The sequence below is a fragment of the Enterococcus aquimarinus genome, from assembly GCF_001885765.1.
Classification (GTDB): Bacteria; Bacillota; Bacilli; order Lactobacillales; family Enterococcaceae; genus Enterococcus_I; species Enterococcus_I aquimarinus.
Genome location: NZ_JXKD01000014.1, coordinates 1 through 57,671 on the forward strand (window position 1 = coordinate 1; position 57,671 = coordinate 57,671).

General features: G+C 36.4%; 51 protein-coding genes and 2 pseudogenes (1 of these 53 running past the window's edge). 44 read left to right on the forward strand and 9 right to left on the reverse strand.

The genetic code is table 11. The features are described from left to right. Window positions 1-794: pseudogene (locus RU93_RS09075) on the forward strand (IS256 family transposase); the annotation flags it as partial. 434 nt (window positions 795-1,228) lie between these two features. After that, window positions 1,229-1,708, forward strand: a pseudogene (locus RU93_RS09080) (beta-xylosidase family glycoside hydrolase); the annotation flags it as partial. 134 nt (window positions 1,709-1,842) lie between these two features. Here RU93_RS09080 and RU93_RS09085 read toward each other — a convergent pair. From RU93_RS09085 to RU93_RS09100, 4 genes are read right to left on the reverse strand one after another with little or no spacing between them, the layout of a single operon-like run. Beyond that, window positions 1,843-2,490, reverse strand: a complete 648-nt coding sequence (locus RU93_RS09085) for an ECF transporter S component (protein ID WP_071875309.1) — start codon at window positions 2,488-2,490, stop codon at window positions 1,843-1,845. Window positions 2,491-2,499: 9 nt separating this feature from the next. Further along, on the reverse strand, window positions 2,500-3,048 hold the full coding sequence (coaC, locus tag RU93_RS09090) for a phosphopantothenoylcysteine decarboxylase (protein WP_071875310.1): 549 nt from the start codon (window positions 3,046-3,048) through the stop codon (window positions 2,500-2,502). 1 nt (window position 3,049) lies between these two features. Further along, on the reverse strand, window positions 3,050-3,808 hold the full coding sequence (locus RU93_RS09095; protein ID WP_071875311.1) for a phosphopantothenate--cysteine ligase: 759 nt from the start codon (window positions 3,806-3,808) through the stop codon (window positions 3,050-3,052). A gap of 2 nt (window positions 3,809-3,810) precedes the next feature. Continuing rightward, a complete protein-coding gene (locus RU93_RS09100) occupies window positions 3,811-4,794 on the reverse strand; it encodes an acrylyl-CoA reductase family protein (protein WP_071875312.1) in 984 nt (327 codons plus the stop codon). A 242-nt stretch (window positions 4,795-5,036) separates the two neighbouring features. Here RU93_RS09100 and RU93_RS09105 point away from each other — a divergent pair, with 242 nt between their 5' ends. The 5 genes from RU93_RS09105 to RU93_RS09125 all read left to right on the forward strand — a co-directional run bounded on the left by RU93_RS09105 (window position 5,037) and on the right by RU93_RS09125 (window position 10,073). After that, entirely contained in the window at window positions 5,037-6,122 is a 1,086-nt protein-coding gene (locus tag RU93_RS09105) for an ABC transporter ATP-binding protein (RefSeq protein WP_071875313.1), read from the forward strand. An 11-nt stretch (window positions 6,123-6,133) separates the two neighbouring features. Next, on the forward strand, window positions 6,134-6,943 hold the full coding sequence (locus tag RU93_RS09110) for an ABC transporter permease (RefSeq protein WP_071875314.1): 810 nt from the start codon (window positions 6,134-6,136) through the stop codon (window positions 6,941-6,943). Further along, complete coding sequence (locus tag RU93_RS09115; protein ID WP_071875315.1) at window positions 6,940-7,779, forward strand: ABC transporter permease; 840 nt, start codon at window positions 6,940-6,942, stop codon at window positions 7,777-7,779. The genes RU93_RS09110 and RU93_RS09115 overlap by 4 nt, the downstream gene beginning before the upstream one ends. After that, on the forward strand, window positions 7,779-8,852 hold the full coding sequence (locus RU93_RS09120; RefSeq protein WP_071875316.1) for an ABC transporter substrate-binding protein: 1,074 nt from the start codon (window positions 7,779-7,781) through the stop codon (window positions 8,850-8,852). The genes RU93_RS09115 and RU93_RS09120 overlap by 1 nt, the downstream gene beginning before the upstream one ends. Before the next feature lie 306 nt (window positions 8,853-9,158). Then, window positions 9,159-10,073, forward strand: a complete 915-nt coding sequence (locus tag RU93_RS09125; RefSeq protein WP_071875317.1) for an alpha/beta hydrolase — start codon at window positions 9,159-9,161, stop codon at window positions 10,071-10,073. A 132-nt stretch (window positions 10,074-10,205) separates the two neighbouring features. Here RU93_RS09125 and RU93_RS09130 read toward each other — a convergent pair whose 3' ends face one another. Next, the gene (locus RU93_RS09130) at window positions 10,206-11,015 is read right to left on the reverse strand and encodes a helix-turn-helix transcriptional regulator (protein ID WP_071875318.1); all 810 of its coding nucleotides are present in this window, start codon (window positions 11,013-11,015) and stop codon (window positions 10,206-10,208) included. Window positions 11,016-11,270: 255 nt separating this feature from the next. On the opposite strand from RU93_RS09130, the gene RU93_RS09135 reads away from it, so the two are divergent. The 9 genes from RU93_RS09135 (at window position 11,271) to RU93_RS09175 (ending at window position 22,583) form a co-directional block, all read left to right on the forward strand. Continuing rightward, window positions 11,271-12,980 (forward strand): type 2 periplasmic-binding domain-containing protein, encoded by a 1,710-nt coding sequence (locus tag RU93_RS09135; protein ID WP_071875319.1) that lies wholly within the window; start codon window positions 11,271-11,273, stop codon window positions 12,978-12,980. Between the two features lie 70 nt (window positions 12,981-13,050). Further along, window positions 13,051-14,016 (forward strand): ABC transporter permease, encoded by a 966-nt coding sequence (locus tag RU93_RS09140; protein WP_071875320.1) that lies wholly within the window; start codon window positions 13,051-13,053, stop codon window positions 14,014-14,016. Between the two features lie 10 nt (window positions 14,017-14,026). Beyond that, window positions 14,027-14,911, forward strand: a complete 885-nt coding sequence (locus RU93_RS09145; protein WP_071875321.1) for a carbohydrate ABC transporter permease — start codon at window positions 14,027-14,029, stop codon at window positions 14,909-14,911. A 40-nt stretch (window positions 14,912-14,951) separates the two neighbouring features. Beyond that, window positions 14,952-15,569: a DUF624 domain-containing protein gene (locus RU93_RS09150; protein WP_071875322.1), complete on the forward strand. Its 618-nt coding sequence runs from the start codon at window positions 14,952-14,954 to the stop codon at window positions 15,567-15,569. A gap of 3 nt (window positions 15,570-15,572) precedes the next feature. Further along, window positions 15,573-17,723 carry a glycoside hydrolase family 3 C-terminal domain-containing protein gene (locus RU93_RS09155; protein ID WP_071875323.1) on the forward strand — a complete coding sequence of 717 codons (2,151 nt, stop codon included), beginning with the start codon at window positions 15,573-15,575 and terminating at the stop codon, window positions 17,721-17,723. Then, the gene (locus RU93_RS09160; RefSeq protein ID WP_071875324.1) at window positions 17,724-18,827 is read left to right on the forward strand and encodes a family 8 glycosyl hydrolase; all 1,104 of its coding nucleotides are present in this window, start codon (window positions 17,724-17,726) and stop codon (window positions 18,825-18,827) included. A gap of 18 nt (window positions 18,828-18,845) precedes the next feature. Continuing rightward, the gene (locus RU93_RS09165; RefSeq protein WP_071875325.1) at window positions 18,846-20,369 is read left to right on the forward strand and encodes a glycoside hydrolase family 43 protein; all 1,524 of its coding nucleotides are present in this window, start codon (window positions 18,846-18,848) and stop codon (window positions 20,367-20,369) included. Between the two features lie 83 nt (window positions 20,370-20,452). After that, a complete protein-coding gene (locus RU93_RS09170) occupies window positions 20,453-22,018 on the forward strand; it encodes a glycoside hydrolase family 43 protein (protein ID WP_211272583.1) in 1,566 nt (521 codons plus the stop codon). Continuing rightward, window positions 22,008-22,583, forward strand: a complete 576-nt coding sequence (locus RU93_RS09175) for a polysaccharide deacetylase family protein (protein WP_071875326.1) — start codon at window positions 22,008-22,010, stop codon at window positions 22,581-22,583. Before RU93_RS09170 ends, RU93_RS09175 begins: the two co-directional genes overlap by 11 nt. A gap of 31 nt (window positions 22,584-22,614) precedes the next feature. Here RU93_RS09175 and RU93_RS09180 read toward each other — a convergent pair whose 3' ends face one another. Next, the gene (locus RU93_RS09180) at window positions 22,615-23,103 is read right to left on the reverse strand and encodes a hypothetical protein (RefSeq protein ID WP_071875327.1); all 489 of its coding nucleotides are present in this window, start codon (window positions 23,101-23,103) and stop codon (window positions 22,615-22,617) included. Window positions 23,104-23,212: 109 nt separating this feature from the next. Here RU93_RS09180 and RU93_RS09185 point away from each other — a divergent pair, with 109 nt between their 5' ends. Next, complete coding sequence (locus RU93_RS09185) at window positions 23,213-24,706, forward strand: GH39 family glycosyl hydrolase (protein WP_071875328.1); 1,494 nt, start codon at window positions 23,213-23,215, stop codon at window positions 24,704-24,706. Between the two features lie 174 nt (window positions 24,707-24,880). On the opposite strand, the gene RU93_RS09190 is transcribed toward RU93_RS09185, so the two are convergent. Both RU93_RS09190 and RU93_RS09195 read right to left on the reverse strand, forming a co-directional pair. Further along, window positions 24,881-25,864, reverse strand: a complete 984-nt coding sequence (locus RU93_RS09190) for a LacI family DNA-binding transcriptional regulator (RefSeq protein WP_071875329.1) — start codon at window positions 25,862-25,864, stop codon at window positions 24,881-24,883. 15 nt (window positions 25,865-25,879) lie between these two features. Continuing rightward, window positions 25,880-27,373, reverse strand: coding sequence for a sucrose-6-phosphate hydrolase (locus tag RU93_RS09195; protein WP_071875330.1), 1,494 nt, complete (start codon window positions 27,371-27,373; stop codon window positions 25,880-25,882). Window positions 27,374-27,580: 207 nt separating this feature from the next. On the opposite strand from RU93_RS09195, the gene RU93_RS09200 reads away from it, so the two are divergent. From RU93_RS09200 to RU93_RS09335, 27 genes are all read left to right on the forward strand, one after another. Further along, window positions 27,581-29,515, forward strand: a complete 1,935-nt coding sequence (locus RU93_RS09200) for a sucrose-specific PTS transporter subunit IIBC (RefSeq protein ID WP_071875331.1) — start codon at window positions 27,581-27,583, stop codon at window positions 29,513-29,515. Between the two features lie 303 nt (window positions 29,516-29,818). Then, the gene (locus RU93_RS09205) at window positions 29,819-30,298 is read left to right on the forward strand and encodes a sigma-70 RNA polymerase sigma factor region 4 domain-containing protein (RefSeq protein ID WP_071875332.1); all 480 of its coding nucleotides are present in this window, start codon (window positions 29,819-29,821) and stop codon (window positions 30,296-30,298) included. A gap of 74 nt (window positions 30,299-30,372) precedes the next feature. Continuing rightward, on the forward strand, window positions 30,373-30,579 hold the full coding sequence (locus tag RU93_RS09210) for a DUF1659 domain-containing protein (protein WP_071875333.1): 207 nt from the start codon (window positions 30,373-30,375) through the stop codon (window positions 30,577-30,579). A 15-nt stretch (window positions 30,580-30,594) separates the two neighbouring features. Further along, window positions 30,595-30,813 carry a DUF2922 domain-containing protein gene (locus tag RU93_RS09215; RefSeq protein ID WP_071875334.1) on the forward strand — a complete coding sequence of 73 codons (219 nt, stop codon included), beginning with the start codon at window positions 30,595-30,597 and terminating at the stop codon, window positions 30,811-30,813. A 125-nt stretch (window positions 30,814-30,938) separates the two neighbouring features. Continuing rightward, window positions 30,939-31,802 carry a glycoside hydrolase family 25 protein gene (locus RU93_RS09220; RefSeq protein WP_071875335.1) on the forward strand — a complete coding sequence of 288 codons (864 nt, stop codon included), beginning with the start codon at window positions 30,939-30,941 and terminating at the stop codon, window positions 31,800-31,802. A gap of 210 nt (window positions 31,803-32,012) precedes the next feature. Then, window positions 32,013-32,939 (forward strand): LCP family glycopolymer transferase, encoded by a 927-nt coding sequence (locus tag RU93_RS09225; protein ID WP_071875336.1) that lies wholly within the window; start codon window positions 32,013-32,015, stop codon window positions 32,937-32,939. A gap of 149 nt (window positions 32,940-33,088) precedes the next feature. Beyond that, the gene (locus tag RU93_RS09230; protein ID WP_245785400.1) at window positions 33,089-33,715 is read left to right on the forward strand and encodes a sugar transferase; all 627 of its coding nucleotides are present in this window, start codon (window positions 33,089-33,091) and stop codon (window positions 33,713-33,715) included. Window positions 33,716-33,746: 31 nt separating this feature from the next. Beyond that, a complete protein-coding gene (locus RU93_RS09235; protein ID WP_084131352.1) occupies window positions 33,747-34,874 on the forward strand; it encodes a glycosyltransferase family 1 protein in 1,128 nt (375 codons plus the stop codon). Next, window positions 34,874-36,004, forward strand: a complete 1,131-nt coding sequence (locus RU93_RS09240; protein ID WP_071875338.1) for a glycosyltransferase — start codon at window positions 34,874-34,876, stop codon at window positions 36,002-36,004. Before RU93_RS09235 ends, RU93_RS09240 begins: the two co-directional genes overlap by 1 nt. A gap of 2 nt (window positions 36,005-36,006) precedes the next feature. Further along, the gene (locus RU93_RS09245) at window positions 36,007-37,200 is read left to right on the forward strand and encodes an EpsG family protein (protein ID WP_071875339.1); all 1,194 of its coding nucleotides are present in this window, start codon (window positions 36,007-36,009) and stop codon (window positions 37,198-37,200) included. Between the two features lie 21 nt (window positions 37,201-37,221). Then, window positions 37,222-38,166: a glycosyltransferase family 2 protein gene (locus tag RU93_RS09250; RefSeq protein ID WP_071875340.1), complete on the forward strand. Its 945-nt coding sequence runs from the start codon at window positions 37,222-37,224 to the stop codon at window positions 38,164-38,166. 73 nt (window positions 38,167-38,239) lie between these two features. Then, complete coding sequence (locus RU93_RS09255) at window positions 38,240-39,406, forward strand: nucleotide sugar dehydrogenase (protein WP_071875341.1); 1,167 nt, start codon at window positions 38,240-38,242, stop codon at window positions 39,404-39,406. Between the two features lie 91 nt (window positions 39,407-39,497). After that, window positions 39,498-40,577, forward strand: coding sequence for a TDP-N-acetylfucosamine:lipid II N-acetylfucosaminyltransferase family protein (locus RU93_RS09260; protein WP_071875342.1), 1,080 nt, complete (start codon window positions 39,498-39,500; stop codon window positions 40,575-40,577). Between the two features lie 18 nt (window positions 40,578-40,595). Then, a complete protein-coding gene (locus RU93_RS09265) occupies window positions 40,596-42,062 on the forward strand; it encodes a lipopolysaccharide biosynthesis protein (protein WP_071875343.1) in 1,467 nt (488 codons plus the stop codon). Further along, on the forward strand, window positions 42,052-43,023 hold the full coding sequence (locus RU93_RS09270; protein WP_071875344.1) for a 1-aminocyclopropane-1-carboxylate deaminase/D-cysteine desulfhydrase: 972 nt from the start codon (window positions 42,052-42,054) through the stop codon (window positions 43,021-43,023). The genes RU93_RS09265 and RU93_RS09270 overlap by 11 nt, the downstream gene beginning before the upstream one ends. Beyond that, window positions 43,023-44,501 carry a GNAT family N-acetyltransferase gene (locus RU93_RS09275; RefSeq protein ID WP_071875345.1) on the forward strand — a complete coding sequence of 493 codons (1,479 nt, stop codon included), beginning with the start codon at window positions 43,023-43,025 and terminating at the stop codon, window positions 44,499-44,501. The genes RU93_RS09270 and RU93_RS09275 overlap by 1 nt, the downstream gene beginning before the upstream one ends. Window positions 44,502-44,512: 11 nt before the next feature. Beyond that, a complete protein-coding gene (locus tag RU93_RS09280) occupies window positions 44,513-45,601 on the forward strand; it encodes a DegT/DnrJ/EryC1/StrS family aminotransferase (protein ID WP_245785398.1) in 1,089 nt (362 codons plus the stop codon). A gap of 11 nt (window positions 45,602-45,612) precedes the next feature. After that, window positions 45,613-46,482, forward strand: a complete 870-nt coding sequence (gene rfbA / locus RU93_RS09285) for a glucose-1-phosphate thymidylyltransferase RfbA (protein WP_071875347.1) — start codon at window positions 45,613-45,615, stop codon at window positions 46,480-46,482. Window positions 46,483-46,503: 21 nt separating this feature from the next. After that, window positions 46,504-47,559, forward strand: coding sequence for a dTDP-glucose 4,6-dehydratase (rfbB, locus tag RU93_RS09290; RefSeq protein ID WP_071875348.1), 1,056 nt, complete (start codon window positions 46,504-46,506; stop codon window positions 47,557-47,559). A gap of 221 nt (window positions 47,560-47,780) precedes the next feature. Continuing rightward, window positions 47,781-48,653 carry a UTP--glucose-1-phosphate uridylyltransferase GalU gene (galU, locus tag RU93_RS09295; RefSeq protein WP_071875349.1) on the forward strand — a complete coding sequence of 291 codons (873 nt, stop codon included), beginning with the start codon at window positions 47,781-47,783 and terminating at the stop codon, window positions 48,651-48,653. Between the two features lie 127 nt (window positions 48,654-48,780). Beyond that, window positions 48,781-50,865, forward strand: coding sequence for a GH25 family lysozyme (locus tag RU93_RS09300; RefSeq protein WP_071875350.1), 2,085 nt, complete (start codon window positions 48,781-48,783; stop codon window positions 50,863-50,865). Window positions 50,866-51,082: 217 nt separating this feature from the next. Next, window positions 51,083-51,805 carry an ATP-binding cassette domain-containing protein gene (locus tag RU93_RS09305; protein WP_071875351.1) on the forward strand — a complete coding sequence of 241 codons (723 nt, stop codon included), beginning with the start codon at window positions 51,083-51,085 and terminating at the stop codon, window positions 51,803-51,805. Then, window positions 51,802-52,473, forward strand: a complete 672-nt coding sequence (emtB, locus tag RU93_RS09310; RefSeq protein WP_071875352.1) for a metal ABC transporter permease EmtB — start codon at window positions 51,802-51,804, stop codon at window positions 52,471-52,473. The genes RU93_RS09305 and emtB overlap by 4 nt, the downstream gene beginning before the upstream one ends. Before the next feature lie 8 nt (window positions 52,474-52,481). Beyond that, window positions 52,482-53,294 carry a MetQ/NlpA family ABC transporter substrate-binding protein gene (locus RU93_RS09315; protein WP_071875353.1) on the forward strand — a complete coding sequence of 271 codons (813 nt, stop codon included), beginning with the start codon at window positions 52,482-52,484 and terminating at the stop codon, window positions 53,292-53,294. 562 nt (window positions 53,295-53,856) lie between these two features. Continuing rightward, window positions 53,857-55,599 (forward strand): LTA synthase family protein, encoded by a 1,743-nt coding sequence (locus tag RU93_RS09325; RefSeq protein WP_245785399.1) that lies wholly within the window; start codon window positions 53,857-53,859, stop codon window positions 55,597-55,599. An 87-nt stretch (window positions 55,600-55,686) separates the two neighbouring features. Beyond that, window positions 55,687-56,250: an elongation factor P gene (gene efp / locus RU93_RS09330; RefSeq protein WP_071875356.1), complete on the forward strand. Its 564-nt coding sequence runs from the start codon at window positions 55,687-55,689 to the stop codon at window positions 56,248-56,250. A gap of 65 nt (window positions 56,251-56,315) precedes the next feature. Beyond that, the gene (locus RU93_RS09335; RefSeq protein WP_071875357.1) at window positions 56,316-57,539 is read left to right on the forward strand and encodes a chloride channel protein; all 1,224 of its coding nucleotides are present in this window, start codon (window positions 56,316-56,318) and stop codon (window positions 57,537-57,539) included. A 3-nt stretch (window positions 57,540-57,542) separates the two neighbouring features. On the opposite strand, the gene RU93_RS09340 is transcribed toward RU93_RS09335, so the two are convergent. Next, window positions 57,543-57,671: the end of a GIY-YIG nuclease family protein gene (locus tag RU93_RS09340; protein ID WP_071875358.1), read on the reverse strand. The gene runs 165 nt beyond the window's last position; 129 of the gene's 294 nt are visible here — the last part of the coding sequence; the start codon falls outside the window, past its right edge; its stop codon occupies window positions 57,543-57,545.

The following is a 57,671-nucleotide window of genomic DNA, read 5'->3' on the forward strand; positions in this document are numbered from 1 at the left end:
ATTGTGTGGTAAATCAGTTTCTAAGTCCTTTGTTTCTAGTCTGACTGAACAGTTAGACCCAATGGTCAATGAGTGGCAAAACCGCTCACTATCAGAAACAAACTATCCTTACTTAATGACAGATGTTCTTTATAAAAGTACGAGAAGATAACCGTGTTCTTTCTAAAAGCTGTCATATCGCCATTGGTATAACTAAAGAGGGTGACCGTGAAATCATCGGCTTTATGATTCAAAATGAAGAGAGTGATGATAAATGGTCCAACTTCTTTAATTACTTAAAAGAACGAGGTTTACAAGGAACTGAACTCGTTATTTCTGATGCTCATAAAGGCTTAGTTTCTGCAATTCGTAAATCCTTTACCAACGCAAGTTGGCAGAGATGTCAAGTTCACTTCTTAAGAAATATCTTTACAACGATTCCTAAGAAAAACTCTAAACCTTTTAGAGAAGCTGTAAAAGGAATCTTTAAGTTTACGGATATCAACTTAGCACGAGAGGCTAAAAATCGCCTAGTTGGAGATTATATCGACCAGCCGAAATACACAAAAGCTTGCGAGACCTTGGATAATGGCTTTGAAGATGCCTTTCAATACACTGTCTTGGGTAACTCCCACAATCGATTGAAAAGCACCAACCTTCTTGAGCGACTGAACCAAGAAGTACGTAGAAGAGAAAAGATCATTCGAATCTTTCCCAATCACACTTCAGCTAATCGTTTAATTGGAGCAGTCCTTATGGACCTACAAGACGAATGGCTTAGTTCTACAAGAAAGTATATTAAGTTTGGCAAGTAAGAAACTATGGAAACATTGTATAGTATTTTACACAAGATTATGGACTTGACTAAATCCTCCTAAGCTGTGGTTTGAAGTAATAAATTATATCATACAGAAATTTAATTTAAGAAATACAGGATATTCAAAACGAATTAGAGTATATCAGTTTTTCTGATTAGACACATATTTTAATCTTACTATATGAAAATGATTCAGTTTTACGTAATACTATTTTTTTGGAAAGAGATGTGGATAATGAAACAGTAATATGAAATTGTAGATAAAATGAGCGAGGAATTAATGAGTATTACTAAAAAATTATCCTTGGCAGATCTTACGCTTCCCAAAAGTTTACATGTTCAAAGAGATGGACGTGGAATATTGGGAAAAGCGTCAACGTCCCACTTTATATTACAAAAAGATTATTTGACCTACTATTGAACTAAGTAAATTCATATGATTGTTCAAATGCAACTCGTCTTAGATGGCTTCTATTTTCTTATCAACAAATGGCAGGCTTAACGAACTTTTATAATGATAAACACTGGTCATTTATTTTTGTAACTTGGAATGAGTTGAATGGGCAGGTAATTGAAGTAGCAGAGAATAATAGAGGCATTTACCGTTCTATTTTGAAAGAAGATGCTGTTAAAATTCCTGATAACATAGAATATGTTTGGTTTCGTACAGAGGTTTGTAAGGAAACGTATACTTATCACTATTCTTTTGATGGAGAACATTGGTTTGAGATACCTGTTGAGTTTGATGCAGCAATTCTTTCCGATGATTATGTAGCAGAAACTCATGGTGTTTTTTTCACAGGTGCATTTGTTGGTTTGGCGGCAGTTGATTACGCAGGATATGATACATTCGCAGAGTTTGATTATTTTAATTATCAAGAATTGGAGGAACCAACAGATAACACTAATTAATATCATTAGTTTATATTCATGAAAAATGATCAATATCAAATAATATGTATGGCTTTTAAATTAGTTGAAAAGAGCCCGCAACAGCATTAATCCCCCTCAGAATTTTTTTCTCTGAGGGGGTTCATCATTTCTTTTTAAAGATGTTGTTTTCGTTGTTCCATAAATTTCAGTAACACAATCGAAACCGCAGCCGTTGCGAGTCCGGCAACGATTGCTTCCGGGATTCCTTGGGCAAATACGATGGAGATAATCGCCGCGTATACTGCATCACCAGCTTGTCCGAGAACTTGGGCATATTCTGGTTTGAATAAGAAATAAATCATGTTCATGACAAGAATCGTATTCGTTAAGCCACCCGCCATGCCTGCTAAGAACAAGGCGAAGTATTGGCCACGGCCTTTGAAATAGTTTTGGCTCCAACGATAGACAAAGTAAGGAACGACACCGATTAAGATACGAGGAATAAAAGCCACTAACAAGGCTTTCCAACTTCCTGCGCCATCGGTTCCAAGGGGCGCAATAAAGGGTGAGAAGACAAAAGACATTGGCGTAATAATCATGGTTGAACGAATCATACTAATAAGTCCAAAACAGCCGCCTAAGAAACCGCCAATTTTTGGTCCTAAGACAATAGACGCGATGATGACAGGAATATGAAGTGTTGTCGCGTTAATGGGTCCAATCGGAATGAATCCGAGGAAAGGGACACTGGCAAGTAAAATCATCACACTCAAAAAGAGGGCGGTTAAGACAAGTTGAAAGGTTTTTTCTTTATTTTTCATGGCTACTCCTTATATATTAAAAATTTTTGTGATGGATTGAATGATGGTTTCGACCGTGGCCAATGCTCCTGGGCCATAATCGCCACAAGCTAACAAAGCTTCACGAGGCTGAATTTCTGCATAACCATACTCTTTTAGGGTGGCAAGATTTTTTTGAACAGCAGGATTCAGATACATTTGCGTATTCATCGCGGGTGCAATGAGTTTAGGTACCTGACTTTCTAAGGCGAGCGCCACCGTGGTCAGTAAATCATCGGCCAGACCATTGGCTAACTTCCCAATGATATTCGCACTGGCGGGTGCTACGACAAAGAGATCTGCTTGTTTGGCTAGTTCAATATGATTGATTTTATCGGCTTGTGGTTCAGCCATTACATCGGTATGAACCAGACGTTTTGAGAGTGATTGTAACGTGAGCGGCGTGATGAACGCTTGGCTGCTTTGGGTCATGATGACATCGACGGCATAACCAAGTTTTGTGAGCTCATTGGTCAAATCGGCTGCTTTGTAGGCAGAAATACTACCGGAAATCCCGAGTAAGATTGTTTTTTGCGTCACGTTAATCAGCTCTCCTATCTAGTAAGGTATCGGTAATCAGTTTTGCAATATCGGCTTTTGTTTGGGCGCCTCCGATAAGAGTCCCTTCTTTATCAATTAAATAGCCTGTATGGGAGCCGACATGGATCGAAGTTAGATCGTTTGCTAACACGTAATCCCCATGATTTTTTGCCATGCTTTCTTGTGCGACTTCAAAAAGCGTTTCTTGGGTTACATTGACGAGTAACTTAAAACTTACGAGAATCGTATTTGGCTGAATTTCTTTGATCTTTTTAATGACTTTCGGCGTTTTTTTGAGTACTAAAAATAAATAATCGGTATCTGAGGAAATTTTTGTCGCCGTTTCTTGTGCTGTCGTCTGTTCAATTAAGCTAGCAACGTCTTCTTTGGTGAAAGGCGCTGAGTGTTTCGTTAATTCCTGATTGATCTTTTCCGTAAATGCTTCAAGGGAAAAACTGTTGGCCGGTGTAAAATCACTGACAGCCATACTGTGAATGACGGCATCGTATGGTTTTTGTTGCAATAACCAAGTTAATGTTTCGTCAAGTTCTTTTGTATCTTGAATAAAGTGGAGTGCTAATCCGTCTTGATTGACTGGTCGTAGTGCGGTGGATGTTGTGAGATAATCCACTTGATAACCGTGAGCTAAAAAGGCTTCGGCTATTAGAGAACCTAATTTCCCGGTAGAATGATTGGTAATCGAACGGACTTGATCAATTTTTTCAGCAGTTCCGCCCGCTGTAATTAATATTTGCTTCATCTTTACACATCCAATTTTACAATTGTCCGACCTTCATGTTCTCCTGCAAGGAGCGCCTCAATTGTTTCATCTAAATCGCTTAATAAAACTTCTCTGATTTTCATTTGGTTAAGCAGCTCGTGGTGGGCGGCTAAAAAATCCCAAACGGTCTGACGCACCGCTTGATCAACCGCTACGGAGTCAATTCCAATGACTTGGATACCGCGTAAGATAAACGGTAAGACCGTTGTTTCAAACGTGATTCCACCAGCATTGCCACAAAGGTAGGCACTGCCATTATAAACGAGTTGCGGTAATAATGCTGATAAAAGCTCTCCGCCGACCGTATCAATAATCGCGGTAATTGTTTGACGAGCCAGTGGTTTAATCGTAGACTGAATGATTTCAGACGGTGCGACGATTTCAGTGGCACCTAAAGCGGTTAACCATTCGGCTTTTTTACGCGTCACAGCCACAATATTTTGATACCCTAGTTTGTGTAATAAGTGAATCGAGAGACTACCTACACCACCCGATGCGCCAGTCACATAAATCGCCGCTTCTTTAGGATATTTTTTTTCTTCTAAGGCTAAAACGGCCAATGCAGCGGTAAAACCAGCCGTCCCAAACATCATAGCGCGTTTGGCATCTAAGGCTTCAGGAATTTTAATGAGCCATTTGGTAGGAACTTGTTGGTATTGGCTGTAGCCACCAGGTGCGCTGACGCCTAGACCATAACCGGTCACTAAGACATGCTCGCCGACTGGGAAGGCTTCGTCTGCTGATTGTACGATTTCTCCTGCTAAATCAATTCCGGGTACCATCGGGTATTGGCGAATGACCCCACCGTTTTTAGATGCAGCAAGCGCATCTTTGTAATTAATATCTGAATACGCTACTCGAATTTCAACAAACCCGTCTTGTAAAGGTTGTCTTTCTTTTTTGATTAATCCACGTGAAAAAACGTGTGCCTCTTGGTTGACTTCAAAAGCGATAAAACCGGACATGAATCCCACTCCTTTAGAATAAATTTGATTAGAAATTAGAGATATCATACCATATAATTAGGCTTTTGCGAAAATTAGACAAAAAAAGCAAATAAACTTGTAATTTGATATGAAAAACACTATTCTTAACAAGTATGTTCTGGTCTGAAATCAAATAAACGAGCAGTTCGAAAGACTAACAGTGATATAGGAAAAAACGGATATAAAAGAGCATATAATCAACCAATTGGGGAGGAAGAAAAATGGGAAAACCAATCATTTCATTCACAGATGTGGTGAAACGATACGATGACGAAACGATACTTAAAGGTGTTAGTTTTGAGATAGAAGAAGGAAAGTTTTATACGTTGCTCGGGCCTTCGGGCTGTGGCAAGACAACCATATTACGGATAATTGCGGGGTTTTCCGAGGCAAGTGAGGGCGATGTTTATTTTGAAGGCAAACGCATCAATGATGTGCCTGCGAATCAACGCCAAGTAAATACAGTCTTCCAAGATTATGCACTCTTTCCTCATATGAATGTCTTTGAAAATGTGGCTTTTGGTTTGAAAATCAAGAAGTTACCGAAAAATCAAATCAAAGAAAAAGTCGAAGAAGCGTTACGCCTCGTTCGTTTAGCGGGGTATGAAAACCGTGAAATTAGTGAAATGTCCGGTGGTCAACGCCAACGTGTGGCGATTGCGCGGGCAATTGTCAATGAACCAAAAGTCTTGTTACTCGATGAGCCACTTTCGGCGCTCGATTTAAAATTGCGCACAGATATGCAATATGAATTACGTGAATTGCAACAACGACTCGGTATTACCTTTATTTTCGTGACACACGATCAAGAAGAGGCACTGGCGATGAGTGATGAAATTTTCGTTTTAAATCAAGGTGAAATCGTTCAAAGTGGAACGCCAGTTGATATTTATGATGAACCAATCAATAACTTCGTTGCTGATTTTATTGGCGAAAGTAATATTATTAAAGCGACCATGATTGATGATTATTTAATTGAAATTGTCGGCAAGCAATTTGAGTGTGTCGATGGTGGGATGCGTAAGAATGAACCCGTTGAAATTGTCATTCGTCCGGAAGATTTATCGTTGACGACGGTTGAAAAAGGCAAGTTGGTCGCACGAGTCGATACGCAGTTATTCCGTGGGGTGCATTATGAGATTATTTGTTACGATGCAGAAGGTAATGAATGGATGGTTCACTCGACCCGTAAAGCACAAGAAGGTAGCGAAGTCGGTCTCTTCTTTGAACCAGAAGATATCCACGTGATGCGTTTTAACGAATCTGAAGAAGACTTTGATGCACGTCTTGAAAGTTACGAAGAGTAGGGGGGACGAACATGACAAAAGTTAGACGTATTTACGCCGTGCCTTATGTGTTGTGGCTTCTATTGTTTGTATTAGCACCCGTTCTATTGATTGTGTATCAATCGTTTTTTGATATGAGTGGCACGTTTACTCTTGCGAATTACCAAGATTATTTTAGTTCAGGAAAATACTTAACGATGACGTTAAATTCAATTTGGTACGCCTTTTTGATTACCTTTATCACGTTTATCATTAGCTATCCAACGGCTTATTATTTAACAAAATTAAAACACAAAGATTTGTGGTTACTCCTGATTATTTTACCAACTTGGATTAACTTACTACTGAAAGCCTATGCCTTTATTGGGATTTTTGGGATTAACGGCAGCATGAATGGTTTCTTATCTTTCTTTGGTATTGGTGCCAAACAAATCTTATTTACCGATGTGAGTTTCCTAACGGTTGCGACGTACATCGAGTTACCGTTTATGATTATTCCCATTTATAATGCGTTAGAAGAACTCAATCCTTCCTTAATTAGCGCGAGTAAAGACTTAGGGGCCAATCAATTTGAGACCTTCCGTCGTGTCATTTTCCCGCTTTCGTTAAATGGGGTGAAAAGTGGCGTGCAAGCGGTCTTTATTCCATCGCTTTCACTCTTTATGTTAACGCGTTTAATTGGTGGAAATCGGGTTATTACGTTAGGAACCGCTATTGAGCAACATTTCCTCGTGACCCAAAACTGGGGAATGGGGTCAACCATCGGTGTGATTTTGATTATCGCGATGTTTGTCGTGATGTCATTAACCGGTGAAAGAGCGAAAGGAGGACAAAACAAATGAGTAAGAAAATTTGGCCTCGCTTTTATTTAACCCTCGTATTTATTTTACTGTATACACCGATTTTTTATTTGATTTTCTATTCGTTCAATGCCGGTGGAACAATGAATGAATTCACGGGCTTTACATGGGAACATTATACGGCGGTGTTTGAGGATACCCGTTTACTGATTATTGTGTTAGAAACCTTTATGCTCGCGTTTCTCTCCGCTTTAATCGCGACCATTATTGGAACGTTTGGTGCGATGGGAATTTACTATACGCGAAAACGACGCTTACGCAATACGTTAATGAGTTTAAATAACATTTTACTGGTTTCTCCCGATGTGATTATTGGGGCAAGTTTCTTGATTTTCTTTACAACTATCGGCGGCTTGTTAAGAAACTTTAGCCTCGGTTTTTATACCGTGCTCTTTTCTCACGTTGCGTTTAGTATTCCGATCGTCGTCTTAATGGTCTTACCAAAGTTAAAAGAGATGAACGATTCGATGGTCGATGCTGCGTTAGACCTTGGCGCGAATTATCTCCAAGTCATCCAACGCATTATTTTACCGTTTTTATCACCAGGGATTATTGCCGGTTATTTCATGGCCTTTACGTACTCTCTTGATGATTTTGCCGTGACGTTTTTTGTGACAGGAAACGGTTTTAGTACCTTATCCGTTGAGATTTACTCACGTGCGAGACAAGGAATTAGTTTAGAAATTAACGCCTTAAGTACACTAGTGTTCTTATTCTCCATGATTTTAGTTGTCGGTTATTATTTAATTAGTAAAGAAAATGTACCGAAAAAATTAAAACGTGGTCGACAAGCAACGAGAGGAGTGTCTTCCATATAATGAAAAAATTACAATCACTCATTATAGGCATTCTCTTAATTATTTTGGTGGCGTTCTTAGGTGTAAAACAACTCGAAAGAAGCACTGGCATGGCTGGCGCACAAGTTGTGAATATTTATAACTGGGGCGATTATATCGATCCAGAATTACTGAAAGATTTCGAAAAAGAATTTGGCTATAAAGTGAATTACGAGACCTTTGACTCCAACGAAGGCATGTTCACAAAATTGTCGCAAGGTGGCACGTCGTATGATATTACGATTCCAAGTGAGTACATGATTGAAAAGATGATTGAAGAAAAACTCGTTCAACCGCTTGATTATAGCCGTTTAGAAGGCATGGAAAATATTGACCCGCGCTTTTTAGATATGAGTTTTGATCCAGGAAATCACTATTCCGTCCCTTATTTCTGGGGAACGCTCGGGATTGTTTATAACGACAAGTTCATCGAAGAAGACGCGATGCGTAAATGGTCGGACCTTTGGGATCCATCGCTTGAAAATAGCGTCATGATGATTGACGGTGCGCGAGAAGTCATTGGAATTGGATTAAACACACTCGGATACTCCTTAAATAGTACCGATGACGCAGAGCTCAATGAAGCCGTGACACTTTTGCGCGATTTAATGCCAAACGTCAAAGCGCTTGTCGCTGATGAAATCAAAATGTACATGATCAACGAAGAAACCCCTGTTGCGATCACGTTTTCTGGAGAAGCGGCGGATATGATGTATGAAAATGAACACATTCATTACGTCATTCCAGAAGAAGGATCGAACTTGTGGTTTGATAACATCGTGATTCCTCATAACGCGAAAAACGTGCAAGGTGCCTATGATTTTATCAACTTCATGTTACGTCCTGAAGTCGCTGCGCAAAATGCCGAATACATCGGCTACTCAACACCTAATCAAGCAGCGATGGCTCTTTTACCACCCGAAATTACTGAAGACGAACAATTTTATCCAAACGACGAACTCATCGCCCGCTTGGAAGTCTATGAAAACTTAGGACCTGAATACATTAGTATCTACAATGATTTATTCCTTGAGTTGAAAATGTACCGTCAGTAGGAAGAATAAAATATTGCTTTATATAAATCAAATAGTCAGCGAAAACACTTGATGTTTTTGTTGGCTGTTTGGTTTTTCTAGTAGGAAAAATAGAAAAATAAACGTTATTAATTGCTAAGCTATTTATTTTAAAAGCGCCAAAAGAAGATTGATTCTGTGTGAAGTCATGATAACATCAAAATCAAGACAGCTAGGAAAGCTCACTTTTAGTAGGTAAAGCGTTGATAGGAAAACCAGTAGGATTGACAGTAGAGCATGATTCCGCTATGATAATTTGAAAACGCTATCGAAGCTAGGAGGATTACCATGTGTGCGCAACAAATTTACGATGATGAGAGTATGCCTAAATCACAGGCAACAACTACGGGTATGAAAATCATTAAAGGTGATTACTCGAATATTCTTGCAAGACAAGAAATAGAAGATATCATTTATACAAAGAAAAACAATAAAGATTTAAGAATTCGAATGGTCTATCCACAGTCAAATCAAGCTGTTACCAAATGGCCAATGGTCGTTCATGTACAAGGATCCGCGTGGTTTCAACAAAATTTAAGTGAACACCTATTGGATTTCAAAAAAATTGTGACCTCAGGATTTATTTTGGCAGTTGTTGAATATTTGCCATTACCTGAAGCTATTTTTCCGAGTCAAATTGAAGATTTAAAAACTGCCGTGCACTTTCTTTCAAAAAATAGTCAAAAGTATCACATTGATTTAAATAACATTTTTCTTTCAGGAGATTCGAGTGGTGGCCATACAGCATTGATGAGTTGGGCCACTTGGAACCAGCCTTTTTTTGAGCAGTCTTCAGAAAAATTGCCTCCGATTCGTGGATGCATTAATCATTACGGTGTAGTCGATTTAAGAACCACGCCTAACGGTGCCTCGGCTTTTGATCATGCGTCCATTAACAGTGTCGAGGCGCAATTTCTTGGCGGTAAGCGTCCCCTTGATTTCCCCGAGTTGGCCGAACAATCAGCGGTCGTCTCTTATATCAATCAAGAATGGGAATATGCCCCTTTATTAATTCTTCATGGGAATAAAGATCGTGTCGTCCCTTTTGAACAGAGTATTCAATTGTTTGAAGCGTGCAAAAAACATGATTTAGAAGCTCAATTTTATTGTGTGGATGAGGCAGATCATGGAGGACCACTTTTTTATAGTGAAGCGGTAATTGATACAATTATCGACTTTTTAAAGTGTCATATAATAGAATAATAAAAATCACTTAAAATAACAGATTATTACTATAGGTTGCGTTGGAAATAAATGCAGCCTATTTTGTGATGCCAAAAAATAATTATATTCTCGTCCTATTAAAGTCATACTATTTCTTATTTATCGTATCTATTAATTTCCGTACCAGATGATTTTCGATGGCACAAACGAAATGTCTCGTGTAATACGATATTCTTTGGGAGTCATTTTAATAAATGCTTGGAAGTTTCGATTAAATGTTCGGACGTTTTGAAAACCAACCTCTGTAGCAATACTCGTAATCGATAAAGAAGAATTTAATAATAAATAACAAGCATGATTCACGCGATGATGATTAAGTAATTTTGGAAAAGTCGTTCCTAAATATTTTGCAATAAACTTAGAAATATAAATATTACTATATCCTAATGATTGACTAAGATTATCCAACGTAATATTTTCTTTGAAGTTCATTTCGATATAAATTAGAAGTTGGGCAAGTAATCCTTCAGTTCCTTTATCTGGAACTAAACGAGTCTCTTGGTCAAAGTGATGGATAATCAAGTATAGAGCTGCTTTTCTAAAAAATAAGGAATCCGTATCAAATAGAGGAAAATATAATTGTTCGATTAAGGCTGCATCTAACGTGATGACGGGAAAATCAAATGAGCATTTTTCTGTTTTCGAATAGAAGTCACTCACATACTCCGGTGAGAAAATTAAAATATCTAGTTCTGAATAGTCAGGCGTTTGAATCCAGTGTAATTGGTATGGCAGAACTAATAAAAGATCATTTTTTTTGAGTGTATACATCGTATCATTTACAGTAATCTGGACCTCTCCTGCTCGACAAATCAATAGTTCGAAACTGCGATGTAAATGCTCATCATATGTTAGTGACTCTGGATGATATTGTTCAAAAGAGAGTCGTTCTCCGAAATGATAATCTTCTAATTTAATCATTTTTTCACCTCTGAAATATATTATTGTCTACAACTATATAGTTAGTGTCTTGTTTTTGCAAGCGCTTTAGTTATAAAATGTAATCACAAATCGAATACAGCTATACGCAACAAAGAGTATTGTTACGGGTATGTTGCATTAAAATTAGGAGTCAAAGGGGATGGAAATATTGCTATAGTCATATTATTAGCTGGAACACGCTAGGAAAACGTTCTAAGAATTGGTAAAAACTATTTTAGAAATGGAGAGAAAAAAATGAAAAAACTTTTAAAATCTGTACTCGTTTCTGCTGCTATGTTAACTGTCTTTGCCGGATGTTCTTCTGGAGGAGGGAGTGCCTCTAGTGAAAATGGCGGGCAACAGAAAGAAGAAGATGGTATTAAAGTTTATTCGGGATTTTTTGCTGTACCAGGTGAAGAAGTCCCCGATTCATCCAGATTATATCAAGCGTTAGCAAAAGAATCAGGTGCAAAAGTTAAAGTTACATGGCTAACAGGGCAAACAGCAAAAGAACGGATTGGCGTAATGATTTCAGGAGGAGATTATCCTGATTTAGTGGATGCTTCCGATGGTCGCTCCGCAATGATTGATGCAGGTGCGTATATTCCTTTAGAGGATTATATTTTAGAAACCGATGACTATCCGAATTTGAGAGCGCTTTATTCAGATGTTGATTGGGAAAAAATTAAATCGGCTAATGATGGCCACGTTTATACCATTCCACAATTTAGTTCAACTAAAGGAGAGGATATGGATCCAAATTACGGCGGAGAAGCTTTTTGGATTCAAAAACGCGTGTTAGAGTGGGCTGATTGGCCAGTTCTAACGACAGTTGAAGAGTATTTTGATTTGATTGGCGCATACTTAGAAGCAAATCCAGAAACGGATGGACAAAAGAATATTGGGTTTGAAACATTGTCGGATGACTGGCGGTATTTTGCTTTAGAAAATCCACCGCAATTCTTAGCAGGCTATCCGAATGATGGTGCAGCGATTGTCGATCCAGATACGTTGGAGGCAAAAGTATACGATTTAATTCCAGAAGCTGAAGAATATTTCCAAATCCTAAGTGAGCAATATGACAAAGGCGTGATTGATCCTGAAACATTTACATTAAAATATGATCAATATATCGCTAAATTATCATCTGGTCGTGTATTAGGAATGATCGATCAAGGATGGAATTTCAACACTGCAAGAGATTCATTAATTGCACAAGAGAAATATGATTTGACATATGTTCCATGGGGCCTTGTATTAGATAGTGGAGTGACACCGCAATATCGTGAGGTTAATACATTAAATACCAATGGTGGTGTTGGGATTACAACAAGTGCGAAAGACGTTGAAGGTATTTTATCTTTCCTTGACTATTTAGTGAGTGAAGAAGGAACAATTCTTCATAACTGGGGTGAACTAGGAGTCGACTACGAAATTGATGACTCAGGAAAATTCTATCGAACAGAAGAACAACGTGCAACTTGGAAAGACCAAGATTATTATAAAGCGAATAGAACACCGTATAGTTATTTACCAAACTTCAAAGGAATGTTACCAGACGGCATTAACGCTGTAAATCCAAGTCAGCAACCGGAAGAATATCTTGCTACTTTAGAGGACTATGATAAAGAAGTGTTAGCAGCTTACGGACACGAAAAGTGGACAGACTTTGTTGCCGCACAAGATCCATTAACACCATGGTTCCCAATTTATACAGAACGCTCCAATTGGACAGCTAAGGATGAAGCTGGAATTGCTAGCCAAAATATGCAAGAAGTTAAGATGCAATGGTTACCAAAAGTTATTAGTGGTGGTGCAGAGAACTTCGCAGAAAATTGGAAAGCGTATACAAGTGATTATGAAAAACGTATCAACTATAAGGCTTATGAAGAAGCGTTAACAACCGAAGTCAAAAGACGTGTAGAAAACGATAAAGAAATCCGTGAACGATTAGGCGCAGAATAATAATTCATTTGCTTCTTGTAGGGGAGTTCTCCTCTACAAGAAGTAAAATAGATAGGGGTGGATATTCGATATGGAAGCAAAGCAAGACAAAATAGAGAGTACGGGTTTAAAAGTGAAAGCCAATAGAAAAAATTTTAGTAAACGATTATGGAAACAACGAGAATTAATTTTATTATCGATACCTTTTGTCATCTATATTCTAGTTTTTAACTACGCACCTTTAGCAGGTTGGATAATAGCTTTTCAAAACTATCGACCAGGATTTAGTTTTTTTGAACAAGAGTGGGTCGGATTAGCCAATTTTCGATTACTATTTGCGGATCCTGCTTTTCTGAGAGTCATTCGAAATACCTTAGCTATGGGGATTATCAACCTATCGTTAGGCTTCTTTTTTTCTATCGGGTTTGCGGTCTTACTTAATGAGGTACGCAGTAGACACGTAAAAAAAGTCGTACAAACCGTTTCCTATTTACCACATTTTCTCTCTTGGATTATTGTAACAGGGATTGTCTTAGATGTATTATCACCAGAAACTGGCATTATTAATCAGCTACTAATGAGTTTTAACTTAATTGATCGTCCGATTAACTTTCTCTCTGATCCGAAATATTTTTGGTGGATTGTTGGATTCTCAAATGTTTGGAAAAGTACTGGATGGGGAAGTATTATTTATCTTTCTGCCATGGCTGCGATTAACGATGAATTATACGAAGCTGCTGAAATGGATGGGGCGAATCGATTACGAAAAATTTGGCATATTACGCTACCAGGAATTAAACCAACCATTTTTATTTTATTGTTAATCAATATTGGTGGTGTTTTAAATGCTGGATTTGAAGTTCAGTATCTATTAGGTAATGGTTTAGTACAAGAAGTTTCCCAGACAATTGATATTTTTGTATTAAAATATGGAATTAGTTTAAATAACTATTCTTTTGCTACTGCAGCAGGGATTTTTAACAGTTTTGTTTCGATTATTTTAATTACGTCAGGGAATAAATTCGCTAAGCTTGCTGGTGAAGAAAGTCTATTTTAGGAGTGAGAAAATGAAAAACAAAGACGCTATATCAGATAAAGTGTTTGATATTTTCAAATGGACATTTTTAATACTATTTTTTGTTGCAACGCTATATCCAATTTTAAACACACTAGCAGTCTCATTTAACGACGGCTTAGATTCATTAAAAGGCGGCATCCACTTAATACCAAGGAAGTTCACCTTAGATAACTATTCTAGTGTTTTATCAAAAGAATCCTTAAGACAAGGTGCGTTTATTACCGTTTCCCGTACGGTAATTGGTACGATCAGTCAATTATATGTAACGGCTTTGTTAGCTTATGTATTGAGTCGGAAAGAATTTATTTTTAAAACACCCGTTACTTTGTTATTTATCTTTACGATGTATTTAAATCCAGGTCTAATTCCGGGATATCTTTGGATGAGAAGACTTGGTTTTATTAATACTTTTTGGGTTTACGTTATCCCGGGGATGTTAAGTGCGTTTAACATGTTAGTGATTCGGACTTACATGAATGGCCTGCCAGATAGTTTAAGTGAATCTGCTCAAATTGATGGAGCAGGATATTTTAAAATCTTTTATAAAATTATTTTACCATTATGTAAACCAGTGCTTGCAACAGTTGCATTGTTTATCGCAGTAGGGCACTGGAATTCTTGGTTTGATGCGATGTTATATAACGGATTTAATGAACGGTTGACGACGTTACAATATGAACTGATGAAATTACTTTCATCTGTAACGAACCAAGGTGCAAGTGTAGAAGATATGAAAAACTCCGGTGGGATGGTGACCCCTACATCGATTCGAGCAGCAACGACAATCGTTACGGCCTTACCGATCGTTTGTTTATATCCATTCTTACAAAAATACTTCATTTCTGGTTTAACGATTGGTGGAGTGAAAGAATAAAGAAAATCAAAATTTAACTGATAGAAAGAGGTTGTCAAAATTGTTTCATTCAAAAGGTGGTCAAGAATTAATCCAAAAGATGAATAAGCTCGCCAATTACTTAATTATCAGTTTATTGTGGAGTGTTTGTTCACTACCTATCATTACGATAGGAGCAGCAACCAGTGCGATGTATCTTACCCTTCATAAGTGCGTAGAAGGCGAAAAGGATTATATTTTGCAGACATATTTTCAGGCATTTAAAAATACATTTGTTTACAGTACGATTATATGGACTAGTTATTTAGTGGTTTTATTTATCTTTATGATCAATCAAGGACTACTAGAAACGGGATTAGCCCATTCACCAATGAATCAATTTTCTCAAATCTTTCTAATGATTATTTGTATCTGTGCTTTACCTTTTCTCATCACTACCGTTGGCTATGTAAGCCGATTTACTGATGGATTCAGACAAGCGATTTCGCATAGTTTTATTTTTAGTATTATCCATATCAAATCGATGATGACAATTTTGTTTATCTTATTATGTACGATTGCTTTAATATGGTTAGTTCCATTGTTAACGGTTATTTTACCTGCTTTTAGTATGTATAAGATCTATCAAAAACTTGAAATAATATACACCCAATATATTCCGGATGGTCTCGGAGAATAGTAAATGAAAGAAGGCGGTAATGACGTGATATCACATGAAATGGCTCGTGAAAAGGCAATTGAAATTGTTAACAACATGACTTTAGAAGAAAAAATCGATCAAATTAATTTTAGGTCACCGGAAATTGAACGATTAAATATTAGTGACTATAATTATTGGAATGAAGGATTACATGGAGTAGCGCGAGCAGGCGTTGCAACTGTCTTCCCACAAGCGATTGGACTAGCTGCGATGTTTGATGAAGCGTTGATGGAACAAGTAGCTAGTGTTATCGCAACTGAAGGAAGAGCAAAATACAATCAATACCATAAAGAAAGTGATAATGATATTTATAAAGGACTGACATATTGGTCGCCAAATATTAATATTTTTAGAGATCCTCGTTGGGGCAGAGGGCAGGAAACCTATGGAGAAGATCCCTTCTTAACTGCACGTTTAGGTGTAGCTTTTATTAAAGGACTTCAAGGGTCAGGTCCCTATTTGAAACTGGCTGCATGTGCGAAACATTTTGCGGTCCATAGTGGTCCGGAAGCGGATCGTCATTCGTTTGATGCAAAAGTGGACAAAAAAGATCTTTATGAAACGTATTTGCCTGCTTTTGAATCGGCAGTGAAAGAGGCTGATGTGGAATCATTCATGGGAGCCTATAATGCCGTAAATGGTGTTCCTTGTTGTGTTGATCCATTTCTTATTCAAGATGTTTTACGAGGAGAATGGGGATTTAAAGGTCATGTCGTATCCGATTTTGGTGCGCTAGAAGATGTTGATCAAAATCACCGTTATACAAACTCGCCAGAAGAGACGATGGCGCTAGCAATGAAAATCGGTTGTAATCTATGTGCAGGGAATATTTCACATCATCTTAGAGCTGCTTTAGAACAAGGGCTTGTCACAGAAGAAGAGATTACCTCTTCTGTTATCGAACTCTATACTACCCGAGTAAGATTAGGGATGTTTGATGAGGCGAACGAATTTAATGCTATTCCTTATGAAGTGAATGATTGTGAAGAGCACCGAGAATTTTCCTTAGATATCGCAAAAAAATCAATGGTATTGCTAAAAAATGATCATTTCTTACCATTAGAAAAAGAGAAAATTTCTAGTATTGCTGTAATTGGTCCGAATGCGTATAGTATCGAAGCGTTGCAAGGAAACTATTTTGGAACGGCTTCTAGAAATTATACCTTTTTAGAAGGTATTCAAAATGAAGTTCAAGAGAGTGCCCGCGTATATTATGCGTTAGGTTCTCATCTATTTAGCGAGCACGCAGAATCGTCATTATCAAGAAAAAACGAGCGAGAATCTGAGGCGGTGATTGCAGCTAAACATGCGGATCTTTCGATTCTATGTCTAGGTTTAGATCCAACAATCGAAGGAGAGCAAGGTGACTCAGGAAATGTATATGGTTCCGGTGATAAAGAAACGCTCTTCTTACCGAGTGTCCAAGAAAGACTTTTACGAAAAATTTTGGATATAGGGAAACCGGTAGTTGTTTTGATTTCTGCTGGATCCGCAATAAGTTTGAATGGATTAGAGAATCATCCGCAATTAAAAGCGATTCTTCACACCTGGTATCCAGGAAGTCAAGGAGGAACTGCTGTGGCTGATATTCTTTTTGGCAAGACGAGTCCAAGCGGCAAATTACCCGTAACGTTTTACCATAATACGGATCACTTACCTGACTTTAGTGATTATTCAATGAAAAAACGAACCTATCGTTACTTAGAAGAAGAGGCCTTATATCCGTTTGGCTACGGATTAACCTATTCGAATGTTAAATTAGCAAACTTAGAGGTTGAAGAAGAAAATCAGCAAATGATTGTTTCTTGTCAAATTCATAATAACGGTCACTATCCAATTGAAGAAGTCATTCAAGTCTATGCAAAAACGAATTCACCTTATGAAGTATTAAACGAAAAATTAGTTGGGTTTGAAAGAGTAGCATTAAACGCAGATGAAACAAAGAGCGTTCAAATTTCGATTCCAATGAAACAACTCGAGATTGTAACGAATGATGGAGAGAAAAAATTAGATGGTGATCACGTCATAATGAAAGTAAATATTGTCTCACCTAGTGAAAAAGGTGAAGCGTTGACAGGTGTACAGACTTTAAATAAAAAAGTGAATTTTAAATACGTGCAAAAGGAGTTCTAAATGAAAAGATATACAAACCTATTTTTAGAATATGGTTATCCAGAAGCAGAAATTGAGGCAAGAGTTCAAGAAATCTGGTACAACCTTTTTGAAAGTTCAGAAAAAATATACTTTGAAGAGGGCCCGGATATGGGTTACGTTGTGGATACTGGGAATAACGATGTACGAACAGAAGGCATGTCGTATGCAATGTTATTAGCAGTTCAATATAACCGTCAAGATGTCTTTGATCGCTTATGGAAATGGACGATGGAGAAGATGTATTTAGACGAAGGAATACACGCTCATTATTTCGCTTGGTCTGTTAGTCCTGAAGGAAATAAAAATGCGTATGGGCCTGCACCAGATGGTGAAGAGTTTTTTGCAATGGCTCTATTCTTTGCGGGTAATCTTTGGGGTGAAGGGGAAGGACTATATGCATATCATAAACATGCACGAGAATTACTCAGCTATTGTCTTCACAAAGGAAGTCGATTTGAGGGACATTCGATGTGGAATCTTGAAAACAAGTTAATCAAATTTGTGCCAGAAGTAGAGTTCTCCGACCCTTCCTACCATGTTCCGCATTTCTACGAACAATTTTCGCTTTATGCCAATGAAGAGGATCAATTATTTTGGAAAGAAGCGGCACAAGCAAGTCGTGAATATTTAAAAAAAGCGATCCATGAGGAAACCGGATTGAACCCAGAATATGCGAATTATGATGGTACGCCACAATATAATAGTGAGCATTATCACTTCTACAGCGATGCTTATCGTACAGCATTAAACATTGCAGTCGACACAGAATGGTATGGTGGAGATCCTGTTTTGCTCCAGCGTTTAGAAAAATTACAAACCTTTTTTGCAGTGATTGCAAAAGGCAAAGAAAATGTTATTTATACGATTGATGGTGAAAGTACCGGGGAAGAAATTTTACACCCTGTAGGCTTACTAGCTACGAATGCTGCAGCATCATTAGCAATCAAAGATCGTCCTTATGCCCGTTACTTTGTTGAACAGTTTTGGGAGACGCCATTACGAAAAGGTGAGCGTCGTTATTACGATAACTTTTTATATGCTTTTGCATTTTTAGCTTTGAGCGGTAACTACCGTATGTATTAAATAGTAAGGAGGAATAAAATGACAACCTTTAAAAATCCTGTGTTAGAAGGATTTTCACCGGATCCATCCGTTTGTAGCGTAGGAGACGATTATTATTTAGTAACGTCGAGTTTTGCCTATTTTCCAGGAGTTCCAATTTATCATAGTAAAGATTTGGTGAATTGGAAACAAATTGGGAATATTTTAGAACGCGAAGAACAATTAAATTTATTAGGTGCCGATCATTCTGGAGGAATTTTTGCACCAACGATTCGCTATCATGAAGGAACTTTTTATATGATTACGACCAACGTAACGCATGGCGGTAATTTTGTTGTGACAGCAAAAAATCCAGCTGGTCCGTGGTCGAACCCGTATTACATTGAAGGCGCTCCAGGAATCGATCCTAGTTTATTTTTTGATGACGATGGCAGGTGTTATTATTCGGGAACAAGACCAAACCCTACAGGCGTCACTTATAATGGCGATTGGGAAGTATGGTTACAAGAATTTGATGTAGACGCGATGGCACTCATAGGTGTGAGTACGAAAATATGGAAAGGCTCCATGATTAATACGGAGTGGCCTGAAGCACCACACATTTATAAAAGAAATGGCTTTTACTATGTCATGATTGCGGAAGGTGGGACGAGTGTCAATCACTCGGTTACGATTGCTAGGAGTGAAAAAATCGATGGTCCCTATATTGGATTTAAAAATAATCCAATCTTAACTCATCGTCATTTAGGACATAAATTTCCTGTAAGGTACGTTGGACATGGCGATTTAGTTGAGACGCCTGATAGTAAGTGGTATATGACTTGTTTGGCGAGTCGGAACTTTGAGGGATATAGTAATCTTGGACGGGAAACGTTCTTAGCTGAAGTGGTTTGGGAAGAGGATTGGCCAGTAGTGAATCCTGGAATTGGTCGCTTATTAGAAGAACAAGCACACGGATTACCATTGGTCCCTGTTGAACAACCAACGAAATTTCATTTTAACGAAATGCATCCAGACTTTTTATTTATTCGTAATCCTCAAACTGAGAGTTATGATTTTCAGGCACGGCCTGACTGGCTTCGCATGAAACCGACACCAGTCAAAGTCACTGAAGTTGCTTCACCCACATACATTGGCCTTCGCCAACAATCAATGTCATATGAGTTAGCCGCTCATCTCGATGTTCAAACGAGTGAGAATAGTGAAGCCGGTCTGGTAATCGTACAAAGTGATAAATATTCTATTCGTCTTGTGGCAACGCCAAAAGAGAATGGATTAGAAGTAAAGATGATTACGCACATTAATGGACTTGATACGATTGTCGGAACACAATCGATTCAAGAAAAAGAAATAACGTTGGCTTTGATTGGAGAAGGACAATTACTTAAGGGGATTATCCGTATCGGAGAGCAAGAATTACTCGTAGCCGAGAAAATCGATTCTCATTATTTAAGTACCGAAGTAGCAGGTGGATTCGTGGGCTGTACTTTAGGTGTCTACTGTACTTCAGACGATCAAAATCCAGGATATTTAGATGTTGAGTGGTTAGAATTAATAAAATAATATGATCCAATAAGGATGAGACGTGAGATCGTTTCATCCTTATTCTAAGTCTTGAAAAAATGAATGGTGTAAGGTGGAATACAATGAATGAAATATTGAAAGTAAATTATCCGTTAATCCCGTTAGATTTTCCAGATCCAGATATCATTCGTGTAGGTGATGTCTATTATATGGCTTCAACAACAATGCATTTTTTTCCTGGATGTGAAATTTTACAATCGTTTGATTTAGTCAATTGGGAACATCTCACATATGTATACGAAAGGTTAGATGAAACCACACAACAACAACTACTAAATCATGAAAATATTTATGGACAAGGTATGTGGGCACCAAGTTTTCGTTACCATAAAGGCATATTTTATCTCGTATTTGCGGCAAATGATACGCAAAAAACGTATTTATTTCGAACGCATTCACTGCAAGAATCGTGGGATTTTACTTATATCGAGGGATTCTATCATGATTGCTCTTTATTATTCGATGACGATCGTGCTTTTCTGGTCTATGGTAATGGAACGATTCATTTATTAGAGTTAACGCCAGATCTTCGTCGTCCCAAAGAAAATGGTTTTCAGCGTATCCTTCTTTCAGGTGAAACCAATCCTTATTTAAACTATGAAGGCAGCCATATGTATAAAATTAATGGCTATTATTATTTATTTTTAGTCCATTCGCTAGCCGATCGATGGTTTCGCACACAAGCTTGTTTTATGTCCGATAGTTTGCAAGGAGAATTTAAAGGGGGAGATGTCTTTCAAGATGATCATGGCTATTGTCATCAAGGAATTGCTCAAGGAGGGATTGTTGAAGGATTAGGGGATGACTGGTACGCTGTATTGTTTCAGGATTATGGCGCAGTAGGCCGATTACCGGTGTTAGTCCCAGTTAGTTGGGAAAATCATTTTCCTGTCTTTGGTAAAAATGGAAAAATCCCAGACAACTTCTCTATCCCTAAAAAATCACTTGGAAAAAAAGATCATTCTCTGGTTGGATCCGATCAATTTGACCGTTTATATTCTTCTAAAAGTGGCTTTGATTCGAAGTGGTCTTTTAATCATCAACCTCAACTAGAACTCATCACGATTGAACCCGAGGAGCAAAGTTATGTATTAAAAACAGATCGAATTGCATCTAATATACTTGAAGCCGTGAATACATTGACTCAAAGAATGACTTATCCCGCATGTATTGGAGAAGTAACAGTCGATGTATCGGATATTCTAGATGGAGATGTGGTGGGCATCAGTGCATTTCAAGGTGCCTATGGTTTTGTGGGTGTTACAAAGGATACTGGAAATTATTATGTCATCATGCAGGCAAAGACGAATGATAAAACGAACTCAACACAAAGATGGAATAATCAGGACGTTATGGAATATGAACGAGTACACGTTTTTCAGTCTAAACTAAAACTGAGAATTGAAGTCGATTTTGAAAACATGCGTGACGTGGCAGATTTCTACTATTACGAATACGAAGAGAAAACATGGCGGAAAATAGGCATAACGCATTCCTTATTTTTCGGTCTCGATCATTTTACGGGCTGTCGATTTGGTCTGTTTTATTTCAGTACAAAAGAAAGTGGCGGGCAAGCGAGGTTTAGCCAGTTTCATTACATTACAGGAGAGAAAATGAATGGGGCATAATATCGCAATAACATTTGATGATGGTCCAAATAACTATACGAATACTATTTTGGATATCTTAAAGGAGAAAAAAATCACAGCGACCTTTTTTGTAATTGGTCAACAAATTGAAGGAAATGAAGCAATCATAAGTCGGATGGTTGAAGAGGGACATGCCGTAGAAAATCATAGTTTGACGCACGCGGATTTCAATCAATTAACGTTAGAAGAGGCACAAGAAGAAATAAAAATCGCCGATCGATTACTTTATCCTTATTTAGGGCGAGAGACAACTTATTTTAGGCCACCTTTTGGGAATTTACCGGAAATGTTTTTTTCCTCTATCAAGAAAGATATTGTCTTTTGGGATGTCGATTCAAAGGATTGGTCCTCCATTAAAGCGGCGGAGATTTATAAAGAAGTCGTTCAAAATCTAAAACCCGATTCGGTTATTTTATTGCATAGTTTTGAAGAAACAGTCACTATTTTACCAGAAATTCTAGATTATATTCAAAACAACTCATTTTGTCCCCGTCTCTTATCTGAAGTGAATTCTAAAGCAATTATCCTTGAGAAAAATCTTTAACAAATTGATCTCAAAGATAACTGCAATCCATTTAGCGCTTGATGGGTAGAGTGAGTGTTGTATAGTTTTTGGAAGAAGGTGTACCATTCTTGATTTCAGAGAAGCCTTTATTCAACCAAAACTCTTTCATTGATAATTGTGAGGGTAAGAGTTGAAGTTGAATATTTTTGATGCGAATATTGGCCTTGATGACAAGAAAAATATCAGAAAATAGTTGCTCTATAATAGCTTCTTCTAAACTTAAAAAAAGTGAAATAGTGGCAGTATTTCTCTCAGGATAATGAAAGTATAAATTGGCAATTGCCACAGGAACAATTGAATGACCTGAAATAATAAAAAATTTTTTATTATTTGGAAGTGTACTATTTGGTTGGGATGTTATTTCTTCATTAATTATTGAAATAACATCCTGAGATTCATTTCTAAATCGTTTTTCAAAGATGGGTGATTGATAGAAGGCTTCAATTCTTGCTAAGTCACTCGCCTGAGAGAGGTTTGCTGTTTTATATTCATAGATCATTTTTGTATCCTCAACTTTTTTCATTAATGACTAAAGTATAAGGATAGACACGAATAAAAGCAAGAAAGTAAACAATCGTAGGTTTGAATAAAAAAGGAGTGAAATAAGAATGATTCGATTTGAGCATGGGAAATACGATTTTAATAATAACGTCGATTTTTGTGTAGGGACTGGTCGGATGGGATTAGCGCTACAACAGAATTACTTAGAGCAATTAGCACTGGTACAAAAAGAAATTGGATTCCAATATATTCGTGGACACGGCTTATTTTCAGATGATATGAGCATCTATCATGAATATGAGAATGAGGATGGGGAGATAAGGATTGAATACAATTTTACTTATCTTGACTTAGTGATGGATGCTTACTTGCAACGAAACATTCGCCCCTTTATTGAATTAGGCTTTATGCCAAATGCTTTGTCATCGGGTGAGCAGACCATTTTTTATTGGAAAGGGAATACGACACCTCCAAAAGATTACGAGAAATGGCAACAATTAATCCAAGCGACCTTACGTCACTTGATTGACCGGTACGGATTAGAAGAAGTGATTACTTGGCCGATTGAAGTATGGAATGAACCTAATTTAGCCGGCTTTTGGGAAAATGCAGATCGAGAAGAATATTTTAAATTATTCAAAATGAGTTTTCTCGCAATTAAAGAAATTGATCGACGGTTTCAAGTAGGTGGTCCTGCCATTTGTGGTGTGGACGACGTTTCGTGGTTACAAGATTTCTTAGAATTTTGTCAAAAAGAAGCACTCGCGATTGATACCGTTACGCGTCACCTGTATACCATTGACAATCCTGAAAAACAAGGCCGATATAGTTACGTGACTTTGCGTGATCCAGTCGAGTGTGTTGATGAGTTGAAGACTTCCAGAGAAATAATTGATTCTTTTAATGAGTTTAAGCATCTGCCTATGCATATTACAGAATTTAACACCTCTTATTCACCGGATAGTCCAATTCATGATACGAATCAAAACGCTGCGTATATCGCGGGCTTATTAGCGCAGCTGGGCGAAACAAGTGCATCGTATTCGTATTGGACCTTTGGGGATGTTTTTGAAGAATTTGGCGTGCCATTTACCCCTTTTCATGGTGGTTTTGGATTAGTGGCGAATGGAAATATTCCTAAACCAACTTTTTGGACATTTGTATTTTTTAAAAAATTAAAAGGAGCATGTGTATACAAAGGAGAAGATGCCATTTTTGTAGAAACAAAAGACGGTGGTTTTAGAGGGGTTATTTGGAATACGAGTGAGCAAGTATTGAAAAAGTCAATTTTGCTACCCGAAAGAAATCAATCATTCTTTTTTATGGAAAAAAGAGTAGATCAAGAAGTTTGTAATCCGCTAAGAGTATGGCATGAGATGGGGGAACCGAGTAGTTTGACAACGGATCAAAAAGAACTATTAAGAAGTGCCGCAAGCCCACTCATCTTGACAAAAGAACTATCGATTGAGCAAACGAGTATTGAACTACCGGTATTACCTCACGGCGTTACTTATGTCGAATGTTATCCCATTAAACGAAAAAGCGATCGGGGATTTAATTATCAAAAAATAAACGAAGTACACATAATACACGAGCGCTAAAGAGATTGACTTGAATCTAGTTACGTTACTAATTCGTATTTGGAAAGATGGAATTTACTTTGAGTTGTGCTACTTTACGGATGATTAAAGTGAATTTATCCATAGATTTTCAAAATACACGACATAATAAAATCCCCCCTCGCAAAATCGAGCATTTTGTGAGGGGGGATTTTATTATGTCGTTTGTCCTTGCAACAAGCGGACAGGAAGACGATAAGCAGCGTCTAGTTCCTTATCAGGAAAAGTGATTCGCTGGATAAGGAGTTCGACGAGGAGTTCGGCCAGTTCATCGATTGGCTGAATAATCGTTGTGAGGTGCGGGAAATAATTTTGGATAAACCGAGTGCCATCGTAACCAATGAGTTTTAAGTCTTGTGGGATTGCGATGTTTAAGTCACGACATTGATTCATCACGAGTAAAGCCGTTAAATCATCGGTACAAAAGAGGCTATCGATTTTTTCTTCCATTAAAATACGCTTAATTTTATTATTTTTTAACGCCAGCGAATGTTCAAAGGAGTCAAAGCGAAAGACGTGTTCCGAGAGTTTCTTTTCACGAATAAAATCGAGATAGCCACTGAGACGATCATTGGTAGGCGAATTCGACGCATTACTACCGGTGATAATCCCAATGCGTTGTCCGCCTTGTGCAAAGAGATTTTCCGTTGCGGTGTAGCCGCCTTGGTAATTATCGCTGCCGACAATCGGGATGCTGTCTGCCAACGCTCGGTCAAACGAGACGATAGGCAAGGTTAATTCCTCATATTCTTTGATCCCTAGGTTATGGGCTCCAGCAATAATCCCGTCCACTTTGTTGGCTGCGAGCATGTTGAGATAATTTCGTTCTTTTTCTTTATTATTGGCACTGTCGCATAGAATGGATTTGTATCCTCGTTCAAAAAATTTCGTTTCGAGTTTTTCGACGAGTTCGCCAAAAAATGGATTGGCGACAGTCGGGAAAATCAAGCCAATTAATTGCGTGTTTTTCCCTTGAAGGGAGCGGGCAAACGAATTGGGTTGATAGTTTAATTCCTTCATGGCTAGGTGCACTTTATCAATCGTTTTTTGGCTTAGCGAACCGTAATTATTGATGACACGAGAAACAGTAGTGGGTGAGACGCCGGCTTTTTTTGCGACATCTGTCAGTTTAATCGTCATGGGTAAGACTCCTTATTAAGAGAATGTAGACCGCAACTGCCAATGGGTGCCTGAGAAATGGCCATTTTCACCTTCAACAAAAAGATTTGTTTGGTCTATTTCGGGAAAGACACGAGAGGTAAAGACGTGTAAGCCATCATTTACAAAAATTTCACAAATCGATTGATCGACAAAGATTTGGAAAGTGAGTTCTTGCTTGCGATCAATGGTGATTGTCCGTGTAGTACCAAACGCTTCATTTAATGGTCGGCTGACACGCGAGCGGTCTATTGTTATCTTACCATTTTTTGCGTCAAAATGAAGCGTGAAAGGGTGTTTGTTTTCGGCATCGGCAAATAAGTGAATCTTCCCGTGACTCTCAGGTGAAAACGTCAAACGTAACTCATAGCGATTCTGCTGATTCTCTTTTACCAAAGGCGTTAAGGCGCCAAGTTCGCCTGCTACAGGTGTCGCTATTTGACGTAAGACTTCTAATTCCGTGATCGGTGTTTGGTAGAGACGGTTCTGTTTAATTGAAAGTTCTTTTACGAGGCTCAGACAATGTGCCCAATTTTGTTCATCAGTTGGATAGGTTAATTCGGGTAATCCGGCCCAACCCACACTTAATACCCGTCCATCTGGTGCGTTGATGACTTGACTGGCATAAAGATCAAATCCTTCATCCAGATTTTGAATCGGTTGTGGATTGGTTAAGGTGACATTGTTTACATCAAATTGTTCGCCGACAACGAAGGTATTCGGATAAATATTTTGATAAGCGAAGTCTTCTTTTGCCATTCCTTGTGGACAAAAAATGAGAACGGGCTGATCCTTAATAAAGACGAGATTTGGACATTCTACCATATAACCTGCTTGCGCTGGCATATAATCTAATTCTCCGAGGAGTTGCCAATTTGTATACGTATCGCCTTGATACACCAGGACTTTTCCCTCTTCTTGGACTGTTTGAGCGCCGATAATCAGTAAATAGCCTCCTTGATAGGGAATCACTTGGGGATCACGAAAATGATCGGTGTAGCCTTCAGGTGGTGCAGGTATTAGCGGTTGTTCGATTTTGGTGATATGATTTTGCGTATTCATGAGTGCGCCCATTTGATATGAGAAACGATTCCAGTCACGGTCGCGAACATTTCCCGTATAGGCAAGCAATAATTCTTCGCCGATCGGTAAAGCCGTACCAGAATAAACGCCATGACTGTCATATTTAGTAGAAGGCTCAAGTTTAACGCCTTCTGCTTGCCAATCAACAAGATTATCTGAGGTTAAATGAAACCATGATTTTAATCCATGCACAGGACCATACGGAAAAGCTTGGTAAAACAAGTGCCATTGACCATTGAAGTAGGAGAAGCCATTTGGATCGTTTAAGAGCCCGCTTTTCGGTTGGATATGAAAATTGAGGCGCCAAGTCGATTGTTGAACTTGCTCCTCTAACGTTTTAGTGTATTCTTTGTCCCACAGATGATAAGGACGGTAACGTAGCGCCGTCGTCCATTCAGTGATATTCATGAAACCGCTCCTTTGTAAGTGTATTCTTTGCCTTTAAGATAACGTAAAACAACTGTATTGTCAAACAGATAACATATAAAATCGTTGTTAAATATTACTAGATAAGGTTTTATAATCTATCTTAAAATAAAATTGATAAACGTTTGACATTTTTTGTGAATCCGTTATAATAAATAAAAAAGCGATTACATCCAAGGAGGAAATCAAATGAATCACAAAAAAGTTGCGCAGGATATTTTGTCTGCGATTGGAGAAGATAATTTAATTGCTGCGGCTCACTGCGCTACACGTTTACGGTTGGTATTAAAAGATTCCAGTCTCGTCGATCAAAAGGCTTTAGACGAACACGACGATATTAAAGGAACCTTTGAAACAAACGGTCAATTCCAAATTATTATTGGACCGGGAGATGTGAATAAGGTTTATGCAGAGATGTTAAAGATCACTGATGTGCAAGGGTCTTCAACTGAAAAACTCAAAGAAGTGGCAAGTAACGGGAAGAAACCCAATCCAGTGATGAGTTTAATCAAAGTCTTATCCGATATTTTTGTTCCATTAATTCCTGCATTAGTAGCAGGCGGTTTACTGATGGCAATTAACAATGTGTTGACTTCTCAAGGGTTATTCGGAGCACAATCCGTCGTTGAGATGTTTCCTGAGATTAAAGATTTTGCTAGCATCATTAATTTACTCGCTTCAGCGCCCTTTGCTTTCTTGCCGATTTTAGTCGGATTTTCAGCAACCAAGCGCTTTGGGGGAAATGGCTATTTAGGAGCCGCGATGGCGATGGCAATGGTTATGCCAGATCTTGTAAACGGTTATGGTGTCGCAAATGCAGTAGCTGAAGGAACGATGCCTTATTGGAATATTTTCGGACTCCAAGTCGCTCAAGCAGGCTATCAAGGATCTGTTTTGCCAGTGTTAGCAGTTTCTTATATTTTGGCGAATTTGGAAAAATTCTTCCATAAACGTATTCCACAAGTATTTGATTTTACCTTCACGCCGATGTTAGCCATTATTACAACCGGGTTATTGACGTTCACGATTGTGGGTCCATTTATGCGCTTGGTATCTGATGGCTTAACGGATAGCCTCGTGTGGCTTTATAATACAACGGGTGCTGTTGGTCTAGGCGTTTTTGGAACGTTTTATTCTGCGATTGTGATTACAGGTTTACATCAAAGTTTCCCAGCTATTGAAACGACGCTACTAGCGGAAGTTGCCAAAACGGGTGGTTCTTTTATTTTTCCAATCGCCGCGATGGCTAATATTGCACAAGGTGCCGCAACTCTAGCCGTTTTTGTAAATAGCAAAAATGAAAAAGAAAAAAGTTTAGCATCCTCTGCAAGTATTTCCGCGCTGTTAGGCATTACGGAACCTGCGATTTTTGGAGTGAACTTGAAACTGAAATATCCCTTTATTTGTGCGATGATTGCTTCTGGTATCGCAAGTGTCTTTATCGGAATTTTCCGCGTTCTCGCGGTATCGATGGGTCCTGCGGGAGTGATCGGTTTTATCTCGATTTCCGCACCGAAAGTAACTAGCTTCATGCTTTGTGCGCTCATTAGTTTTGTACTAGGATTTGTCTTGACGTTCCTTTATGGCAAAAAACAAATGAGTCAAACGACGACTACGATAGAAGAAAAAACAAATGAAGACACACCAGATGCTTCTGTGACACAACAAGCAGGAGAAACAATTGCTGCACCTGTGACAGGTCAAACCGTTGCATTAGGTACTGTCAATGATCCCGTGTTTTCAAGTGAAATGATGGGTAAAGGGATTGGTATCTTACCTCAAAGTAACGAAGTGTATGCGCCAGCGGATGGGACGTTAACCGTGGTCTACGGAACGAAACATGCGTATGGGATTACCACGACACAAGGGACAGAGTTGTTAATTCATATTGGGATTGATACGGTTAATCTAGCAGGACAACATTTTACAACGAACAAACAAAGTGGCGAACAAGTGAAAAAAGGTGAGTTACTTGGGACATTTGATCGAGAAGCCATTCAAGCAGCTGGCTACGATACGACGGTTTTAGTCATCGTGACCAACACGAACGACTTCAGCGATGTTCGCGTACATGAAGAGTTGAATGTGACAAATGGCCAAGAAATAATCCAAACTATTTCATAATAAGGAACGATAAAAAAAGGAGTTCGACTGTATCAGGCAGACGAAATCCTTTTTTTTGCTATTTCTATGGCAATTTGTCTGTTTTGAAATTGGCCTTTAAAGCGTAGATCTGGCCGTAGACGCACAAGTTTGTGAAGAGCGAATGTTAGAAAACGAAAATCAGATAGCGCTTTGATCGTTCTGAGTTCACAAAGAACCTGCATTTTTCGATACGCTTTGACCAATAGCCAAAATACGTGTATGTGCTTGATTTGCTATTCTAAACACACCTCGAGGAATACACGTATAAAGGAAATCAAAAAAATGGAACAACAGGAGTTAAATCAACTGATTCAAGATTATGAAAGATTATTTCATAAAGTGCTCCAACGCTGTAGTCTTTTTCCTGGACAAGTCGATTATGAGGATCATCTGCAGGAATTACGACTTTTATTTTTCATGCGAGCAAAAGAATACGCAACGAAAAGCGAATTTGAAGCGGATAACGATATCACTTATTTATTTCGTCATTTATTATGGCGGATGATTGATACGAAGCGTAAAAAGTACCTTGAAATAGAAGAAGTGACGGATGAGATTCTGGATTATTTGCCCAATGAAGACCCCACGGATTTTCATTTTGAAAGTTTGGATCGATTGGCACGATTTTATCAGCAACTTTCGCCAAAAGACCAACAAAAATGTCGCGCATTACTCACGAATGAAAATCTATCACGTCAAAATAAAAGTCGCTACCGAAAATATTTTCGCAAACATTTTCAACATTCTTTTGAAAAAGTGTGACAAATGAATGAGTAGACTCGTTTATAGAAGTGTAAGGCGCGCAACTTACCAAAACAATTCTAGGAGGAACCCAAATGAAAACTCGTAATCAAGCAAAATTAACTGTTCAATTAAGTGTCGATGGAGAAGAAAAATTACAAAAACAAAGCTTTAGTCACGTGAAAGCCGATGTAACCGAAGAAACCATTTTAGCATTCGGTGAAGCCATTGCCCGTTTTGATCCAGAGAATAGTCGTTTAGAGAGCATGATTGAAACTGTCGATTTCGAATATAGAAAATAATAGGAGGATATGACCATGAAAAAACTACATTTAACATTTTTAAACCAAGAAGGAAAGAAACATAAATTAATTCCCAAAATCGCGTCAACAGAACTAACAGCAGAGGAAGTCGAAGCAGCGATGAATGAGTTAGCGACGCTAGATCTCTTTGAAAAAGAAAGTGTCGCATTGTATCAAGCGGTAGACAGTGCGAAATACGTTGAAACGATTGAAACGCCGCTTTTTAATAAATAAATTTTTCCTTCATTATATAAGTATATAAGTATAAGAAGAAAAATATAAGTATATAAGTATAAGAAGAAAAATGCGAAGGAGTATGGACGAGGGTCTGTACTCCTTTATTTTAAGGAGGAAAACCGATGAATCCAAAACCAATCATTCTAGATATCAGCGAGTGGCAAGTCCCCAGTCAAATTAATTACGACGTCTTAAGCCGACAAATCGGTGGTGTGATCGTTCGCATTCAGTATGGTTCGAACTATGAAGATAAACATTATCGCACGCATCTTGCAGCCTTTCAAAAATACAACGTCCCAGTCGCTGTCTACTCTTGGGTGCGCGGCACTTCTATTGCGGACATGGAAAAAGAAGCGAGTGATTTCTATCGTCGTGCGAAAGCATTTCAGCCAAGCTTCTGGTGGTTAGACGTTGAAGAGCAATCGATGACCGATATGCGATTTGGTGTCGAAGCATACCGTAATAAACTCAAAAGTTTAGGAGCTAAAAAAGTTGGTACCTATATCGCCAACCACTTGTATCGCCAGTTCAATATCGATACCAAAAAGTTTGACGCCATATGGCTACCTACTTATGGACAAAATACGGGCATTTACCAAGGGAATAATCCTACCGCAACCAGTGAGTATCATCTTCATCAATATACGGATCAAGGCCGTTTAGCCGGTTATTCTGGAAATCTTGATTTGAATCGTATTGCCAAAGGGAATATCACAGATTATTTTGAAGGAAGTACCTCTCCTTCAGCCCCCGTTCCACCTACTCAAAATGAACAAACGTACCAGTTATTATTTGATGTTCATTTAAGAAAAGAGCCTTCGACTAAATCCACGAGTATTGCCTTACTTAAACAAGGTACGCAGATTCGCATCCGAAATTTGCATCATCACGAAAGTTATCTGTGGGGCGAACAAAAAAGAACAGATGGCTCAACCGCTTACATCGCACTCGGAATGTTACAGGGATATGTCAGTAAGGTTAAGTGAATTTAACAAAACACCCATTTTGGGTGTTTTTTGCTGTTTTTGGGACCAGATTCAAGACAAAAAGCTAGAATTACCTTCCAATTTATTACCACAAATCGTATAATCATTCTATATGTCTTTTATTACATAAAGGCAAGTCATAAGATTGTGAAAGTAAATACCAATTGAACGAAAAAGTTTTTCCAGTTTAAAGACAATGGGGGAAGTAAAATGTCAAAAGTACAGAAGTTTTTTATAGGCGTTCTCGGAGTACTGCTAGTGCTAGTCATCGGGGTCACCGCCTTTGCGACAAAAATTTATTTTGATGTAAAGGGTAGTGTCGATAAGACGTATGAAACGGTCGAGCGGCAAGAAACAGGCGCTGGTCGGGATGGAAAGGTTAACTTAAACAATAAAGAATCTTTTTCTATCTTACTAATGGGTGTGGATACTGGAGATTTAGGACGTACTGATACCGGTCGTTCTGATGCCATCATGGTCGCAACCGTTAGCCCAGAAGATAATAAAACGCAAGTCGTCAGTATTCCGCGTGATACGTACATGGAAATTGTCGGATACGGTACCTTCGATAAAGTCAATCATGCTTATGCCTTTGGTGGACCGGCGATGTCAATGGATAGTTTAGAAAAATATTTAGATATCCCGATTGATCACTACGCAGCAATTAATTTAAAAGGAATTCAAGATTTAGTGAATGCCGTGGGTGGTGTGACGGTTAACAATGATTTGGCATTTACGATTGATGGGATTCCATTTGATATTGGCCAAATCGAATTAGATGGGGAAGAAGCACTAGCTTTTGTGCGGATGCGTTATGATGATCCAAGGGGCGATTATGGACGTCAAGAGCGTCAGCGTATAGTGATTCAAGGGATTATGCAAAAATTGATTTCGATCAATAGTATGACAAAATATCAAAGCATATTAGATGCGATATCCGATAATATGAAAACCGATATGGATTTTGCGACAATGCAAACAATTGCCTTAGATTACCGTGACGCTTTTTCTACCATTCAAATGGATCAGCTCCAGGGTGAAGGATTTATGCAAGAGGGCGTCTCTTATCAACGTGTCTCTGACGAAGAGTTGGCTAGAGTTCAAGCGGAACTAAAAGATCAAATGAATTTGCAATAGAATGAGAGAGAGATACCACGATGAGTATGAGAATATTATCGTGGTATTTACGTGCAGATCAGGGGGATAATCAAATCATGGAACAAACTAAAGTTAGTAATCAAATCGCGTCCGATCCGGTAATCACACCACAAGGGAGAACAATAAATATGATTAAGTTACGACAAAAACATTGGTTTTTCGTGGTAAAACGATTGGGAGACATTATCTGTAGTTCAATCGGATTAATCATACTCTCGCCACTCTTTTTAATCATTGCGATTTTGATGAAATTCGAAGATCCAAAAGGACCGATATTTTTTAGCCAAACAAGAATCGGATTAAATGAAAAACCATTCAAAATGTACAAAATCAGATCGATGGTGACGAATGCGGAAGAACTGTTAGAAGATCTGCTTGATGAGAATGAAGTTGAAGGTGCTATGTTCAAAATGAAAGAAGATCCAAGAGTTACTAGACTAGGAAAAGTTATCCGTAAATTCAGTTTAGATGAACTACCACAATTATTGAATGTGGTCAAAGGGGATATGAGTCTAGTTGGTCCTAGACCGCCATTAGAAAGAGAAGTAGTAGAATATTCTGAGTACGATAAACAACGCCTGTTAATTAAGCCGGGTTGTACAGGATTGTGGCAAGTGAGTGGAAGGAATAGTCTTAGCTTCGCTGAGATGGTTGAATTAGATTTAAAATATATTAGTAAAATAAATTTTATAACAGATATTAAAATTCTGTTGCTTACATTAAAAGTAATGATCTTTCCTAATGAATCATATTAATTAAGAATATCTAGTATGGAGGAATTTAAAATTGATTGAATCTAGACCACTTAGAGTAGCAATGATTATGGGGAAAATGATAGGTGGCGGTGTAGAGTCCGTAGTCATGAATTATTATCGATTTATTGATCGAGATAAAATTCAATTCGATTTTATTATAGATTCGGACTCTACACAGGTTCCGCGAACTGAAATCGAAAAATTAGGAGGAAGGATTTATGAGATTCCTCCATATCAAAATATTTTTAAATATTTAAAATCTTTAGATGATATTTTTAAAAATAATAATTATCGTGTTGTTCACTCGCATATAAATACATTAAGTGTTTTCCCACTAAGTGTTGCAAAAAAAAATAAAATACCAGTTAGAATTGCACATAGTCATAGTACTGCTTCAAGAGGTGAGTACAAAAAAAATATACTAAAAAATGTCTTAAGACCGTTTTCTAAAGTTGCTCCTACCCACTATATGGCTCCTACTATACATGCAAGTAAGTGGTTATTTGGAGAAAAGAATAGTAAAGATAAGACATTTATTTTGAAAAATGCTATAGATATCCAAAAATTTTCCTTTAATCGTAATACAAGGAATGAACTTAGAAATAAATATGGTTACGATGATAATGATTTTATTATTGGTAATGTAGGAAGATTTGTTTGGCAAAAAAATCAGGAGTTTTTATTATATGTTTTTAAAGAAGTTTTAAATGAAATTCCAAGCGCAAAATTGGTTTTAGTGGGTGATGGACCGCTAAAAAAAAATCTTCTGAATCTAGCGGTCGAGTTAAATATTAAGGATTATGTATATTTTATAGATAATTCGACTAACGTCGAAGATATATATCAAATTTTAGATTATTTTGTATTTCCTTCTAATTATGAAGGTTTAGGAATTGTAGCTATAGAAGCCCAAATTATGGGGTTACCGACTTTATGTTCAGATAGAGTTCCTAGAGAAGTTGAAGTAACTAATTTGTGTATGTTTCTATCTATAGATATTAAACCACACGAATGGGCGAAATGTATTATAGATACAAGTCAAAAATTTAAAAATAATAGTAGAGTTTCTAAAAAATCAGATATTCAATTTAACAATTATGATATCGAATGTGAAGCTAATAAGTTAGCGGATATCTATATTGAATTAGGAGAAGGCTAATGATAAGAGTAATTTTATTTATAGATAAATGGTCCTCTGGGGGTATAGAAACTTATTTACTATCACATTTAGAAAAAATGGATTTAAAAAAATATAATGTGAGAATTGTTACATCGAAGAAAATTAGTGACGTGTATGATTTTCGCTTAGAGAGCCTAGGTGTAGAATTAGTTGAACTATTGAATAAAGAATATTCTCCTGCATTAAGAAACATTGTATTGGTAAGAGCATTTAGACAATTTATCAAAGATAATGAAGCAGATATTATTCATTATCATATTTATAATGCTATTTCAATGATTTATTGTTATTTGGCTAGCAGAAAGATAAGAATTCGAATTTTACATTCTCATAATTCGGATATCGAGCCTAGTAGAATGAGGAGACTAAAAGTAGCTATTCATAAAATAAGTCGAAATTTATTCATTAAATACTCAACTCATCGTTGGGCGTGTTCAGAATTAGCAGGGAATTGGTTATTTGGAGAATCAGATTTTGAATATAAAAAAAACGGGATATTAGTCGATTCATTTATATACGATGATATTAAAAGAAATGAATTTCGATTGAAAAACAAAATCGATAGTGAGACGATTGTTTTAGGAACTATTGGAAGAATGAATACGCAAAAAAACCAATATTTTTTATTAAAACTAATGAAAAAAATGAAGATAGCGAATCAAAATTGTAGGCTGTATATCGTTGGGGAAGGACCGCTTCGTACAGAGATAGAGAATTTTATAGAAATGAATAACCTCGATAATATTATTTTGTATGGAGTTACTAACGATATTCAAATGTTTTTATCAGGAATTGATATTTTTCTTCTACCTTCATTATTTGAAGGAAATCCAGTATCTGCTATTGAAGCCCAATCAAGTGGGGTAAAGACGATATTATCTAGTAAAATTACGAAATATGCAAAAATTTTAGATAATACAGAGATTCTAGATATAGTTGATATTGATGAATGGTACAACAGTATTATAAAAAGTCAAGCTAATGATAATGATAGTGAGGAATTGAGACGAGAAGCGAATATAATTGTCCGAGAATCGGGTTATGCTGTAGAAGATACTGCAGAAAATATAACCAATGATTATTATCGATATTTTAAGGAGGGGATTTGATAATGCCCTATATTATTGTGTTTTTTCTATCCTCCTCACTAATGTATTTTTCAAATTCAAGGATTTTAAATAATAAATATAAAAATTCACATATTTGGTTTGTTATCTTATCAATTCTCATTGTTTCTATTTTTGCAGGTGTTCGTAATGATACAATAGGCACTGATATGAAAGTTTATGGGAATTACGTATTTTTGGATTCAATAAAATATTCTGATTTTTATTCATATTATACTAGCACGGTAGGTTGGTTTAAAGTAGAGCCATTTTATATGTTTATAAATTTTATTGCTTCTAGAATATCTACATCACCAGTCTTTTTTTATTTTTTTCTTTCGGTATTGATCAATACTTTAATGTATATGAGTATTATCAATTTTAATATAAAAAACCATATAAATGTTGCAATGTCATGGATTAGTTATCTACTTATTTATTATGGATATACATTTAATCTTCTGAGGCAATCTTTAGCAATTGCTTTTTTATTTATCGGATTTTCTTATTTATATAATGAAAAATATAAAATATCTAGTGTGTTTATTGTTATAGCGTCATTAACGCACTATTCTTCCTTAGTGGCTAGTTTACTAATTATTTTTTCATACTTCTTGTTAAAGTTCGTTAAAAACAAGAAATTGGTTATATATTCAATAATAATTTTATCGACTATTTCTTTTATTGCCATTAATCCGATATTAAAAATGTTAATTACTAGTAATTTATTGTCTGAAAAATATCTGATGTATATTAATAATTCAGGAGGATTAGGTTTTTCATGGAAATCGATAATATTGAAAGTTCCAGTTATATTTGTTTTTATTTATGCTTATAGATACTCAAATATTAATGATAGTAAAAATAATGATGATTACTTCTTCTTTTTATTCATTTTTATTTTGGATTTTATTATTTATCAGTTGCGAATGATTAATGTAACATTTTCAAGAATGAGCCTGTATCTCCAGATCTATCAAGTGATATCTATCCCCTTTTTAATAAGCATAATGGAATCCTTTAAAATATTTGGGTTTGAGCTACCTTTGTCGAAAAAAAATGTAACGTTTAAAATACATAAAAATAGTATTGCTTGTATTTATGTATTTTATCTAATTGCAGTTTGGTACTATCAAATAGTTCTAGTTGGTATTAATGAAATCTATCCGTATGTATCTGATATATTAAGAATTAAATAAAATGAGACTTGAGGTTTTTATATGAAATTGAGTGTAATATTACCTGTTTACAATGTAGAAAAGTATCTAGATAAGTCAATGACTTCTTTAACTAATCAAATAGTGGATGACGTGGAAATTATTCTAGTCGATGACGGTTCTACTGACAGTAGTCTAGAAAGAATGCGAGAATGGGAATTACTTGACAATAGAATTACTGTTGTGAGCAAAGTGAATGAAGGTAGTGGGTTTGCTAGAAATTATGGATTAGGAATAAGTAAAGGTGAATATGTCTATTTTATGGATCCTGATGATTGGATTGAAGATGGTTTTTTCGAAAAAATATTGTCAATTATATCTCATAAAGAAGTACAATTTATTGGATTTGGACATAATATTTATAAGGGAGATAGATTAATAAAAACGGTTAAGAGTAATGATACTTTTGAAATAAATGAAATAGAAATGAATACATCTTCTTTTAATAAAATATTTAATTCAATTAGCTTGTTTGAGGTATGGAATAAAGTTTATAATCGTAAATTTTTAATAGATAATCAATTAGAATTTACTAATATGAAGAATGGACAAGATGCATATTTTAATATTGAAGTTGCTAAAAAAATTAATCATATTTTGATTCTAAAAGACACTTTTTATAATTATTATGCTTCCAGAGAAGGATCTTCACAAAATTCTTATTATAGTTATGAGAGGTTTGAGAATAGTATTAAAATAGCTCTTAATTATGAAAGTCTATATAAAAAATATAGTTCTTCTGAAAGTGAACCTAATGTTTATTGGATAAATACTTTTTATACTTCTATTAGACAAAATATTAAAGAAAATGAAAACTTTTTATGGCGTAAAGATTTATTCGATGAAAAAATAGTAAAAATGTCAATCCAAGATGTTAAATATATAAAAAGTAAGATAAAACTAATTATACTTAAATATTTTCCTAAAAGATATTTGAAATATATTTAAATGGTTAATATCTTTTCTGAGTAATACATCTTAAAAATAATGCGACTGTGTTTTTGGAAGGAGAACTTATGTTATGAATATATCAGTTATAGGATTAGGTTACGTTGGGCTAGCTAATGCATTGCTATTAAGTCAAAGTGTAAATGTTAAAGCTTATGATATTGTAGAAGAAAAAGTTAATATGTTAAAAAAAAAGGAATCTCCAATAATGGATTCGGAGGTTAGTTTCTTTTTAAATAGAGAAGATTTATCAATTAAATTTATAAAAAATTTTAGAGATGCAGTTGTAGATACAAAATATTTGATTGTCGCCACTCCAACTGATTACGATGAATCAAAAAATTATTTCAATACTTCTACTGTTGAAAATGTGATTGAGAAAGCGCTAAAAATCAATCCGGAAGTCATATTTATTATTAAATCAACCGTTCCAGTAGGTTATACAAGTGAGCTAAAGAAAAAATATAATACAGAAAACATTATTTTTTCCCCTGAATTTTTAAGAGAAGGAAAAGCACTAGAAGATAATTTGTATCCTTCACGAATTATTGTGGGTGAAAAATCTGAAAGAGGACAAGAAATTGCGGATCTGTTTAATAATAATTCAGCTTCAAAAACTACGCCAATTCTATTAACAGATTCTACGGAAGCAGAAGCAATTAAATTATTTTCTAATACCTATTTAGCCCTAAGAGTTGCTTATTTTAACGAGCTAGATACATATGCAGAAACACGAAGACTAGACAGTCGCCAGATTATTGAAGGTGTTAGTCTAGATCCTCGAATTGGCTCGCATTATAATAATCCGTCTTTCGGCTACGGAGGATATTGTCTTCCAAAAGATACCAAACAATTGCGAGCAAACTATGAAGATGTTCCCAGTAATATCATTGGTGCTATAGTAGATGCTAATACGACTCGGAAAGATTTTATTGCTGAGCAAATATTAGCTAGAAAACCTCAAATCGTAGGTATATATCGTTTAACTATGAAATCAAATTCAGATAATTTTAGATATTCATCTATACAAGGTGTGATGAAACGCTTGAAATCGAAAGGAATCGAAGTTGTTGTATTTGAACCTACTTTAGATGAAGAATTTTTTTATCATTCGAAAGTAATCAAAAATTTAGAAGAGTTTAAGAGTATTTCTGACGTAATAGTTTCTAATCGTTATGAGATAGAATTAGAGGAAGTTCGTAGCAAGGTCTATACAAGAGATATTTTCGGTACAGATTAAAAAGATAACGATGGACTATAGAATTATTATATATCGATAGCTATATTAATAATGAAATGAGTGAGATATTAGATTAATGAAGATAATACATATGTTACCAAATGTTAATGTAAGAGTCACAGAATCATTTATTCAGTTTATAAGTGAGAATTTCGAAAGCGATAAGCATTACTTTAAGTTAGTTACAAAAAATTCTGTAATAGATTTAAATCTTAATAAACTTAAGAATGTGGAAATGATTCCCAATTTAAGTACAAAAGATATGTTAAATACGTGTTCTGAATATGATAAAGTTATTATTCATTATTTGAATTTTAAAACTATTGAAATTTTTAAGTTATTATTTCATCCCCAGATTTTTGAAAAAATAATATGGGTCGCATGGGGTGCAGATCTATATCAGTGGAAAGAAAAAATAGAGGGTTCTCTGTCTAGGAGAGTTAGCTTATTAGCTAGAAATTTTATTGCGAAAAGCTTTAGGAGACGCATTAAATATTTTGTTGGTATTTTTCCACCAGATATAAAATATTTTAAAGATGAATTTCAAACTAACTCAAAAACTTTCTACGCTTCTTATGTAGGTAATTTATACAATCCTTTGTATAAAAACAAACAAGATTTTGATGACTTAGAATATAAAATTACGCATGACAAAACTATTAATATTCAAATCGGACATTCTAGTACAAAAATTTTAAATCATCTTGAGAGCTTACAAGATCTTAAGAAATATAAAAATGAAAATATTAAAATATATTTGCCATTAAATTACGGAGATATGAATTATGGGGATATTGTTGAATCGGAGGCAAATAAAATTTTTGGTGGAAAAGTTGAATGTATCAGAGAGATGATGTCGAAAGAAGAATATATGCAATATTTATCTACAATAGATATTGCGATTTTTAATACTACTAGACAAATTGGATTAGGTAATATTAGTCCGATGCTATATATGAATAAAAAAATGTTTATGCCAAAAGATTCTGTTATGTATAATTTTTATAGAAGTCAAAATATCGATATCTGGGATTATAATAAAATTAAAAATTTGAGTTTTCACGAGTTTATAAAACCATTAAATTATAAAAATGGTACAAAATATATTGCTGAGAATGAACTGAATTTAGAACACAAGATTGAAATGTGGAATAAAGTATTTAAAGCTTGAATGAAATGAGGGAATATATTGAATAATAAACATTCAAAGGAATCAGTTCTTGCTTCTTTATTCTGGAAACTACTAGAACGCGGAGGTTCGCAAGGGATACAATTTATCGTCCAAATAATATTAGCACGACTCCTCGCCCCAGAACAATTCGGAGTAATTGCAATTGTGATGGTTTTTATTAACTTAGCTCAGGTATTTGTTCAAAGCGGATTTAGTACCGCATTGATTCAAAAAAAGGATACTGATGACGAAGATTTCTCATCAATTTTTTATTTGAGTTTGATAATAGCATTATTATTGTATACCATAATTTTTTTTACAGCACCTAGTATTTCGGTATTTTATAGGGAACCAATGTTATCTCCTATGTTAAGAGTGCTGTCTCTTATACTTTTTACAGGAGCATTGAATTCTGTACAAAATGCGTACGTAGCTAGAAATCTAATGTTTAAAAAACTCTTTAAGAGTAGTGTAGGGGCAATCGTTATATCTGGCATTTTAGGAGTAACTGCTGCATACATGGGGATGGGTGTTTGGGCGCTAGTTATTCAGCAATTAAGCAATCAAATTTCTATATCTATTATTATGTGGTTTACTGTAAATTGGCGACCTAAGTTAGTTTTTTCTTTTAAAAAGGTTAAAAAGTTATTTTCTTTTGGCTGGAAATTATTGGCTTCTTCATTGCTCAATGTGCTCTACTTAGAGATTAGAACCTTATTCATAGGTAGAATATATAGTTCATCTGCTTTAGGTTTTTATAATAGAGGGGAGCAATTTCCTAAATTAATCGTCAATAATATTGACGGATCAATCCAATCAGTGATGTTACCCACATTATCAGCATACCAAGATAATAAAATAAGAGCAAAAGAAATTATGCGCAGATCAATTGTTACTAGTTCCTTTCTTGTTTTCCCTATGATGATAGGGATGGCAGTTGTAGCAGAACCATTAGTGGTGATTGTATTAACAGAGAAATGGCTTCCTGCGGTTCCTTTTCTCCAAATATTTTGTCTTTCATATGCTTTAGTTCCGATACACACAGCAAATTTGCAAGCGATTAATGCGATGGGGCGAAGTGATATTTTTCTTAAACTTGAGATGATAAAAAAAACTGTCGGTCTTATCATACTAGGAATCAGCCTGCCTCTTGGCGTGTATGCGATAGCAATTGGACAATTATTCAGTGGTATTATCTCAACATTCATCAATGCGTATCCAAATAAAAAATTATTAAATTATAGCTATAAAGACCAGTTAAGAGATATTTTCCCTTCATTTTTCATAGCATTAATTATGGGAGTTGTTGTGTATGTTTTTAATTATTTGAATTTAGGAGAAGGAAAGATTCTACTTTTACAATTATTAACAGGAAGTCTTATTTATATGGGCCTAGCAAAAATTTTTAAAATAGACAGTTTTGATTATCTTATAAATACAATGAAGCAATTGAAAAAGAAAAGAAGTGATTCTAATGTCAGATAGTCTAATTAGAACCCCAATTAATCTATTGAATTATGAACAAAATTTTAATCAATTTTATATTAAACGAGATGACTTACTCCCGTTTTCTTTTGGTGGTAATAAAGTTAGAATTGCAGAAGAATATTTTAATGATATGGAGAATAAAGGCTACGACTGTATTATTAGTTATGGTAGTAGTAAATCTAATTTAAATCGAGTTATTGCTAATATGAGTAAAGCTAAAAATATTCCTTGTTTTGTTATTTCTCCTGAAGAAATGGATAAAGATAAAGAAGAACAGACGTTTAATAGTATCATTGTTGAAAGTACGGGGGTCAATATAGTAAAGTGTAGTAAAAAGAATATTGCAAATACTATTGAAAAAACAATTAGTGCATGCTGTGAGGAAGGATTGAACCCCTATTATATCAATGGTGATAAATACGGTAATGGTAATAAGGTAACTCCAGTAAATGCATATATTAAAGCTTATGAAGAAATACTGGCATACGAAAGAATAAGTGGTATACATTTTGATTATATTTTTCATGCGTCTGGAACTGGAATGACCCAAGCTGGACTAATTTGTGGGAAAATTATTAATAATGATATGAAAGAAATAATAGGAATATCTATTGCTAGAAATAGTGATCTAGGTAGATTACCAATAAGAGAAAGTGTTGAATCATATTTTAATAATACGATACTTAATAATGTGGATTCTCAAATATCCTTTACTGATAAATATAATTGTGGTGGATATGGGAGATATAATAATCAAATAATAGAAATGATTGAGCAAATTTTTAATTATGACGGTATTTCTCTAGACCTAACTTATACTGGTAAAGCTTTTTGGGGAATGACACAGTATATAGTAGAAGAAAACATTATGAATTCCAAAATTCTTTTTATACATACAGGTGGAACACCACTGTTTTTTGATGATCTGAGTACCAAAAAATTAAAGGAGAGTATCTAATGAATATATTATTAACATCGGTAGGAAGGAGAAGCTACCTTGTTCAATATTTTAAAGAGGCCTTGGGAGAAATTGGCAAAGTCCATGTTTCCAACAGTACTGAATTAACACCAGCATTTGAAATTGCAGATGCCGCAATAGTTACACCTCTCATCTACAGTGACGACTATATTCCTTTTTTAATTTCGTATTGTAGAGAGCACGATATCAGTGCAATAATTTCTCTGTTTGATATCGATTTGCCTGTACTGTCAGAAAATATAGAATTATTTAAGAATAATGGTATCGATGTGATTGTCTCAGATAAATCGGTAATTAATATTTGTAATGATAAATACAAAACGTATTCCTTTTTGAAAGAAAATGGTTTTATGGTTCCCAAAACTTTTTTGTCAATAGATGCCGTAATACAAGCCATCAATAATAATGAGGTGAGTTTTCCTTTAGTAATAAAACCACGATGGGGAATGGGATCGATAGGAGTATTAATTGCTGAGAATGAAGAAGAACTTTTGGTTTTTTATAGAAAATCATTATCACATATCAAAAATAGCTATTTAAAATTTGAGTCTACTGAAAATTTAGATGAAAGTGTGATTATTCAGGAGAAACTTAACGGTCAGGAATATGGGTTAGATGTAATTAATGATTTGAAGCAAAACTATCAAAATACCGTAGTAAAAATAAAACATGCGATGAGATCTGGTGAAACAGATTGTGCCGAAATAGTAGATGATTGTCGTTTTAAAGAGTTAGGTGCTTTAATAAGCAAAAAATTAGGACATATAGGAAATCTTGATGTAGATGTGTTTCTTGTAAACGACAAACTTTATGTCTTGGAGATGAATGCAAGATTTGGCGGTGGATATCCATTTAGTCACTTGGCAGGTGTTGATTTACCTAAAGCAATTATTAACTGGCTTAAAGATGAGGTTGTCTCAGATCACTTACTTAAAGAGAATCATGGAGTAATTGCGCATAAGGATATAAATATTGTACAAATTAATTCTAATAATTATCCATTTAAGAACTCTAAAGAAAAAATAATAATCAAACAAATGAAAAGTCAAAAAGAAATATTAAAAATATTACAAGAGTTTGATGGGGTTTTTACTCCTTCTATATCAGAAAAAGTTGGTGATTTATCTGATTATGCAATGAAGTTATCAGAGAATGCTTTTGTTTATGTGACATATAAATCAGGAAATCTAGGATTTGTATCATTGTACGCAAATGATATAAATAGTAAAGTAGCATATATCTCTTTTATTGGAGTAAAAAAACAAGCACGAAATATGGAAATCGGTAGAAATTTATTAGAAACTTGTTTTGATAAATCTATAGAATTTGGAATGGAAGAAATCATATTGGAAGTAAGAAAAAATAATTATATTGCTGACAAGTTCTATAAAAAGAATGGTTTTTCTTATTTAAAAGAGGCCTCTAATCAATCAGTCTATCTAACAAAAAAATTATAGGAGGGTTTCATTTGACAATTCAAGTAACCCGGTCATCAATGCCAGAAATAGAAGAGTACATCGAAGAAATAAGAGAACTGTGGGATTCTCATTGGCTTACAAATATGGGGAGTAAGCATCAACTGCTTGAAGCCCAACTTGTCGATTATTTAACTGTACCGAATGTGACTCTTTTTACTAATGGTCACTTAGCCTTGGAATGCATCATTGCAGCAATGGATTTAAAAGGCGAAGTGATTACCACTCCATTTACTTTTGCATCCACAACACATGCCATTGTGAGAAACGGCCTGAAACCTGTTTTTTGTGATATTAACCCAGATGACTATACGATAGATGTTAAAAAAATTGAAAGTCTGATTACTGATCAAACTTCCGCAATTATCCCTGTGCATGTATACGGCAATATATGCGACGTTGAGGCTATTGAAGTAATTGCTAAAAAACATAATCTTAAAGTGATTTATGATGCGGCTCATACTTTTGGTGTTACTGTAAATGGTCATGGCATTGGTAATTTCGGTGATGCATCGATGTTTAGCTTTCATGCTACAAAAGTGTTTAATACTATTGAGGGAGGCGCCGTAACCTACAATGATTCATCTTTAAAACAAATTTTAATTGATTTGAAGAACTTTGGTATTACAGGAACTGACACAGTGGGCTATGTTGGTGGAAATGCAAAAATGAATGAATTCCAAGCAGCTATGGGGATTTGTAACTTACGACATGTAAACAACGAAATTATAAAACGTAAAAAAGTAGTTGAAAGATACAAATCTCATTTAAAAGATGTCACTGGTATTAAACTGACTCAAGACCAAGTAGATGTTGAAAGTAATTATGCTTATTTTCCAGTCGTTTTTGAAGAATATAAAATGACTAGGGATGAGGTATATAATAAATTAATGACTAATGATATCATCGCAAGAAAATATTTCTATCCGTTGACAAATAGTTTTGAGTGTTACCAAGAATTATACGATAAAGGAAAAACACCGGTTGCAGAATATATTGCCGATCGTGTATTGACGTTACCATTGTATGCAGATTTACCTTTAGAAGAAGTAGACAGAATCTGTCAAATTATAAAAAGTTAGGACGAGTGTAGATGAAGGGAATTATTCTTGCAGGAGGGCGAGGCACGAGGTTATACCCAATGACTCAAGCCGTTTCCAAACAACTTTTACCAATCTATGATAAACCACTTATTTATTATCCGTTATCAGTTCTTATGTTAGCGGGTATTAAAGAAATATTAATTATTTCCACTCCAGGAGATATTTCAGGTTATCAGAAGTTGCTAGGAGATGGCTCTTCACTAGGTTTGAAATTTTCATATGAAGTTCAAGAAACGCCGAAAGGTCTAGCAGATGCTTTTATTCTTGGAGAGGAATTTATTGGAGAAGATAATGTTTGTTTGATACTGGGGGACAATATGTTCTATGGTCAAGACTTAACAAAAGTACTAAATCAGGCTACAGCAGCTAAAGATGGTGCCGTTATTTTTGGATATCCGGTAAAAGATCCTAAAGCATTTGGGGTCGTAGAGTTTGATGACAACAGAAAAGTACTTTCAATTGAAGAGAAACCTAAGTATCCCAAATCTAACTACGCTGTCCCTGGCTTATATTTCTATGATAACACTGTAATAGAAATCGCCAAAAATGTTCAACCTTCCGAACGAGGTGAAATTGAAATTACTTCAATTAATAATGCTTATCTTGAAAGAAAAGATTTGAATGTCGTTTTATTAGGACGTGGAATGGCATGGCTTGATACGGGCACACCGGAGGGAATGTTAAAAGCTGCAGAATATGTCGAAGCTGTTCAATCTAGACAAGGATTTTATATTGCGTGCCTAGAAGAAATTGCATGGCGTAGAGGATTCATCGATGATAAAAAGCTGAAAGAAATAGGGGAACGTCTTAAAATGACAGACTATGGCCAATATATTTTATCTTTATTAGAAGAAATATAATTAGAAACGCGAGGTTTTTTTTTGAAAACAATATTAATAACAGGTGGAGCAGGATTCATTGGCAGTAATTTTGTTAAATTAATGCTTGATAGACACCCAGAATATAAGACTATCAATATCGACGCATTGACGTATGCAGGTAATTTAGAAACGTTAAAAGACATCGATACTAATCCTAATTATGAATTCATCAAAGCGGATATTCGTAACAGAGAACAGATTGAAGATATTTTTAGAAATAATGAGATTACTGCAGTTGTGAATTTTGCTGCAGAATCTCATGTAGATAGAAGTATTGAGGATCCTGAGATATTCTTAACGACGAATATTCTTGGTACGCAAGTTCTTCTAGACACTGCAAAGAAATACTGGAAAATAGATCCTGCTGATAAGTATAGCACCGACTATAAGCCAGGTGTGAAATTCCTTCAAGTATCAACGGATGAAGTTTATGGTGCTCTAGGTGAGACCGGCATGTTTGTAGAAACAATGCCTCTCATGCCAAATAGTCCATATTCAGCATCCAAGGCAAGTGCGGATATGATTGTAAGAGCATATCATGAAACATACGGGATGCCAGTAAATATTACTAGATGTAGTAATAACTACGGACCATATCAATTCCCTGAGAAACTCATCCCATTAATGATTAACAATTGCTTAGAAGAGAAAGACCTGCCTGTTTACGGAGATGGTATGCAAGTCAGAGATTGGCTACATGTATCGGATCATTGTGCGGCAATCGATACCGTTCTTCATAAAGGAATTGATGGCGAAGTTTACAATATCGGCGGTAATAACGAGAAATCCAATATTGAGCTCGTAAAACTAATCATTAGTATATTAGGAAAATCTGAAGACTTAATCAAACACGTTAAAGATAGACCTGGTCATGATAGACGATATGCCATTGATAATACTAAAATTACTACGGAACTCGGGTGGACTCCAGCGTATACCTTTGAACAAGGGATTAAAGAAACAATTCAGTGGTATCTTGATAACAATGAATGGGCTGAAAATATCTTATCAGGTGAATACGCAAATTATTATGATGAGATGTATAATAAAGCATAATAATCTTCTAGTAACCAATTTAAATTAAATAACGATATAGAAATTGCATAGTAATATAAATAAAAACACGAATGTTTAAAAAAGAGTTTATAGTTATTTAGTAGAATAAATTATTTTTTTAATATGTTTTACAAGATAGCTAGATTATCGTATTACTACAAAGTTACTATTCAATTTAAAAATTATATAATAGATTTTTAACGAAGGAGAAGTTAATTATCATGCAAAAAGTCCGTAAAGCAGTCATTCCAGCCGCAGGTCTAGGTACAAGATTTTTACCTGCAACAAAAGCCATTGCAAAAGAAATGTTGCCAATTATCGATAAACCAACGATTCAATTTATCGTAGAAGAAGCCATTGAATCTGGGATTGAAGATATTATTATTGTGACGGGGAAAGCAAAGCGTCCGATTGAAGATCACTTTGATGCGAATGTGGAGTTGGAACAAAGTCTTGCTTCTCAAGGAAAAGATGAGTTATTAGCTTTAGTCGAAGAAACAACAGGTATTAATATTCACTTTATTCGTCAAAAACGTCCTTTAGGTTTGGGTCATGCCGTCTTACAAGCGAAAGCGTTTGTCGGTAATGAACCATTCGTCGTGATGTTGGGCGATGATATCATGGAAGATGAGATTCCGCTTACGAAGCAATTAATCAATACGTATGATGCAACAAGAGCTTCGGCTTTAGCCGTTATGCAGATTCCTCATGAGGATACCGATAAATATGGTGTGATTGCACCAAATGAAGAAGTCTCACCTGGATTATACGATGTGAATCACTTTGTAGAAAAACCAAAACCAGCAGACGCGCCGAGTGATTTAGCCATTATCGGTCGTTATTTGTTGAAACCCGAAATTTTTGAGATTTTAGAAAATCAAGAACCGGGTCTTGGGGGCGAAATTCAGTTAACTGATGCGATTGATACGTTGAATAAAACGCAACGTGTTTTTGCTCATGAGTTTAAGGGGAAACGGTATGATGTCGGGAACAAATTAGGTATGTTAGAGGCTAATATTGAATATGGGTTGAAACATCCTGAAATAAAAGATGAATTAAAAGTGTACTTAAAAGAGCTAGTAGAAAAACTTTAACTTATATTATCTTGCCAGTGGTCATTGGCAAGATTTTTTGACGATTTATTAAGAAGTAATTGATTTTAGCCGATAAAAATAGAAGTGCTAGAAGTAAGGCAGATTCATACATAAAAGGTGGGTAATAATGAAAAAGAGAATTGTAACAAGTGTTTTGGTTGGTAGTTTAGTGTTTACGCCGTTAGCGGGAGTATCAACGGTTTGGGCAGATGGGATTGATACTAGTAGTAGCGAAAGTCAAACAACAACTAGTGAGCTATTCGATACTACTGTTGAAATGAGTGATTCCCTCGTTAATTTGGATGAATTATCAGATGAGTCTATGGAAGGGTTCAGCAGTGAGGATGTTCTTGAAAGTGAATCTACGCTTAAAAGCAATGAAACAGCGACGACGAATGAATCGACGGTTGAAAGTATGGAAGAGGTCCAATATGAGGATGTCTATTACAACGGTCAATGGTTCCAATTTCCTATACAAGAAGAGCCAGCAGAACCATCTAGAGTGGATGCGAATGACAATCACGAATTAGGAACCTTTGTTAATCCTACGTCACTTATGTCACGTAGCGTGGTGGATGTGATTTCAGAAACGCAATCTGGACGACCAGATTGGGACTTTATTGATGTGGCTTCTTATCAGGGGAACTTATCAATATCAGATTATCAATTTATGCAAAAACATGGCGTTACGGGTGTTGTGGTGAAATTAACAGAAGGAACTTCTTATAAAAATCCTTATGCTGCAAATCAAATTAAGAACGCTCTAGCTGCGGGTATGAAGGTAAGTACGTATCACTTTAGTCATTTTACAACGAAAGAAGGGGCTGAAGCGGAAGCTACGTATTATGCAAAAATGGCAAAAGAACTGGGATTATCTGGAACAACGGTAATGGTGAATGATTTAGAAACGAATTTCAATGATTTCTCGACGCAAAATTCTGTGTATTTTGCGAATAAACTAAAAACACTTGGATATCCAATCACTTTGCATTATTCTTCATCATCAATTTTTGATCGAAATATTCTTTCAACTGCTATTTTGGGATTACAAAATCTTTGGGTGGCACAGTATCCATACCAACCATCCGATAAAAATATTCTACACACGGCTCGTAGCGCTTGGCAGTGGTCTGATTCGATGGAATTTACTGCGATTAAAGATAGTAGCGGTAAGAGAAAACGTTTTGATATTAACATGGATCATAATGGAATGTTATCAAATAAATTTTTAGTTAGTGATGAGGTTGTTGAAGACGTAGGAAAACCGGCTGCTCCGCAAGAAAAAACGATTAATCGCTATGCAACGGTTACGAAAAAAGGGTATTCAGTATGGAATAATTTGTCTTTTACTGGAGAAAATGCGAAATCCGACAATTATTTTCAAAATACACTGTATGTCGAGAAAGAGTATACTTTTTCGGATGGAACAGTTGTCGTTTCATTGAAGGATAGTCAAGGGAAGCTATTAGGTTATGTGGATCCTATAGCGTTATCGTATGGCAATAATAAGGGCGGTTCGTATCTTTCGGATGGTCGCTATGTTACCATTCGTTCAAAAAATTATACTATCTGGCAAAACTTGAATTTTTCAAAAACTAAAAACATCAGTAGTACTTATTACAACCAAACTTTACAAGCAAAAGGGAGATACAACCACTTTAACGGCTCTACTTACTACTCGTTATACTCGAACAACGGAACGTGGTTAGGCTATATCAACGCAACGGGTGTCAAAGTTGGAGCAGGCAAACAGGGTGCTTATCAAAGCTATGGGAAGTATGTAACGATTAAATCCAATTCTTATGCAATATGGCGCAATTTTGGATGGTCTTCGAAAGCTTCTGGTAGTTTTGCAGGAAAAACTTATTTAGCAAAAGGGATTTACAATCACTTTAATGGTTCTCGCTATTTATCTCTTTATGATAGTAAAGGTAAGTGGTTAGGTTATATTAATGAAAAAGGTGCAAATGTTGCTAATAATAAAGGTGGCGTTGCTTTAGCGGCTAAATTTAATAAAAAAGTTGTGAAGCGAAACTATACGATTTGGCAAAACCTGAATTTCACGAAAGCAAAAGCAAATAGCAACCAATATCTAAATCAAACACTTTATGTAAAAGTGAAATACAATCACTATAACAATTCCACTTATTATTCTTTATATAATGCGAATAATCAATGGCTCGGTTATATTAATCAAAATGCTACAAAATAGTTCATTTTACCCCACACAACCAGAACTTTCTGGTTGTGTTTTTTTGAGTTCAAATATATACTAGGAGGTACAGTTTTTATGGCTGTTTTATTTTAAAGTTGACATTAAATCGTATTTTTTACTGATTTTTAGGATTAATAGATTCATCTGTATCATTTTTATGAAAATAAATATAACAGGATTGTGTGCTGTTATATCTCAGGGAGTGGGAGAATCGATGTATGAACTGCATCAGGTGAGCCAGCGGTATCACGATCAATTAGCGATTGATGATTTATCTTTTTCTGTCGAGAAGCGAGAGTTTGTTGGAATTGTGGGAAAAAGTGGCTCAGGGAAATCGACGTTATTGCGTTTAATGAATTTAATGGAAGAACCAAGTCAAGGGAAGATTTTGTTTGGGCAAAAAGAAGTGAGTGGTTTTTCTAAAAAAGAAAAGCAATCGGTCCAGAAAAAGATTGGGATGGTATTTCAACAGTATCATTTATTGCATAATCAAACGGTATTACAAAATGTGATGCTGCCGCTTAAGTTGATTGGCAATAAAGAGACAGACTATGCGTTAGAATTGTTAGATTTTGTCGGTTTAGCAACGAAAGTCAATGATTATCCGGTGCAATTATCTGGTGGTGAGAAACAACGGGTGGCTTTGGCCCGGGCATTAGTCCGTAAGCCTGAGTTGTTACTGTGCGATGAAGTGACGAGTGCTTTGGACGAAGAGTATGGCGAAGAGGTGCTGATGCTGCTTCAAAAAATCCATCGCGAATTTCCGGTGACGATTCTTTTTGTCAGTCATGATTTGGATGCGGTCAAAAAAGTTTGTCAGCGCGTGCTTGTCATGGAGCAGGGACGTTTACTAGGTGAACTGAAGAATAAGCCTAATCCGTTAATCAAAGATTCGAAAAACTACTTTGAGAAAGTGCAAAGGAGGCTACACGGATGAGTCTTCAAGAGCAATTAGTCTATTATTGGCCTGAGTTAGTCTTATCCTTGGAACAAACCGCGATTATGATGGGGATTTCGTTAAGTGTGGCTTTGCTTGTGGGCTTGCCATTAGGGATGGCATTGTATTTAACCCATCCAAAAGTGCAACAACGAGAGCACTGGGCTTACTGGGTATTCAATGCCTTGATTAGTGTTATCCGCTCGTTTCCATTTTTATTATTTGTCGTGGTATTAATTCCTGTTGTACGGTTTCTGATTGGGCGCGCATTTGGCCCGGTTCCGGCATCCTTTCCGTTAAGTATCGTGGCAATCGCCATTTTTGCACGGTTAGTCGAGCAAGTATTGCTTGATATTCCGAATGAGATTCGGTTGTTAGCTGATTCATTAGGGGCGACGACGAGACAATATATTTGGCATTTTTTATTAGTAGAAGGTCGAAGCGGACTGGTTTTAGCGTTTACGACGACGATTGTGAGTATGACGTCTTATTCGACCGTCATGGGAATTGTCGGTGGTGGTGGAATTGGCGATTTCGCCATCCGTTATGGGTATCAAAGTTATCAATATGGGATTATGTATGTGGCAATCTTGATTATGGTTGGTTTTGTCTTTGTGGTTCAAATGCTAGGTAATCAATTGGCGCATCAATTAGATAAAAGAAAGTAGGAAGAAAAATGAAGAAATTATTATTTGGTTTAGTGGTTTTAAGTTCAGTCGGTCTGTTAGCGGCTTGCGGGAATCAAGCGGAAGAAACATCCGAAGATAAAGTGATCACGGTAGCGGCACAAGCACCTCCGATGACAGAAGTAATCAAAAAAGCAGCAGAAGTCGCAAAAGCAGACGGTTGGGATATTCAACTTGTCCAAGTTAACGATAACGTTGCTTACAATGACATGGTGGCGAGCAAAGAAGCAGATGCGAGTTTTGCGCAGCATAAACCTTTTATGGAAAAATATAATAGTGAAAAAGATAGTCAATTAGTGGCGATTCAACCGATCTATGATGCGAAAGTTGGTTTTTACTCAAAGGATTATAAGAGTGTTGATGAGATTCCAAATAAGAGTAAAGTCGCGATTCCAAACGATGCTTCAAATGAAGGACGAGCACTTGCCATTTTAGCAGACGAAGGCTTAATTACCTTAACGCCAGGTGTCGGTACGAATGCGACACTGAAAGATGTCGTGGATAATCCAAAAGAATTTGAATGGTTATCGGTTGATTTACTGAACCTTGCGGAAGCGTATAGTGAACCAAATGTCGCGTTAGTCTATAATTACCCAACGTATATTTCAAAAATAGGGTTGAAACCTTCTGATGCGCTTTTCTTAGAACCAAACGTCGATCAACGCTTCTCTATCCAATTAGTTGCGCGTGAAGACAATCAAGACTCCGAAAAAATAAAAGCCTTGAAAAAAGCAATGACAAGCGATGAAGTCCGTGAATTTTTAGTCAACGAACACGGCGAAACCCTCATCCCGTCATTTTAATCAAGGTGGGCGAAATGGCGTTTTTCGCTGAGCAACTGGAAGGAAATGAGGGCAATCGTTTTTCGATTGACTGATTTTCCAGAAGTTGCCGAAGCGAAGCCGTTTCACCCCCGTAAATCAAGGTGGACGAAATGGCGTTTTTCGCTGAGCAACTGGAAGGAAATGAGGGCAATCGTTTTTCGATTGACTGATTTTCCTGAAGCTGCCGAAGCGAAGCCATTTCAACCCCGTAAATCCTTGTTCTAAAAATCATTCNTGAAGCTGCCGAAGCGAAGCCATTTCAACCCCGTAAATCCTTGTTCTAAAAATCATTCAAAAGGATCGCTATCAACAAAGGCCTGCTAAAATTATTTTTAGTGGGTCTTTGTTTACAAGAACGTTAAATTCGGCGTAATTTTTCAAAGTAAAACGCTTTTTATGATATACTTTCTGTAAATGAGTCAAGAGAAAGTAGCGATGAAAAATGTTATTTTGGTTTGTCATATTAGTACTTATTCTAACAAAAATATTGCCGAATGATAAAAAGGTCTATTATTTATTTTTTCCGTATCTCGCTTTCGTCATGAGTACGGTCAGTTTTTTGTTGTTGCGTCAAGTAAATGATGAGATGGTTGATCTCTCTGTGTATCTCTTTCCGCTTTTAGGGAAGAATCAACTTAATAGTCTGCTGACGTTCTTTGCGGCTGTTCTGATTTTTGCGGTCGTTCAATTAGTAAGAGCGTTGCATCGCAAAGGAATCCTTGAACGTCGGTCACCCTTGACCAAAAAACAAATTACCTGGGTGCTCGTCTCAAGTCTGATTGTTTTTATTGGTAGTTTGCTGGTATCAACGAGCTTTTGGGCGGTCCATTCTTTTGGTAATTTGACATTTGATCAGATGATTTATACGATCAGCCAGCCATTAGGCGATTCTGATCCTGGTCAAATCATCAATTACATTTTAAATCCTTTATTAAATACGTTTGCGATGACGCTGAGTATCACGAGTTTCTTTCTGGTATTTTCGCTTTATCGTCCGACGTTTAAACGACAAGAGAAGTCTTTTTTTATCCCAATGGTCATAACAAGTAGTCTGTTTTTATTGATTGTGAGTGCGTCGATTAGTATTCGCGAGATTGGTTATGCTGACATTAAGGCTTATTACTTTGAAGAAACGGAAATTTATGAGGAATATTATGTGGATCCGCGTGAAGTGAATTTGACCTTTCCAGAAGAAAAAAGAAACTTATTTTATCTTTATCTTGAATCGATGGAGACGAGTTATGCCTCGCAAGAAGTGGGTGGGGTTAAGAGTGAAAACTTGATTCCTCATTTAACCCAACTCGCCTTGAATGAAGGCGTGCAATTTTCACATCAAACCGGACTGGGCGGGTTTTACCAAGTACCCGGTGCGAATCAAACGGCGAGTGCGATGGTCGCTCAAACTTCTGGCTTACCACTGCGAGCGTCGGGTGGTGATTTGGATGTGAATTTTTATGGTCAAGATGGTTCTAATTTTTTCCCAGGTGCTTATTCGCTTGGTGAAGTTTTAGAAACACAAGGATATAATCAAATGCTTTTTATTGGCTCGAGTAAAGATTTTGCCGGACGTGGCAAGTACTTTACCCAACACGGCAATTATGATATTCGTGATGTCTATTGGGCACGTGAACAAGGACTCATCCCCGAAGATTATTGGGAGTGGTGGGGCTATGAAGATCGTAAATTGTTTGATTTTGCGAAAGATTCGCTCAGTGAATTAGCTGCTAAAGACGAACCGTTTAACTTTACGATGCTGACGACCGATACGCATTTTGAAGACGGCTATGCGACCGAAGAGACGCCTAATTTGTTTAATGATCAATACAGTAATGTCATTCATGATAATGACCGCCAAGTGAAAGCCTTCATCGAGTGGATTCAGGCGCAACCGTTTTATGAAAATACAACAGTTGTGATTGTAGGGGATCATTTGACGATGGACAGTGATTTTTTTGACAACGACGATCCGAATTATCAGCGGACCGTTTATAATGCCTTTTTAAATACGACGCAAACAGCCAGTCGTGTGACGGATCGTCAAGCGACGGCCCTTGATTTGTTTCCGACAACGTTAGCCGCGTTAAATGTGACGATTGAAGGAGAACGATTGGGCTTAGGAACGAATTTGTTTTCAGCAAAACCAACCTTAGCCGAAGAACTAGGTTTTGATTCCTTTTACACCGAATTAACGAAACGTTCGACCTTTTATGCCGAGAAGTTAATGCAAGGGACGGACGACGAAATCTATAAACAGCGAGAAGCTGAAAAAGAAGCGGAGGAATAAACGTTTTTCGCAAAATGAAATTTGTCAAACGTTCGCTTTTCTGATAAAATGAATCGAATGATTTTTTACAATGAAGGAGATAAAAATATGATTTCTGCAGTAGATTTAAGAGCGGGTATGACGTTTATTCAAGATGGTAAATTAATTAAAGTATTGGACGCAAGTCACCACAAACCTGGTAAAGGAAATACCGTTATGCGTATGAAATTACGCGATGTTCGTACAGGTGCGACGTATGATACAACACTTCGTCCAGACGAAAAGTTTGAAAAAGCACATATTGATACAAAAACAGTTCAATATTTATACACAATGGATGATACAGGATTCTTCATGGATTTAGAAAGCTATGATCAATATGAAATTCCCGTAGATACCATTGAAGAAGAAATGAAATACATTTTAGAAAACATGGAAGTAAAAATTCAATTCTACGGTGCAGAAGTCATCGGAATTCAATTGCCAACAACGGTTGTTTTACGAGTGGCAGAAACACAACCTTCTATTAAAGGCGCAACAGTTACAGGTTCTGGTAAACCAGCAATTATGGAAACAGGCTTAACAGTCAACGTTCCTGACTTTATCGAAGCTGGCGAATTATTAGAAGTGAATACTGCTGAAGGTTCATACGTGAAACGCGCAGGTAAATAATGACAGTAAAAGAGACAGGCCAATCATGCGCTCTGTCTCTTTTTTGATGGAAGGGAAGAGTTGGAATGCTCGTACAACAATGGAATAATTTTTTCGAAAAGGGAGCACTCTATGTGATCAGTATTGGGATTGGGCTAACGGTAGGGTTGATTGATACGCTATTTGGCATTGTTTTACTTCAGTTAACTGCCTATCGAGAAGCTCATTTTTTGCCACTCGTTTTATTCCTAGCACCGGTGGGAATGTTGATTTTGTATTGTTTTCAACGCTTTGGCGAGCGGAGTCAAGAAGGGATGAGTTTAGTTTTTGAAGCTGGTCAAGGAGGCGATGTGAGGATTCCGAAACGGATGGTGCCGTTTGTTGTGATCGGGACGTGGCTGGCGCATCTAGTCGGGGCCAGTGTCGGTCGCGAAGGAGTCGCCGTGCAAATTGGCGCAACGGTGGGTCATTGGTTCGGGAAATTAGCGCAAGCAACGAATCAACGATGGTTTATTGTGATTGGGATGGCTGCGGGTTTTGCCGGTCTATTTGAAACGCCGATTGCAGCGACTTTCTTTGCCTTAGAAGTGTTGGTTGTCGGCCGTCTCTATTCGAATCTATTATTGCCAACGTTACTGGCGGCTTTCACCGCGAGTTGGACGTCGCAACTGATGGGATTGGAGAAATTTTCTTTTATCCTACCAGGGACGTTGGTGTTTAGTTGGGGATTGCTTGTGAAGTTACTCCTTGTCGCTGTTTGTTTTAGTTTAGCGGGTCGCTATTTTGCGCAGCTACTCAAATTCAGTAAACAGTTTTGGAGTACAAAAATCGCCAATCCACTTGTGCGAATTGGCTTAGTCAGTTTATTTCTAAGTTTATTGTTTCTGATGTTTCATTTTGGGCGATATTCTGGTTTAGGGACGAATTTGATTCAATCGAGTTTTGCAGGCGGAAGCATTTATTCTTATGATTGGCTTTTGAAATTTGTTTTAACAATTCTTACGTTAAGTATTGGTTTTCCAGGAGGAGAAGTGACACCTCTTTTTGCCATTGGGGCAACGCTTGGCGTGTTTTTAGCTTCCGTATTAGGCCTCCCAATCGTATTCATTGCCGCTTTTGGCTATATTGCGGTCTTTGGAAGTGCAACGAACACGCTACTTGCGCCTATCTTGATTGGTGGCGAAGTCTTTGGTTGGGAAAATTTACCGTATTTTATCCTGATTTGTTGCATTAGCTTTGCTCTTAATGGTAATCATAGTATTTATGGGCGCCAGAAAATGGCGGAGGAAAATCTGCTCCCGAAAGATTAGCTATCACTGACAATTTTTGGAAATGTTCCTTTTATTCGTGTTTTTCTCTAGGTAAGCTTCTTTTTGCTTTCGTGTCAACTTCTTGAAGGCGGCTTCGGCTTTCATGGCCTCGCTTCGGGAAGAAAAACACTC

What these genes read in the sequence shown, in the direction of transcription:
- RU93_RS09170 (WP_211272583.1), top strand. Translation starts at nt 20,453, where the DNA reads ATGAATGAAATATTGAAAGTAAATTATCCGTTAATCCCGTTAGATTTT.
- RU93_RS09155 (WP_071875323.1), top strand. Translation starts at nt 15,573, where the DNA reads ATGAAAGAAGGCGGTAATGACGTGATATCACATGAAATGGCTCGTGAA.
- RU93_RS09195 (WP_071875330.1), bottom strand. Translation starts at nt 27,373, where the DNA reads ATGAATATCACTGAATGGACGACGGCGCTACGTTACCGTCCTTATCAT.
- RU93_RS09220 (WP_071875335.1), top strand. Translation starts at nt 30,939, where the DNA reads ATGAATCCAAAACCAATCATTCTAGATATCAGCGAGTGGCAAGTCCCC.
- RU93_RS09120 (WP_071875316.1), top strand. Translation starts at nt 7,779, where the DNA reads ATGAAAAAATTACAATCACTCATTATAGGCATTCTCTTAATTATTTTG.
- RU93_RS09160 (WP_071875324.1), top strand. Translation starts at nt 17,724, where the DNA reads ATGAAAAGATATACAAACCTATTTTTAGAATATGGTTATCCAGAAGCA.
- RU93_RS09335 (WP_071875357.1), top strand. Translation starts at nt 56,316, where the DNA reads ATGCTCGTACAACAATGGAATAATTTTTTCGAAAAGGGAGCACTCTAT.
- RU93_RS09245 (WP_071875339.1), top strand. Translation starts at nt 36,007, where the DNA reads ATGCCCTATATTATTGTGTTTTTTCTATCCTCCTCACTAATGTATTTT.
- RU93_RS09270 (WP_071875344.1), top strand. Translation starts at nt 42,052, where the DNA reads ATGTCAGATAGTCTAATTAGAACCCCAATTAATCTATTGAATTATGAA.
- RU93_RS09315 (WP_071875353.1), top strand. Translation starts at nt 52,482, where the DNA reads ATGAAGAAATTATTATTTGGTTTAGTGGTTTTAAGTTCAGTCGGTCTG.
- RU93_RS09145 (WP_071875321.1), top strand. Translation starts at nt 14,027, where the DNA reads ATGAAAAACAAAGACGCTATATCAGATAAAGTGTTTGATATTTTCAAA.
- galU (WP_071875349.1), top strand. Translation starts at nt 47,781, where the DNA reads ATGCAAAAAGTCCGTAAAGCAGTCATTCCAGCCGCAGGTCTAGGTACA.
- RU93_RS09125 (WP_071875317.1), top strand. Translation starts at nt 9,159, where the DNA reads ATGTGTGCGCAACAAATTTACGATGATGAGAGTATGCCTAAATCACAG.
- RU93_RS09180 (WP_071875327.1), bottom strand. Translation starts at nt 23,103, where the DNA reads ATGATCTATGAATATAAAACAGCAAACCTCTCTCAGGCGAGTGACTTA.
- RU93_RS09240 (WP_071875338.1), top strand. Translation starts at nt 34,874, where the DNA reads ATGATAAGAGTAATTTTATTTATAGATAAATGGTCCTCTGGGGGTATA.
- RU93_RS09225 (WP_071875336.1), top strand. Translation starts at nt 32,013, where the DNA reads ATGTCAAAAGTACAGAAGTTTTTTATAGGCGTTCTCGGAGTACTGCTA.
- emtB (WP_071875352.1), top strand. Translation starts at nt 51,802, where the DNA reads ATGAGTCTTCAAGAGCAATTAGTCTATTATTGGCCTGAGTTAGTCTTA.
- RU93_RS09275 (WP_071875345.1), top strand. Translation starts at nt 43,023, where the DNA reads ATGAATATATTATTAACATCGGTAGGAAGGAGAAGCTACCTTGTTCAA.
- RU93_RS09140 (WP_071875320.1), top strand. Translation starts at nt 13,051, where the DNA reads ATGGAAGCAAAGCAAGACAAAATAGAGAGTACGGGTTTAAAAGTGAAA.
- RU93_RS09260 (WP_071875342.1), top strand. Translation starts at nt 39,498, where the DNA reads ATGTTACCAAATGTTAATGTAAGAGTCACAGAATCATTTATTCAGTTT.
- RU93_RS09305 (WP_071875351.1), top strand. Translation starts at nt 51,083, where the DNA reads ATGTATGAACTGCATCAGGTGAGCCAGCGGTATCACGATCAATTAGCG.
- efp (WP_071875356.1), top strand. Translation starts at nt 55,687, where the DNA reads ATGATTTCTGCAGTAGATTTAAGAGCGGGTATGACGTTTATTCAAGAT.
- RU93_RS09115 (WP_071875315.1), top strand. Translation starts at nt 6,940, where the DNA reads ATGAGTAAGAAAATTTGGCCTCGCTTTTATTTAACCCTCGTATTTATT.
- RU93_RS09175 (WP_071875326.1), top strand. Translation starts at nt 22,008, where the DNA reads ATGGGGCATAATATCGCAATAACATTTGATGATGGTCCAAATAACTAT.
- RU93_RS09085 (WP_071875309.1), bottom strand. Translation starts at nt 2,490, where the DNA reads ATGAAAAATAAAGAAAAAACCTTTCAACTTGTCTTAACCGCCCTCTTT.
- RU93_RS09110 (WP_071875314.1), top strand. Translation starts at nt 6,134, where the DNA reads ATGACAAAAGTTAGACGTATTTACGCCGTGCCTTATGTGTTGTGGCTT.
- RU93_RS09200 (WP_071875331.1), top strand. Translation starts at nt 27,581, where the DNA reads ATGAATCACAAAAAAGTTGCGCAGGATATTTTGTCTGCGATTGGAGAA.
- RU93_RS09190 (WP_071875329.1), bottom strand. Translation starts at nt 25,864, where the DNA reads ATGACGATTAAACTGACAGATGTCGCAAAAAAAGCCGGCGTCTCACCC.
- RU93_RS09135 (WP_071875319.1), top strand. Translation starts at nt 11,271, where the DNA reads ATGAAAAAACTTTTAAAATCTGTACTCGTTTCTGCTGCTATGTTAACT.
- RU93_RS09165 (WP_071875325.1), top strand. Translation starts at nt 18,846, where the DNA reads ATGACAACCTTTAAAAATCCTGTGTTAGAAGGATTTTCACCGGATCCA.
- RU93_RS09185 (WP_071875328.1), top strand. Translation starts at nt 23,213, where the DNA reads ATGATTCGATTTGAGCATGGGAAATACGATTTTAATAATAACGTCGAT.
- RU93_RS09250 (WP_071875340.1), top strand. Translation starts at nt 37,222, where the DNA reads ATGAAATTGAGTGTAATATTACCTGTTTACAATGTAGAAAAGTATCTA.
- RU93_RS09300 (WP_071875350.1), top strand. Translation starts at nt 48,781, where the DNA reads ATGAAAAAGAGAATTGTAACAAGTGTTTTGGTTGGTAGTTTAGTGTTT.
- RU93_RS09215 (WP_071875334.1), top strand. Translation starts at nt 30,595, where the DNA reads ATGAAAAAACTACATTTAACATTTTTAAACCAAGAAGGAAAGAAACAT.
- RU93_RS09325 (WP_245785399.1), top strand. Translation starts at nt 53,857, where the DNA reads ATGAGTACGGTCAGTTTTTTGTTGTTGCGTCAAGTAAATGATGAGATG.
- rfbA (WP_071875347.1), top strand. Translation starts at nt 45,613, where the DNA reads ATGAAGGGAATTATTCTTGCAGGAGGGCGAGGCACGAGGTTATACCCA.
- RU93_RS09255 (WP_071875341.1), top strand. Translation starts at nt 38,240, where the DNA reads ATGAATATATCAGTTATAGGATTAGGTTACGTTGGGCTAGCTAATGCA.
- RU93_RS09230 (WP_245785400.1), top strand. Translation starts at nt 33,089, where the DNA reads ATGATTAAGTTACGACAAAAACATTGGTTTTTCGTGGTAAAACGATTG.
- RU93_RS09100 (WP_071875312.1), bottom strand. Translation starts at nt 4,794, where the DNA reads ATGTCCGGTTTTATCGCTTTTGAAGTCAACCAAGAGGCACACGTTTTT.
- RU93_RS09210 (WP_071875333.1), top strand. Translation starts at nt 30,373, where the DNA reads ATGAAAACTCGTAATCAAGCAAAATTAACTGTTCAATTAAGTGTCGAT.
- RU93_RS09205 (WP_071875332.1), top strand. Translation starts at nt 29,819, where the DNA reads ATGGAACAACAGGAGTTAAATCAACTGATTCAAGATTATGAAAGATTA.
- RU93_RS09130 (WP_071875318.1), bottom strand. Translation starts at nt 11,015, where the DNA reads ATGATTAAATTAGAAGATTATCATTTCGGAGAACGACTCTCTTTTGAA.
- RU93_RS09095 (WP_071875311.1), bottom strand. Translation starts at nt 3,808, where the DNA reads ATGAAGCAAATATTAATTACAGCGGGCGGAACTGCTGAAAAAATTGAT.
- RU93_RS09105 (WP_071875313.1), top strand. Translation starts at nt 5,037, where the DNA reads ATGGGAAAACCAATCATTTCATTCACAGATGTGGTGAAACGATACGAT.